This is a genomic window from Kitasatospora sp. NPDC043949 (genome assembly GCF_056435365.1).
Genome location: NZ_JBWKEQ010000011.1, coordinates 55,822 through 110,019, shown reverse-complemented (window position 1 = coordinate 110,019; position 54,198 = coordinate 55,822). Strand labels below are relative to the sequence as shown.

Genomic DNA, 54,198 nt, shown 5'->3' with positions numbered 1-54,198 from the left:
CCGGCCACGGGCAACACGCGGTGGCCGACCCCCGCGTAGCGTGATCGGCGAAGCCCGGTAGATTCTGACGCATGAGCCTCAATACCCGTGCCATCGCCGCCCTCGGCGCCGTCGTCGTGGTCGGTGCTGCCACGGTCGGCACGTCCGTCGCCATCGCGAGCGGCCAGACCGAGCACAGCTCCCACCGCGCGACCCTCACGGTCGGCAACTCCTCGATCGTCGCGGACCCGCTGTGCTTCAACGGCGGCAGCCCGATCACGGAGGACCTGCAGCAGGAGTGCCAGCAGAAGGCCACCCAGGCCCTCGCGGAGGGCACCCTCCCGACCTCCGACGTCGTGGTGAGCGACCGGGTCGGCGTCGGCGTCTCCCCGAACGTGGCCGACAAGGGCTGGTGGGCCTTCAGCAACGGCGGCTCGCAGGGCCAGGGCGGGCGCTACAGCCTGTTCTCCTACGCCAAGGGCCCGACCTTCTCCGGCTCCCAGCCGGCGAGCCAGGTGCTGAACGCCTCCGGCAAGACCCTGGTCACCGTGGTCGAGGGCGACAAGAACTCGGACAACCCGGTCGCCGTCTGGTACTTCCAGCTGAACACCCAGGACAGCTGACGCTCCCGCGATGACCGCACACGCCGTCACGGACGAGCGCGACGAGCAGCCGGGCCCCGACCGGGCCCGGCTGCTCGTCGTCGTCGCGGTGCCCGCCGAGGCCGAGGCCGTCCTGCGCGGCCTGCCCGGCCCGGCCGCCGTGCTGCCGTTGCCCGGCGGTGCGCTGCACCGGGCCGCGGGCGCCCCGGTGGACGTCCTGGCGGGCGGGGTCGGCCCGGCCGCCGCCGCGGCCGCCGCCGCCGCCGCACTGGGGGCGCGGGCGGCCTCGGGGGGCCGCTACGGCCTGGTCGTCTCGGCCGGGATCGCCGGCGGGTTCGCCCCGCACGCCCCGGTCGGCACCACCGTGCTGGCCGACGCGATCGTCACCGCCGACCTCGGCGCCGAGACCCCCGAGGGCTTCGCCGACGTCACCGAACTGGGCTTCGGCACCGTCCGGCACACCCCTCCCCCGGCCGCCGTCGCACTGGCCGCCCGGGCCCTGGGCGCCGCCACCGGCCCGGTGCTGACCGTCTCCACTGTCACCGGCAGCGCCGAGCGGGCCGCCGCGCTGGCCGCCCGCCACCCGGGCGCCCTGGCCGAGGCGATGGAGGGCTTCGGCGTGGCCGAGGCCGCCGCCCGGTACGGCGTGCCGGTGCTCGAACTGCGGACCGTCTCCAACCCGGTCGGCCCGCGCGACCGGGCCGCCTGGCGGATCGGCGAGGCGCTGGCCGCCCTGGAGCGGGCCTTCGCCGCACTGCCCGTCCACGAACTGATCGAGGAGGCCGGCCGTGGCTGAACGGCTGAGCATCGCGTACTCGCCCTGCCCGAACGACACCTTCGTCTTCCACGCCTGGGCGCACGGCCTGGTGCCCGGGGCGGACGCCCCCGAGGTGACCTTCGCGGACATCGACGTCACCAACGGCCTGGCCGAGCGCGGCGAACTGGACGTCCTGAAGATCAGCTACGGCGCGCTGCCCTGGGTCCTGGACGAGTACACCCTGCTGCCCTGCGGCGGCGCGCTCGGGCGCGGCTGCGGCCCGCTGGTGCTCACCCGGCCGGGCACGGACGCCCCCGCGGACCTCACCGGGAAGACGGTGGCGGTGCCGTCCGAACGCTCCACCGCCTACCTGCTGTTCCGGCTCTGGGCCGCGAAGGCGGTGCCCGGCGGCTTCGGCGAGATCGTCGTCCTGCCGTTCCACGAGATCATGCCCGCCGTCCGGGACGGCCGGGTGGACGCCGGCCTGGTGATCCACGAGGCCCGGTTCACGTACCGGCAGTACGGCCTGCACAGCCTGGCCGACATGGGCGAGGCCTGGGAGCAGGAGACCGGCCTGCCGATCCCGCTCGGCGCGATCGTCGCCCGGCGCTCGCTCGGTGCCGAACGGCTGCGCGCGCTCGCCGACGCCGTCCGCGCCTCCGTCCGGCAGGCCTGGGCGGACCCGAGCGCCAGCCGAGAGTACGTGCTGGCGCACGCCCAGGAGATGGACCCGGCCGTCGCCGACCAGCACATCGCCCTGTACGTGAACGAGTTCACCGCGGACCTCGGCGAGGAGGGCTACGCGGCCGTCCGCGCGCTGCTCACCCGGGCCGCCGCGGAGGGGCTGGTGCCGCCGCTCGACCCGGGTGCGCTGGCGTTCTGATCCCCCCGGTCAGACGTCGAACTGGTCGGCCACCGCGCGCAGCAGGCCGGCCAGCTTCTGGCCGGTCGCCTTGGCCGGGTAGCGGCCGTGCTGGAGGCCCGGCAGCACCGCGTCCAGCGTGGTGATCAGGTCCTGGACGATCGGCGCCATGTCGTCGGCGCTCTTGCGCTGGGCGGCGGCCACCGACGGCAGTGCGTCCAGCAGCTGCACGGCCATCGCCTGGTCGCCGCGGTGGCCGGCGACCACGCCGAACTCGACCCGCTGGCCCGGCTTCAGCACGGTGACACCGGCGGGCAGCGCCTTGGTGTGGACGAAGACGTCGCCGCCGTCGTCGCGCGACAGGAAGCCGAAGCCCTTCGTCTCGTTGAACCACTTGACCTGGCCGGTGGGCATCTCGACAGTCCTCGAATGGGTGTGAGGGATCCCGGCCCTGGCCGGGGATCACTGGGTGGTGGGGAAGGCAGCCGACCTCGACTCGGCGCCCGCGGGCGCTCATGGTCAGCACGCTGTCAGGAGCAGACTAACGGTCCGTCACTGCCTCATCCGCGTTCCGCGAAAGATCCGCGTTCCAAGGCCCGTTGGGGGCGGTACGGGCGCGGCGGTCTCGCGATCACGGGCGACCCGGTACTGGCACGGCCGGGGCGCGGCTCAGCACGGTCCATCGGCTCACACCCCCGGGTCTGAGGAAACGGGGCGCACCTGTCGCACCCCTCGGCACCCCCTGCATACCCCCGCCCAGCAGGGATCAAAACGTTCAGCTTCCGAGAAACTGCGCAACGTGACCGGGTCGCTCCGGTGGCGGGGGCCGGCGGCCGCTCTGCCAGACTGGACCGACCGCCCGACCAGCCCCGAGGAGCGAGCAGACGTGAGCAGCCAGAGCGCCGACCCCGGCGACGTGTACGTCAAGGCCGGAACGATCGTCTTCGGTCTGGGCGCGCTCGCCACCCTGGTCACCTTCGTCCCGCTGTTCCTGCACCTGACGCCGCTGCCGACGGCCGCGTACTGGCTGAGCATGCTGATGCCGGCGGGCTTCCTGGCCGCGCTGACCGGGCTGCTCCTGAACGCGCGGGCCCAGCGGCGCCGGGTGGAGTCCGCGGGCGCGTCCTAGGACCCGGTCCCGGGGCGTGCCCCGGGGCCGGGGCTCAGTCGGCCAGGTGGGCGTCGAGCCAGGCCGGGAAGCCGGTGAGGTCCGCCAGCACCACGTCCGCCCCGGCCGCGCGCAGTTCGTCCGCGCTGTACGGGCCGGTGGCCACGCACACCGCGACGGCGTCCGCGTGCCGGGCGCCCCGGATGTCGCCGAGGTGGTCGCCGACGTAGACGCTCGCGCCGTGCTCGCGCAGCGCCTCGCCCTTGGTCTCCGCCCAGAGGTCGCCGACCAGCGCGTCCGCGTGCAGCCCGGCGTGCTCCAGGTGGAGGCGGGCGTTCGGCTCGTACTTGCCGGTGATCACCGCGACCCGGCCGCCGTGGTCGCGGACCGCCTCGACGGCGGCGTGCGCGCCGGGGAGGGCGACGGTCGGGGCGAAGGCGAGGTCGCGGTAGAGCTCGCGGTAGCGGGTGACGGCGCGCTCCACCTCGTCCTCCGGGAACCAGTTGCGGATCTCGTCCAGCAGCGGCGGGCCGAGCCGGGTGACCACCAGGTCGGCGTCGATGCGGGCGCCGGTCTCGGCCGCGAGCGCCAGGTAGGTGGCGTGGATCCCCGGCCGGGTGTCCAGCAGCGTCATGTCGAGGTCGAAGCCGACGGTGAGCGGGGCGGTGCGGGTCTCGGGCATGCCGCCAGGCTATCCAACGGGCGGTTCGGGGGGACGAGGCAATTTGCCCCGGCTTCCGACGGGAACTTAGGTTTACCTGAGTTGTCTGCGGAGAGGGCCCATGACCGACACCACCGCGCCACCCGGCGCGCGACGGACAGCGCGCCGCCGAATACTGTGGCTCGCCGCCGCGCTGGCCGTCCTGGCCGCCGCGGTGCTGCTGAGCCTGGCGGTCGGCAGCCGCACCATCCCCTTCGGCGACACCCTCGACGCCCTGCTGCACGGCGGCGACACGGCCAACGCCGTCGTCGTCCGCGAGCTGCGGGTGCCGCGCACCGTCGTCGGACTGGCCGTCGGCGCGGCGCTCGGCCTCGCCGGGGCCGTCATGCAGGGCCTCACCCGCAACCCGATCGCCGACCCCGGCATCCTCGGCGTCTCCCAGGGCGCGGCGGCCGGCGTGGTCCTCGCCATCTCCGGCTTCGGCGTCTCCACCCTCACCGGCTACGTCTGGTTCGGCTTCGCGGGCGCCGTGATCGCCACCGTGCTCGTGTACGGCCTGGCCGGGCGCGGCCGGGGCGGGGCCACGCCGATCAAGCTGGCGCTGGCCGGCTCGGCGATGTCCGCGTTCATCGCCTCGCTCAACACCATGGTGCTGACGACCGACGCGGCCACCATGGACCAGTTCCGCTTCTGGCACGTCGGCTCGCTCTCCGGGCGGACCTCGGACGTGGCCTGGCAGCTGCTGCCGTTCCTCGCCGTCGGCACGGTGCTGGTGGTCGCGGTGGCCCGCGGCCTGGACGCGCTCGCGCTCGGCGAGGACACCGCCAAGGGCCTCGGCGCCAAGACCGGCCTGGTCCGGGCGGTCGGCGCGCTCGGCGCGACGGTGCTGACCGGCTCGGCCGTCGCGGCCGCCGGGCCGATCGCCTTCGTCGGCCTCGCCGTCCCGCACGCGGCGCGGGCCGTCGCCGGCGCGGACCACCGCTGGGTGCTCGCCTTCTCCGCCGTCCTCGGCCCGGCCCTGCTGCTGCTCGCCGACACCCTGGGGCGGGTCCTCTTCCCGCCGTCGGAGGTCCCGGCGGGCGTGATGACGGCGCTCGTCGGCGTCCCGGTCCTGGTCGCGCTGGTGCGCCGCCGGAAGGTGGTCGCGTCATGAGCGCGCAGGGCGTGCGAACCGTCGGGCGCGGCGCCGTCTCCCCGCGCGGGTACGCCGTGCTGCGGGCCGGGCGGGCGTCCGTGCTGCTGCACCGCCGGTCGGCGGTGGTGGCGCTGGGCCTGCTGGTCGCGCTGGCCGGGACGGTCGTCGCCTCGCTCTGCCTGGGCGAGTCGGCCGTGTCCCCGGTCGAGGTGGTGAAGGTGGTGCTCGGGCAGCCGAGCCCACACGAGCTGGTGGTCGGCGAGTTCCGGCTGCCCCGGGTGGTCGTGGGCCTGCTGGTCGGCACCGCTCTGGGGCTGGCCGGGGCACTGATCCAGACCGTCGCCCGCAATCCGCTGGCCAGCCCCGACGTGGTGGGCGTGACCTGGGGCGCGACCGCCACCGTCGTCGGGCTGATGGCGTACGGCGTGGTCGGCTCGACCGGTCAGGCCCCGTACGCGGCGGTGGCGGGCGGGCTGGTGGCCGGGCTGCTGGTGTACGCGCTGGCGTGGCGGCGCGGCCTGCACGCGCAGCGCTTCGTGCTGATCGGGATCGGGATCAGCGTGGCCCTGTCCTCGCTGACCTCCGTGTTCCTCACCAAGGGCGACGGCTTCCAGGCGCAGGCCGCGAAGGTCTGGATGACGGGCAGCCTGAACGGCGCCGGCTACGACCAGGCCGGCTGGCTGGCCTGGGTGCTGCTCGCCGCCGTGCCCGTCGTCCTGTGGGCGGCGCGGGCGCAGCGCTCGATCTCCTTCGACGACGCGACGGCCGTCGGTCTGGGCCTGCGGCTGGACCGGATCCGCCTCGGCATGGCGCTGCTGGGCATCGTGCTGGCCTCGTGCGCGGCGGGCGCCGCCGGGCCGGTGGACTTCGTGGCGCTGATGGCCCCGCAGATCGCGCTGCGGCTGGTCCGGTCCGCGCAGGTCCCGCTGTTCTGCTCGGCACTGACGGGCGCGCTGGTGGTCGTGCTGGCCGATCTGATCGCCCGGCGGCTGATGGCGCCGACCGAGCTGCCGGTGGGCGTGGTGACCGGCATGGTCGGCGCGCCGTACTTGATGTGGCTGCTGATTCGTTCCCGTCGTGGAGGTTCCTGATGTCCGCTCACCGTCTGGAGGCCCGGGGCCTCACCCTGGCCTACGAGGCGCGCACGGTCGTCGAGGGCCTGGACGTCGGCATCCCGGACGGGCGGGTGACGGTGATCGTCGGCCCGAACGCCTGCGGCAAGTCGACGCTGCTGCGGGCCCTGGGGCGCCTGCTGAAGCCGGTCCGGGGCGCGGTGCTGCTGGACGGCGAGGAGCTGGCGCGGATCCCGACGAAGCGGATCGCCCAGCGGCTGGGCCTGCTGCCGCAGTCGCCGACGGCGCCGGAGGGCATCTCGGTGGCGGACCTGGTCTCGCGGGGCCGCCAGCCGCACCAGAGCTGGTGGCAGCAGTGGTCGCCGGAGGACGAGGCGGCGGTGACGGAGGCGCTGGAGCGGACGTCCACGGCGGAGCTGGCCGAGCGCAGCATGGACGAGCTGTCCGGCGGCCAGCGGCAGCGGGCGTGGATCGCGATGGCGCTGGCGCAGGGCACGGACATCCTGCTGCTGGACGAGCCGACCACCTACCTGGACATCGCGCACCAGGTGGAGGTGCTGGACCTGGTCCGCCGGCTGAACGTCGAGCGCGGCCGGACGGTGGTGGCGGTGCTGCACGACCTCAACCAGGCGGCCCGGTACGCGGACCACCTGGTGGCGATGCGGGACGGCCGGGTGGTGGCGCAGGGCGCGCCGACCGAGGTGGTGACGGCCGAGCTGGTGCGGGAGGTGTTCGGGCTGGAGTCGGTGGTGGTGCCGGACCCGGTGACGGGCACGCCGTTGGTCGTTCCGGGGGCCCCGTGGGCGGCGGCCGTGGACGCCTGACGGCAATTCCACACCAAACCGGACATAATCGGCGCGCCCCCGAAGCCTCACTCCCGAGGACCGCCGATGCACCGGATCGCCCGCCGTTCGTTCCTCGCCGGTCTCGGCGGGGCCGCGCTCGCGGCCTGCACGACCCGGCGGTCGGCGCCGCCGACCGCCGACGGCCTGGGCGCGTCCGCCTCGCCCACCCCGGTGCCGCCGGTCACGGTGGACGCGGCCACCGGGCCGGTGCTGGTGCCGGGCGAGCCGCTGCGGGTGGTCGTCCTCGACACGGACGTGCTGGACTCCGCGCTGACCCTCGGCATCACCCCGGTGGGCGCCGCGCTGCCGGCCGCCGACATCCGGTTCCCCGCCTACTGGCCGGCCTCCCGGGTCGCCGGGATCCACCGGGTCGGCCTGGCCGGCGCCCCGGACCTGGTCGCGATCCGGGCGCTGCGGCCTGACCTGATCCTCTCCAACCAGGCGCGCGACGGCGACCGCTACGACCAGTTGCGGGAGATCGCGCCGACCGTGCTCACCCAGACCACCGGCGCGCCGTGGAAGGCCGACTTCCAGGTGCACGCCCAGGCGTTGAGCCGGGAGGCCGCGGCGGCGGCCTTCGTCTCCTCGTACCAGCGGCACGCCAACCAGGTGGTGCAGGCCCTGTCGGCGGCGAAGGCGTCCGGCCGGAAGGTGAGCCTGGTGCGGTTCGTGGAGGGCGGCGGGATCCGGCTGTTCGGGAAGCAGAGCTTCCCCGGGATCGTGCTGTCGGACGCCCAGGTGGGGCGGCCGGACGCGCAGAACGTCGACCAGTCCGACGTCGAGATCCCGCTGGACCAGATCGCGAAGGCGGACGGCGACCTGCTGCTGTACGCCACCTCCGGCGATCCGGCCCTGGCCGGCACCGACGCCGCGCTGGAGAGTCCGGGTTGGCAGGCGCTGGGGGCGGTCAAGGCGCACCGGGCGTTCCCGGTGGACGACCAGCTGTGGTTCCAGGGGATCGGGTACACCGGCGCCAACTTCGTGCTGGCCGAGCTGCAGCGCTTCCTGGGCGCGTGACCCGCCGCGCGGCGTCGGAGAGTCCGTACCGGCCAGGCCAGGGCGTGGCGCGAGGATCCGCCGGACGGTCGGCCCCGCCCCCGTACGCCGGGGTTCCGGCGCTGGTCGGGGCGGCTGCGCCCTGCCATAAGCTGGCACGGTGAGTAGCGAACCGGCCCCGCCCGAGGACACCGCCGTCGAGCTGATGCGCGCGATGACGCGGCTGCGGGCGCGGCTGCGCACCGAGGCCCCGATCGACGACCTGCCGTGGAACTGGTCGCACCTGACCACCCTGCACCGCGTCGTGCAGGAGGGCCCGGCGACCGTGACCGAACTCGCCCAGGCCGAGCACGTGCGCCGCCAGTCCATGGCGGAGACCGTGGCCGCGCTGCGGGCCGGCGGCCTGGTCAGCGCCGCCAAGGACCCGAACGACGGGCGCAAGTCCCTCTTCAGCGCGACCCCGGCCGGAGCCGACCTGTGCGAGCGGATCCCGGCGGCGCGGGAGGCGTGGCTGGCCGAGGTGATCGGATCCACCCTCCGGGCCGGCGAGCGCAAGACGCTCGACCGGGCGGCGGAGATCATGAACCGCCTGGCGGACAGCTAGGGCCCGTCCTTCGCGCCGGCTCGGTTGCTTCTAGCGGACCCGGTAGATCTGGCCGGTCTGCGCGCCCTCGATCGAGCGGACGTACGCCGTCGCCACGCGGGTCGCGGGTACCGCCTCCATGCCGGGGAAGAAGGGCCCGTAGGCGGGCAGGGACTCCTCGACCACGGTCGGGCTCACCGCGTTGATCCGCTGGGGCGGGAGTTCGATCGCGGCGGCTCGTACGAACGCCTCGACGGCACCGTTCGCCGCGGATGCGGCCGCCCCGGCCACGATCGGCTCCTCGGTGAGGATCCCGCTGATCAGAGTGAACGAGCCGGTCCTGGCTACGTGTGAGGCGCCCTGGCGGACCAGCTCCAACTGGCTCAGCGCCTTGCCGCGGAACGTCGCCGCGACATCGCCGGCGGTCAGCTCGCCGAGCGGCTTGAACACGGCGGCGCCCGCCGCGACCGCGACCGCGTCCAGCGGGCCTGCCTGCGCGTACAGCCTGGCCACCGCTTCCGGGTCGGTGACATCGGCCACCAGGTCCCCGCCCGTGCGGCCCGCGCCGATCACCTCATGACCGCGCTCCGCGAGCGCCCGGCGCACCGCGCTGCCCAGCGTTCCACTCGCACCGACCAGAAGAATCCTCATGACCCACACCGTCCATCACGTCTCGGGACCGAACCCCGGGAACCGCCCCGGGTACCTGTGACGCTACGGATCACGCCCCGTCCCCGGAAATGCCGTTTGGGCAGGGACTATGCTCCACAGGCATGGACGATGTGGAACTGCGTCACCTCAGGGCCCTGGACGCGCTGGCCGAGGCGGGCACCGTCACCGCCGCCGCGGCCCGGCTACACATGACGCAGCCCGCCCTCTCCCGCACGCTTGCCCAGATGGAGACCCGCGTCGGCGTCCGGCTCGTCGACCGCTCCTCCCGGCACCTGGCCCTCACCCAGGCCGGCACCACCCTCCTCGAACACGCCCGGGCGATCCTCGCCCACCTGGATGCGGCCCTCGCGGACGCCCGGACGATCTCCCGCCCCCTACGGCTGGGCTACACCTGCGCGGTGCTCGGACAGCAGACCGTCCCGCTGCTCCGGTCGTGGCGCCGCACACACCCGCACGCCCCGCTCGAGGTGGTCCGACGGGACAACAGCACCGCGGGCCTCGCCACCGGGGACACCGACGTGGCGGTGCTCCGCACCGTCCCCGCCGATCCGCGTATCCGCACCGAGGCCCTCTACACGGAGGGCCAGGTCGCGGCCCTGTCCGACGACCACCCCCTTGCGGACCGGGACGGGGTGCTGCTGGCCGAACTCACCGTCGGCCAGGACCTCCCGCTGGCCCTGTGGCCGGGTGTCGGTACCGCCTCACCGGACCTGTGGCCCCCGGAGCAGTGCCCGGTCGGGACGGTCGAGGTGGGCAACGTGGACGAGTGGCTGAACCTCATCGCCACCGGCGGTGCGTTCGGCCTCGGCGCGGCAGGTACCGCGGAGAGCCACAGCCATCCGGGCGTCCGCTTCCTCCCGGTCTCGGACGCCCCTGGCGCCACCGTCTACCTCGCCCACCCCGCTCACCCCACCCATCCCCGGACGGCGGACTTCCTCACGGCGGTCCGGGAAGTGGTGAGCGGCTAGCGCCAGACCCCGTCGCACGTCTCCGCCGCGCCTCACCGGCTCCCGGGCACGCTCAGGGCGGCCAGGTCCGCGATGGCGACGATCCAGGCCTGGCGCGGGAAGACCTTCTCCATGAGCACCCGGTGCACCTCCGGGTCGGGGTCGGCGGTGGCGTCGGCCAGGACGAACAGGCGGTAGTCCTCGTCGGCCGCCTGCCGGAGGGTGGTCAGCACCACCCCGCTGGTGGAGAGCCCGGCGAGGACCAGGGTGTCCACGTCCCGCCCGCGCAGTTCGGCGCGCAGATCGGTGTCACCGGCGAAGACGCCGAAGCGCGTCTTGCGCACGGTCACGTCGTCCTCGCGGATCTCCAGGGACTCGTGCACGGCCGTCGCGGGGTGGCCGTCGGCGAGGTGGCCGGCCTCGGCGACCCGGGCGAAGGCCTTGTTGCGGGCGGGGACGGCGGCGAGGTCCGCCTCGGCGAACGCGACGCGGACGAAGACGACGTGCGTGCCGTGGGCGCGGGCCCAGGCCAGTGCCTCGCCCGCGCGGGCCAGCAGACCCTCCGGGTCGGGGACGGCGCCGAGGGCGGCGGGCTGGAAGTCCATCAACAGCAGCGCGGTGCGCGCGGGGTCGATCGCGGGCGCGGTCTCGGTCACGGTGGTCATGGTGGTCATGTCGTGGATCGGCTCTCTGCGGGTTGAGGTGGGCCCGGGCCGGGTGGGTCCGGGCCGGTTCGCCTGCGGCGGCTAGGACTCGGCGAGTCGGCGGTCGCAGACGGTCAGGACGAGGAGGAGGGCGGAGATCGCGACCAGCACCCAGGCGATGGAGTGCAGGCCGGCGTCGCCCACCCGGTCGTGGAAGGCGGCGCCGGTGATCGCCGCCGAGGCGATGGAACCGAGGTAGCCGAAGGTGCGCAGCAGTCCGGAGGCGGTGCCGACCGTCGCGGCGGGGGCCTCCTGGTAGAGGACGGTCTGGTTGGCGACCGTCCCGGCGCCGGAGGTCAGCCCGAACACCGCGCTGACGGCGACGACCGCCGCCATCGGGGTGCCGACGCCCACGAACAGCACGGCCACCGCGCCGAGCAGCAGCAGCACCGCGCAGGCGATCAACGGCAGCCGCACGCCCGTCCGTCGTGCCACCGCCCGGGCGGTCACGGCGCTCAGGACGCCCATCGGCATCAGCGCCAGGCCGGCCTGGTAGGCGGACAGCCCGCGGGCCGCCTCCAGCCACTGGGTGAGCCCGTAGAGGATCACGTACGTGCCCATCAGCGTCAGGCCGTTGCGCACGTAGGTGCGGGTCAGGGCCCCGTTGGAGGCGAGCAGCCGGACGTCGAGGAACGGGTGGGCGGCGCGCAGTTCCCAGCCGACCAGCACGGCGGCGAGGACGAGGGCGGCGGCGAGCGCGGGCCAGTCCGGGCGCGGCAGGGCGGCGAGGAAGACCATCAGGGCGGTGAGCGAGCCGCCGAAGCCCAGCATGCCGGGCAGGTCGAGGCGGGAGGCGAGGGCGCGGGGTGAACCGAGGCGCACCGGGTCGGGGTCCGGCGCGATCCCGACCACGGCCAGGACCAGGGCGACGGCGGCGACCGGAATGTTGATCCAGAAGGCGGTCTGCCAGCCGAACCAGCCCACCAGCAGTCCGCCGAGGGCGGGGCCGACGGCGACGGTGGCGGCGCCGGTGATCGCCAGGCCACCGAGCACCCCGCGCGGCGGGGCCTGGTAACCGGCCTGTTCGGCGCGGCGGCGGATCAGCAGCATCGCGGCCGGGTAGCCGGCCGAGGTGCCCGCGCCGATCAGCACCCGGGCCGCGATCAGGGCGGCCATCGAGTGGGCCAGCGTGCCGACGATCCCGGCCGCGAACACCAGCACGATGCCGGCGACGAAGATCCGCCGGGGCCCGAACTCCTCGGCGAGCCGCCCGGCGGCGGGCTGGGCCAGCGCGCTGGTGAGGTACAGGCAGGAGATCAGGATCGCGGTGTCCCCGACGGGGAGGTGCAGGGCCGCCGCGATGGCCACCAGCGCGGTCGCGATGATCGAGCTGTTGACCGGGTTGAGCGAGGCCCCCAGGTACAGCGGGGCCACGAAGCGCGGGCCGAAGGGGTTGCCGGTGGGCGTCGCGGTCGTGGCCGTCTGCTGCGGGGTGTGGGTGTCACCGGGGAGAGGCATGTCGGCCCCCTTCCTCCGGAACCTCTGCGACGGAGCTGGCCTGCTGGGGAGGTCCCGGTAGAGATAGGCAGGCTGCCTGCTTAATATTAGCAGTCTGCCTGCCTACTCTGAACCGGTTGCCGCAGCCGGGGCGGCCACCGCAGGCCCCGGGCCGGCGCTCCTGGCCGGGGCCCGCGGCGTCGCTCCTGGTCAGGGCACCGGCCGTCGCGTTTCTTCAAAACCCGGCGGCCCGACCGGCGCAGGATCGGGGCATGAACGATCACCCGACCCGGGACACCCACCCGCTGCACCCCCTGCTGGCGCGCGCCGCCGCGGCCGCCGCCCGGGTCGCCGACGGCGTCCCGGCGGACCACCCGCTGGACGGCCCGACACCCTGCACGGACTTCGACGCCCGTGCGCTCGTCAACCACTGGGTGCTCTACACCTCGCACGGCCTGGAGCACCGGGCCCGCCGCACCGAACTGCCCGAGGAACTGGTCGACCGCGACTTCACCGCCGACCCCGGCTGGCCCGCCGCCTACGCGGCCCGGCTGGACCGCGCCGTCGCGACCTGGGCCGACCCGGCCGTCTGGGAGGGGCACGTCGACCTCGGCGGATCCTCGGCACCGGCGGAGGGCATCGCCCGGATGCTGATCGCGGAGCTCGTCCCGCACGGCTGGGACGTCGCCCGGACGACCGGCGGTCCGATCGGGATCGACGAGGAGCTCGCGCAGCTGGTGCTGGCGGTCGTCGAGGAGAACGCCGAGCTGTACCGCCGGTACGGCGGCTTCGCCGCCCCGGTGGCGGTGCCGGACGGCGCTCCGACGCTGGACCGCGCGCTGGCCGCCTCCGGGCGCGATCCGCGCTGGAACGGCTGAGCGCCTGGCTGCCCAAGCGCCCAAGCGCCCAAGCGCCCGACCGCCCGACCACCTGACCGCCTGGCTGCCCGAGCGCTCAGCCGGCCGCGCTCAGTCCGCCGCCCGCAGGGACGCACGGAGCCGGGCGTGCAGCAGGCGCACGGCCGGCGAGTGCTGGTCGGGTCGGGCGACCAGGCCGAGGCGGGCCCGGACCGGTGCGTCGACGACGGGGATGGAGGCATGACGACGACGAAGACTGCACGTGGGATTTCCGAGACCTACTTCGCGGCCTGGCAGGCGGGCGACTTCGAGACGCTGCGGGGGCTGCTGGCGGAGGACGTCGACTTCGTGGGCCCGCTGGCCACGGTGTCGGGGGTGGAGGAGGCCCTGGCCGGACTGAAGGGGCTCGGGCAGGTGCTGGAGAAGATCGAGGTGCACGCCCGGGTCGCCGAGGGGGACGACGTGATCACCTGGTTCGACCTGCACACGAGCATCGCGCCACCGGCGCCGACGGCGAACTGGAGCCACGTGGAGAACGGGAGGATCACCCGGATCCGGGTGACCTTCGACCCGCGGGGGCTGCTGGCGGGCTTCGCGCGCTGAGCGGAGGTCGCACCGGCCGCCGGGCTGAGCGATCCGGGCCCGACAGGGCGGGCGATCCGGGCCCGGCGGGGCGATGCCCTACTCGTCGTCGCCGTCCTGGATCTCCTCGGGCGGCGGCGCGAGGATGATCGGCCAGTCGTCCTCGGAGGCGAGGAGGTCTTCGAGCGGGGTGCCGGGGCCGGCGGTGAAGACGGCCAGCCCCTCGTCGAACCAGGCGGGCAGCACCGGATCGACGGTCGTCCCGGCGCGCAGGACCAGGTGGGCGCGCGGGTCGACGGTCGAGCGGTCGGGGAAGTCGGCGGGGTCGACGCCCACCTGCTCCAGCGCCACCGGGTAGACGGCCACCGAGATCGCCAGCCGGTCCCCCTCCAGGGAGGGCTCGAACCAACCGTCCGTCTGCACCAGGTAGAACACCCCGTCGCCCTCGTAGCAGTACGAGCCGAGCCGGTCCAGGGCGCGCTCACCGGGGGTGCCGTCGGGGTCGACGACCAGGACCGCGGCGGGCGCGTCCGGTTCGTCGGGATTCGGGCCGGGCCGTACGTACAGGCGGGCCATCGGGCACCTCCGGGTCGTGGCGGGTCGGGCGGGGCTCAGCGGGTCGGGCGGGGCTCAGCGGGTCGGGCCCAAGCTACCGTCGCGCCAGGCGACCGCGAACCGCCCAGGCCACCGCACCGAGGGCGAAGCCGTAGACCGCCACCAGGCCGTGTCCGTTGTCCTGGGCGAGCCACATGGCGAGGCCCAGCACCGGGACGCCGACCGCCAGGGCGCGCTCCTTGGGGAGGCGGGTGCGGGTGAGGAAGGCGAGGGCCAGGGTGGCGCCGAGGAAGTAGGTGGCGCCGGAGCTCCCGGCGAAGTTGCGGGGGTCGGTGCTGGGGCCGTCGCCGAAGCCGAGCAGGCCGTCGATCCGGCCGGGCAGCAGGATGCCCGCGAGGAAGAACGCGAGGGTGAGCGGGCCGCCCCAGTACCACTGGGCGAGCACGGCGACGGCGGCGAGGGTGGCGAGGTTCCACAGTCCGCCGCCGAGGCCGCCGTTCTGCATGAACACCGAGGTGAACTCGCGCCACCAGCCGGACTTGGCGGGGTCGGCGTCGAGCGCGTCCATGGCACCGGACCAGAGCAGCTGGAGCAGCACGCCACCGACGGCGAGCGCGGTCAGGGCGACCGCCGCCCACGGGATCGGCCGCCCCCGCAGCGTGTCCCGGCCGACCACGCCGAGCCCGCAGTTGACCATCATGACCATCAGCGCGGCCGTGGTCACGTTGAACAGGATCGCCCCCATGACTGCCCCTCCCCCATCACATTCCAACGCCGTTCGAAAACCGGGCAGGGCAAAGCTAGCACAGTTTTCGAACAGTGTTGGAAAGCGTTGTACGGTGGAGCCATGAAGCTCACCAAGGAGCGCATCGTCGATGCGGGCATGGCCGTCTTCGCGGAGGTCGGCTACCACAACCTGTCCATGCGCCAGGTCGCCGACCGCCTCGACGCCCACGCCGGCAGCCTCTACTACCACGTGCGCGGCAAGGACGAGTTGCTCACCCTGATGGCCGACCGCGTCTGCCGACAGGCCTACGACACCGGCACCGCGGCCCTCGCCGCCCTCCCCCCCGACGCCACCTGGCGGGACCGGGTCGAGGCCCAGGCCGCCACCCTGCGCCGCAGCATCCAGCAACACCCCGGTGGCGCACTGCTCCTCGCCGAGAGCCCCGGCGTCCTCAGCTCCGGCGGCCTCTCCCTGATGGAACGCCTGCTGCGCACCCTCCTCGACGCCGGCCTGCCCACCGTCCACTGCGGCATCGCCGCCGACATCCTGCTCAGCCACGTCACCGGCTTCGTCCTCCAGGAACAGAACCAGCCACCGGCCCCACCACCCGTCAGCGCCGAGCTCTACGCCGACCTGTGCGCGGAGTTTCCGCTGATCATGGGCGAGTTGATCCCCCGAATCGGCCAGGACGAGAAGTTCACCCAGAGCATCCGACTGCTCTGCACCGGCTTCGCCGCCCTCGTCCCGGGCGTCAGCCCTGCTGCGGCGGACGACGGCGCAGGCTCAACAGCAGCAGCACCACCGCCGACAGCACCGCCGACAGGCGCAGCACGCCCGGGGCCGCCGACCAGCTGATCTGACTGAACTGCGCACCGGCCTGCACGCCCGCGCCGCCCTGGGCGCCCGGCTTGGCCTGCATGGCGTGCAGGGTGGCCGCGCTCATCGTGATCAGCGGGATCCCGAGGATGACGAACTTGCGCATCAGATCGGAGAGTTGGCGGGACAGGTAGCCGAGGGCCCAGCCGACCAGCATGGCCGGGAAGAAGCTCATGGCGGCGCCGCCGATCAGCAGCCCGCAGGAGAGCAGGACCAGCAGGGACGGCCGACGGGCCCCGACGCCCGCGCCCGCACTCGCGCCCGCACCGGCAGTTGCGCCCGCACCGGCACCGGCCTGGCCGGCGGGGGCGGTCGGCTGCGCCTTCGCCTTCCCCGCGGCGGTCGCCCTCCCCTTGGCCTTGCGCTGCTTCTTCCCCTTCGCCGAGGCCGCCGCAGCCGCCCCAGCCACAGCCCCCGCCGGATCGGCGGCCTGCGCACCCGCCGCTCCCGCCCCGTCCCCGGCACGCTGCTCGGGGATCGGCTTCGGCGGAGCCTGCGGCGCGTCCGAGAAGTTGAGCAGCACCAGATCCCAGCCGTTCGCGCCGGAGCTGTACACCTGGGGCGGCGGGATGGAGCCCGGATCGTCCTCGGGCCCGTCGAAACGCGGCTTGTCCAGCTGGACGGGCGGCGCCCCGGCCCCCGGGGTGCGCGGCGTCCGGGGCGGGTCCAGCGGCACCGACGGGGTCCCGCCGCCCGGCGCCGCCGTGTCGTACACGCTGTCCCCGTCGGAGGCACCGGACGGACCGGACGGACCGGAGGCGCCGGATGCACCCGAACCGCCCTCGTCGCCGGCAGCACCGGACCCGGCAGACCCGCCGGAGGCCCCCGCCCCGCCCCCCGAACGGCCGCTCCACGGCCCGCTCCTGCGCCACCACTCGCCGTCCGTCATCACCGACACCCCGCCTCGCGCCCGAACCCCGGCCCACCGAACCACCCTCGGCCGTGACGCTACCCACCCCGCCCCCGCCCGCGCGAGTCCTGAGGACCGGTCCACCACGGGCCGCCGCACGGACACCCCGCCGTCCGCCCGCCCGACTAACCTAGGTCGAATGACCACACAGCAGGGCCCTCAACGCCAGGGCAGGTCCGCCGCCGGCCCCCGCACCCTCGCCGAGGAGTTGCGCGCCCGCCCCGACGACGCGCTCGCCGCCCTGCTCCGCTCCCGCCCCGACCTGCTCAACCCCGTCCCCGGCGACCTCACCCAGCTGTCCGCCCGGCTCTCCTCCCGCGCCTCGGCGCTGCGCGCCCTGGAGCGCCTGGACCGCTTCACCCTGCAAGTCGCCGAGGCCCTGGCCACCGCCCCGGACGGCACCGGCCTGGCCACCGTCCGCACCCTGCTGACCGGCCCGGCCAAGGTCAAGCCGCACCCCGGCGCGACCCCGCTGACGCCCGCCGACCGGTCCGCCGTCGCCGCCGCCCTCCCCCGGGCGATCGCCACCCTGCGCGACCGGGCGCTGCTCTGGGGCCCGGACAACGGCCTGCGGCTGGTCCTCGCCGTCCGCGAGGCACTCGCCCCGACGGCCGCCAACCCCGGCCGCACCGGCCTCGGCCCGACCCTCTCCGACGCGACCGTCGGCATGTCCCCGGCCCGGCTGCAACAGCTGCTCGCCTCCGCCGGGCAGCCCGCCACCCCGGACCCGGTCACCGCCGTCGACGCGCTCACCTCCCTGCTGAACGACCGCGCCCGCTGCGCGGCGCTGCTCGACACCGCCCCCGAGGCGGCGCTGCGGCTGCTGGAACGGCTGGTCTGGGGGCCGCCGACCGGCACCGTCCCGGACGCCACCCGCCCGGTCACCGCCGAGGACGCGCAGAGCCCCGTCGAGTGGCTGCTCGCCCGCGGGCTGCTGCTGCCCAGCGGGCCGGGCAGCGTCGTCCTGCCGCGCGAACTGGCCCTGCACCTGCGCGGCGGCCGCACCCACCGCGCCGTCGAGCCGGTCCAGCCCGAGCCCGCCCCGGCCGCCGCCCCGCGCGATCCACAGGCTGTGGACGGCGCGGCGGCCGGCCAGGCCCACACCGCCGTCAAGACCGTCGAGGAACTCCTCGACACCTGGGGCCTCACCCCGCCGCCCACGCTGCGCGCCGGCGGCCTCGGCGTCCGCGACCTCAAGCGCACCGCGCAGGCCCTGGAGACCACCGAGCAGCAGTCCGCCTTCTGGCTCGAACTCGCCTACGCCGCCGGACTGCTGGCCCCCGACGGCGAGGCCGACGAACGCTGGGCCCCGACCCCGGCCTACGACGGCTGGCTCCAGCGGGACACCGCCGAACGCTGGTCCGTCCTCGCCGCCGCCTGGCTCGCCGCCACCCGCGTCCCCGCCCTCACCGGCACCCCGGACGGCAAGGGCAAGCCGCGCGCCGCCCTCGGGCCCGAACTCGACCGCACCCTCGCCCCGTCCGTCCGCCGCGCCACCCTCGCGCTGCTCGCCGAGCTCCCGCCCGGCACCCCCGCCACCGCCGCCGAACTCCTGCCCACCCTGCGCTGGCAGCGCCCGCTGCGCGGCGGCCCGACCGGCCCGGACGGCCACGAGCTGCGCGACGACCTCACCGCCTGGACCCTCGCCGAGGCCGAACTCCTCGGCGTCACCGGCCGCGGCGCCCTCGCCGCCCCCGCCCGCGCCCTGCTCACCGCCGAATCCGACCCGGCCGAGGTGCTCGCCCCGCTGCTGCCGCAGCCGCTCGACCACGTGATCCTGCAACCGGACCTCACCGCGATCGCCCCCGGCCCGCTGCTCACCCCGCTCGCCCAGGCCCTCGCGCTGTGCGCCGACATCGAGTCCAAGGGCGGCGCCACCGTCTACCGCTTCACCCCGGTGTCCGTCCGCCGCGCCCTCGACGCCGGACGCACCGCCGCCGACCTGCGGGCCTTCCTGGAGCAGCACTCCCGGACGCCCGTCCCGCAGCCGCTCGCCTACCTGATCGACGACGTCGCCCGCCGGCACGGCGTCCTGCGGGTCGGCGCCGCCTCCTCCTACCTGCGCTGCGACGACCCGTCCCTGCTGAACGAGGTCCTCGCCGACCGCCGCTCCGCCGACCTGCGGCTGCGGCTGCTCGCCCCCACCGTCCTCGCCGCCCAGGCCGCCCCGGACGCCCTGCTCGCCGCCCTGCGCGCGATGGGCTACGCCCCGGCCGCCGAGTCCGCCGAGGGCGACGTCCTGATCACCCGCCAGGACAGCCACCGCACCCCGCCCCGCACCGCCCCCGCACCCGTCCCGGACGGCCCGCCGACCCCGGACGACACCCTGCTCGCCGCCGCCATCAAGGCCATCCGGGCCGGCGACCGCGCCGCCACCGTCAACCGCCGGGACTCCACCCCCGACCCGCGCCAGCTGCCCCGCACCGCCGCCGCCGAGACCCTCGCGGCCCTGCAGACCGCCGTCCTGCTCGGCGAACGGATGTGGATCGGCTACCTCAACGCCGAGGGCATCGCCAGCCAGCGGATCATCGACCCGGTCAAGGTCGAAGGCGGCTTCGTCACCGCCTTCGACCACCACGCCGACGAGCTCCGCACCTTCGCCCTGCACCGCATCACCGGCGTCGCGGAGCTCGACGAGTAACCCCGGCGGCAGGGCCGGGCTCAGTGCCCCTGCGACTCCTTCATCTTCTCCTTGACGGCCTTGTCCGCCAGGCTGCCGATCTCCCCCTGCCCGACCGGCAGCGAGCCGCCGCCGACCTGGTCGGCGATCAGGAATCCGGGCGCGGCGAGCAGCCCGCCGGGCCCCTCCCCGATCCCCGCGAGGGCGTGCGCGGAGCCGGCGGACGAGGCGGTGGCCGCGAAGGCCGTGCCCATCAGGGCGAGAGCGGTGAGAACGCGCTTCGACTTCTTCATGACCGGCTCAACGAGCGATGCGCACCGTGGTCACCCGGCGCCGTCGCCCGGAGCGCGGGCTCGGTCGCCCGTACGAACGGAAGGAGCCCGTTCCCGTTCGGAAGGAGCCCGACCACGTTCGCCGCGGAATGCGCGACACTGGAGGGTCTGCGTCAATCCAGCCTGTCAGCCAGTGGAGGGCTTCCCCGCGTGAACGACGGACCGCTCATCGTCCAGAGCGACAAAACTCTTCTCCTGGAGATCGATCACCCCAAGGCCGCCGAGTGCCGCCGCGTCATCGCGCCGTTCGCCGAGTTGGAGCGCGCCCCCGAGCACGTGCACACGTACCGGGTGACTCCGCTCGGGCTGTGGAACGCGCGGGCGGCGGGGCACGACGCCGAGCAGGTGGTCGACGCCCTGGTGACGTACTCGCGCTACCCGGTGCCGCACGCGCTGCTGGTGGACGTGGCGGACACCATGGGCCGCTACGGGCGGCTCCAGCTGCTCAAGCACCCGACGCACGGGCTGGTGCTCGCCACCACCGACCGGCCGGTGCTGGAGGAGGTGCTGCGCTCCAAGAAGATCGCGCCGCTGGTCGGCGCCCGGGTCGACCCGGACACGGTGGTGGTGCACCCCTCCGAGCGCGGCCAGATCAAGCAGGTGCTGCTCAAGCTCGGCTGGCCGGCCGAGGACTTCGCCGGGTACGTGGACGGCGAGGCGCACCCGATCGAGCTGGACGAGGACGGCTGGCGGCTGCGCCCGTACCAGGCGCAGGCCGTCGAGGGCTTCTGGCACGGCGGCTCGGGCGTCGTGGTGCTGCCCTGCGGCGCCGGCAAGACGCTGGTCGGCGCGGCCGCGATGGCGCACGCCAAGTCGACGACGCTGATCCTGGTCACCAACACCGTCTCGGCCCGCCAGTGGAAGCACGAGCTGGTCAAGCGCACCTCGCTCACCGAGGAGGAGATCGGCGAGTACAGCGGGACGCGCAAGGAGATCCGCCCGGTCACCATCGCCACCTACCAGGTGATGACCACCAAGCGGAAGGGCGCCTACGCGCACCTGGAGCTGTTCGACGCCCGCAACTGGGGCCTGGTGGTCTACGACGAGGTGCACCTGCTGCCGGCGCCGGTGTTCAAGTTCACCGCCGACCTCCAGGCCCGCCGCCGCCTGGGCCTGACCGCGACGCTGGTGCGCGAGGACGGCCGCGAGGGCGACGTGTTCAGCCTGATCGGGCCCAAGCGCTTCGACGCGCCGTGGAAGGAGATCGAGGCACAGGGCTACATCGCGCCCGCCGACTGCTGCGAGGTGCGGGTCACCCTGACCGACTCGGAGCGCCTGGCGTACGCCACCGCCGAGCCCGAGGAGCGCTACCGCTTCTGCGCCACCACGGCGACCAAGCGGCGGGTGGTGGAGGCGCTGGTGAAGAAGCACGAGAAGGACCAGACGCTGGTCATCGGCCAGTACATCGACCAGCTGGACGAGCTCGGCGAGGTGCTGGACGCGCCCGTGATCAAGGGCGAGACCAGCAACGCCCAGCGCGAGAAGCTCTTCGAGGCGTTCCGCAACAAGGAGATCGGCGTCCTGGTGGTCTCCAAGGTCGCGAACTTCTCGATCGACCTGCCCGAGGCCACCGTGGCCATCCAGGTCTCCGGGACGTTCGGCTCCCGCCAGGAGGAGGCCCAGCGCCTGGGCCGCGTCCTGCGTCCGAAGGCGGACGGCCACTCGGCGCACTTCTACTCGGTGGTCGCCCGGGACACCGTGGACCAGGACTTCGCCGCCCACCGGCAGCGCTTCCTGGCCGAGCAGGGCTACGCGTACCGCATCATCGACGCGGACGACGTGCTGTAGGACGTGCGGTAGGACACGCCCCGGTACCGGACACCGTCGCGCCCGAGGAGGACCACGCGCGCGCGGCGGTGCCCGGGGCGGCGCCGCCGTCGCGCACGTCCTCCGGGCCGTACGGGGGCCGGGACCCGCGGGCCCGGGACCTGCGGGGCTGGAACCCCGGGGCGCCCGGGTCTAGGATCGTCCGTCTGCCCCCTCCCGAACCGTGGTACCCGCTGAAGTCGCGCGGGCAGCCGGGGGAGGCGCCGACCGCACGGCAACCGGTCGGCCGTACCCACCGTGAGCTCCATCGATCCGCTGCGCCCGCTTCCGGCGCAGCCGGGAAGGTTCGCTGTGCCCGCCACCCCCACCACCGACCCCCTCCAGCGCGAACGCGACCACCTGGCCGCGTCCCGGTCCGCGCTGCGAGCGATGCGCGAGGACGTCCAGTCGCTGGACCTGCGCGACGTGACCGGCACCTGGGTGTCCGCCGCCGTCCTCCAGAACCAGATCGAGGCCCGGATCGCCGCCCTCGCCGACCTCTCGCACACCCCGCTGTTCTTCGGCCGCCTGGACTACCTGCACACGATCAGCGAGGAGCTGAGCGAAGGAGGCGGCGGGGAGAGCTTCTACATCGGGCGCCGGCACGTCCACGACGCCGACGGCGACCCGATGGTGATCGACTGGCGCGCGCCGGTCTCCCAGCCGTTCTACCGGGCCAGCCGCACCGAGCCGCTGGACGTCGAACGCCGCCGCCGCTTCGGCTACACCGGCGGCGAGCTCACCGCCTACGAGGACGAGCACCTGAGCGACCCGGCGGAGGCGGACACCGCCTCCGCCCTGCTCGCCGCCGAGATCGAGAAGCCCCGCGTCGGCCCGATGCGCGACATCGTCGCCACCATCCAGCCCGAGCAGGACGAGATCGTCCGCTCCGACGTGACGGGCACCATCTGCGTCCAGGGCGCCCCCGGCACCGGGAAGACGGCCGTGGGCCTGCACCGCGTCGCGTACCTGCTGTACGCGCACCGCGAGCGCCTCGCCCGGACGGGCACGCTGGTGATCGGGCCGAACAACGCCTTCCTCTCCTACATCGAGCAGGTGCTCCCGGCCCTGGGCGAGCTGGACGTCAACCAGGCGACCGTGCAGCAGCTGGTCGGGCACGTCGAGGTGCGCGGCGAGGACGACCCGCGGGCGGCCCGGCTGAAGGGCGACGCCCGGATGGCCGAGGTGCTGCGCCGGGCGGTGCGCGCGGGCATCACGCTGCCCACCGAGCCCTGCGTGGTGGTCCGCGGCTCCCGCCGCTGGCGCGTCCAGGTGAACGAACTCACCGCGATCATCGAGGAGTTGAAGAGCCGCGAGGTGCGCTACGGCGCCGCCAGGGACGCCCTGCCACAGCGGATCGCGCACACCGTGCTGCTGAAGATGGAACAGTCCGGCGAGGCCCCCGACGACCGGGTGCAGGACGCGGTGGCCCGCAACCCCGCGGTCAAGGCGGTGGCCAAGGAGTGCTGGCCGGCGGTCGACCCGGCGAAGCTGGTGCTGCGACTGCTCTCCGACCCGGAGTTCCTGGCCGCCTGCGCGGAGGGCGTGCTGACCCCGGAGGAGCAGCAGGCGGTGCTGTGGCCCAAGCCGGGCCGCTCGGTGAAGACGGCCCGCTGGACGCAGGCCGACGCCGTCCTGGTCGACGAGGCGACGGACCTGGTGCAGCGCACCCCCTCGCTCGGGCACGTGGTGCTGGACGAGGCGCAGGACCTCTCCCCGATGCAGTACCGCGCGGTCGGCCGCCGCTGCACGACCGGCTCGGCGACCGTCCTCGGCGACCTCGCCCAGGGCACCACCCCGTGGGCGACGGCGAGCTGGCCGGACGCGCTGCGCCACCTGGGCAAGCCGGACGCCCACGTCGAGGAGCTGACCAAGGGCTTCCGGGTGCCGGAGGAGGTCATCGCGTACGCCTCCCGGCTGCTCCCGGCGATCGCCCCGGGCCTGGCCCCGGCGACCTCCGTCCGCGACGCCCCCGGCTCGCTGACGATCCGCCGCCTCCCGGACGCGGAGGCCGTGCCCGCCGTCGTGGCGGCCTGCCGCGAGGCGCTGGAGCACGAGGGCTCGACCGGGCTGATCGCCGCCGACGCCCGGATCCCGCTGCTCGCCGAGGCGCTGACCGCGGCCGGCCTGCCGTACCTGTCCCCCGGCGCCGAGACCAGCGCCGAGGCCCGGCTGACGCTCGTGCCGGCCTCGCTGGCCAAGGGTCTGGAGTACGACTACGTGGTGCTGGACGAGCCGGCCGCGGTGATCGCGGGCGAGCCGGACGAGCGGACCGGCCTGCGGCGGCTGTACGTGGCGCTCACCCGTGCCGTCTCCGGCCTGACGGTGCTGCACGGCGAACCGCTGCCCGCGCAGCTGCGCTGAGGAACCGAGCGGCGGGGGCCGGCCCCACCGGGACCGGCCCCCGCCCTCCTCGCGCGCTCAGGCGTCGATCAGGGCCCGCCACTCGGCGACCTTCGCCGCGTCCACCGGCGTCCGCCAGCCGTCGACCCGCACCGCGCCGCCGACGTGGAAGCCGTCGAAGCCCTCGGCCCGCAGCCCCTTCAGGTGTTCGGCCCGCAGGCCGCCGCCGATCAGGATCCGCTGCCCGTACCCGGGCTCGCCCGCGCGGGCCAGCTCCGCCAGGAGCACCTCGTACCCGGCGTCGACGCCGGCGGGCGCGCCCGAGGTGAGGAAGGTGTCCAGCCCGGGCAGCGCGCCGACGGCGGACCGCAGGGCGGCCCGGTCGGTGCTGTGGTCGATCGCCCGGTGGAAGGTCCAGCGGCAGCCGGCCACCGCCTCGGCGACGGCGGCGGTGGCGGCCAGGTCGACGGCGCCGTCGGCGTGGAGGAAGCCGAAGACGAACTCCTCGGCGCCCTCGGCCCGCAACGCGGCGGCCCGGGCGGCCAGTTCGTCCAGGCCGCCGGGCGCGAAGCCGTCCCGGATCCGGAGCATGACGCGCAGCGGGATGTCGACGGCGGCCCGGATCCGGGCGAAGTCCTCGACGGACGGGGTGAGCCCGTCCGCGGCCATGTCGGTGACCAGTTCGAGCCGGTCGGCGCCGCCCGACTCGGCAGCCTGGGCGTCCTGGGGCGTCAGCGCGATGACTTCGAAAATTGGTCTAGACATATCAGTAGGTTGCCACATCCGGCCGGGCCCGGCGAGCACTTCGCCCCGCCCCCCGGGTCACGCCAGGCTGCGCCCCTTCCCGGAGTCCCCGCCGAACCATCCGCCGAACCGTCCGCCGGGCCCGTCGCCGGCCCCGATCCGGCGCATCGCCACCGCGGCCGCCACCAGGAGCAGCAGCACCGGCGCCGCCATCGGCAGCACGTGCCAGAACCCGCGGCCCTCGCGCCAGATGTTGAACAGGCCCGCGAACATCGTCAGCGACAGCACCGCGACCCCGACGGCCGCCGGCAGCACCCGGCCGCGCAGCGCGGTGAAGGTCAGCAGCAGCGGCCCGATCAGCAGCGCCGCGAACCACTGCATGTCCAGCGGGAAGGTGGAGTCGCCCCAGTGCTGGAGCGCCACCAGCAGCCCGCCCCCGAGGACCGAGGCCAGCGCCAGCCCGCCGGAACGCCAGGAGGCCCTGGGCAGCAACTCCGTCGGCGCCGCGGCCAGCAGCAGCGCCCCCAGCACGAACGGCATGGTGGCCACGCTGCTGTCCCCCACCCCCCAGAGGTCGAATTCCGGCGGCAGCACGACGGCCTGCGCCAGCACGAACAGCGCGGAGACGGCCTGGAGCAGCGAGATGACCCGCACCGCCGTCCAGCGCCCCGTCACGACGGCCACCGCGAGCAGCAGCGCGATCACCGGCGGCGCGATGGTCAGCGCGTACGTGGTGTACGAGGGGTCCCAGGTCAGCCGGCGGGCGGCCCGCTCCGCATCGCTCACCCACGGCACCAGCGCCGCACCGGCCAGCGCCCCGGCGACCATCGGCGCGGCCAGCGCGAGCACCCGCCCGGCCAGCGAGGAGCCGGTCAGCCCGAGCCGCACCCGCAGCCCGTACGCGGCCAGGTCGAACGCCTCACGGGCGACGGCCGAGCGGCCCGCCTCCGCCGTGGTGTCGGCGAACACCGCGGCCAGCTCCTCGCCGCGCTCCCGGCGGTAGCGGGGCGGGTAGAACTGCAGCGCCGCCCGCAGCGCGGTCGAAGGCGCCCCCATCGTCGGTGTGGTCATGGTCATGCGAAGAACCCCCTCATCATCGACTTCCCCTCCGGCTCCGGCTTGCCCTGGAGCGCCGACCAGACGTTCGCGAGACGGCGCTCCGCCTCGGTGGCGACGGCCCGCAGCCGCTCCGCCTCGGAGGCCAGCGCCTCCCGGCCGACGCTGGTCAGCGCGTAGCTGCGCCGCGCCCGCCCGTCCACGACCTCCTCCGCGGCGACCTCGATCAGCCCCTGCTGGAGCAGGCGGTCGAGGGCGCCGTACAGGGTGCCGGTGCGCATCTTGACCCGGCCCTCGGAGATGGCGGCGATCTCCTGGATGAGGGCGTAGCCGTGTCTCGGGGCGTCCGCCAGAGCGGTGAGCAGCAGCAGCGTCGGCTCCTGCATCGAGCGTTCAGTCATACGACTACATATATCGTCAACCTACCTATAGGTCCAGTACTCCCGCCGCCCGGTCCACGACGCGGACCACGAGCGGACTGGGAACGGACCAGGAGCGGGCTGGGAGCGGACCACGAGCGGGCTAGGAGAGCTCCCCCACCGGCGCGACCACCGCGCCCTGCTTGCCGCACACCCAGTGCGGCTCCGGCCCCAGCTCCGGCTCCACGCCGAGCGCGTGCGGGTCCCCGTCGGCGGCGCAGGCGGTGCACAGCGGCCAGCGCCCGTACGCCTCCAGCAGCGCGTCCTGGACGTCCTGGGCGACCAGCCCGAGCACGTACCCGGTGCCGTCCGGCCACTGCTCCAACCACCAGCGGCGGTGCGTCACGGCCTGCTCCACCAGGGAGACGACGGCGGCGTCCGCCACGTCCCGCGAGGTGAGGTCGGCCAGGATCAGCGCCCGCGCGTTGTGCAGCGCGGTCTCGATGTCGTCGGAAGCCATCTGTCCATTCTCCGGTAGAACGCCGTGTGGGCGGCCCCCCGAAGGGGACCGCCCACACGATCAGGAACCAGCCGATCCGATCGGTGCGATCAGGATCAGAAGTCCATGTCACCGCCCGGCATGCCGCCGCCGGCGGCCGCAGCGGCCTTCTCCGGCTTGTCGGCGATGACGGCCTCGGTGGTGAGGAACAGCGCCGCGATGGAGGCGGCGTTCTGCAGCGCGGAGCGGGTCACCTTGGCCGGGTCGATGATGCCCTCGGCGATCAGGTCGACGTAGGTGTTGGTGGCCGCGTTCAGGCCGTGACCGGCGGGGAGGTTGCGCACCTTCTCCACCACGACGCCACCCTCCAGGCCGGCGTTGGTCGCGATCTGCTTGATCGGGGCCTCCAGCGCGACCTTGACGATGTTGGCACCGGTGGCCTCGTCGCCCTCCAGCTCCAGCTTGTCGAAGGCGACCGAGGCCTGGAGCAGCGCGACGCCACCACCGGCGACGATGCCCTCCTCGACGGCGGCCTTCGCGTTGCGGACGGCGTCCTCGATGCGGTGCTTGCGCTCCTTGAGCTCCACCTCGGTGGCCGCGCCGGCCTTGATGACGGCCACGCCGCCGGCCAGCTTGGCGAGGCGCTCCTGGAGCTTCTCGCGGTCGTAGTCCGAGTCGCTGTTCTCGATCTCGGCGCGGATCTGGTTCACGCGGCCGGCGACCTGCTCGCTGTCACCGCCACCGTCGACGATGGTGGTCTCGTCCTTGGTGATGACCACCTTGCGGGCGGTGCCCAGCAGGTCGATGCCGGCGTTCTCCAGCTTGAGGCCGACCTCCTCGGAGATCACGGTGCCACCGGTGAGGATGGCGATGTCGCCGAGCATGGCCTTGCGGCGGTCGCCGAAGCCCGGGGCCTTGACGGCGACGGACTTGAAGGTGCCGCGGATCTTGTTCACGACCAGGGTCGACAGGGCCTCGCCCTCGACGTCCTCGGCGATGATGACGAGCGGCTTGCCGCTCTGCATGACCTTCTCCAGCAGCGGCAGCAGGTCCTTGACCGAGCCGATCTTGGAGTTGGCGATGAGGATGTAGGGGTCCTCGAAGGTCGCCTCCATGCGCTCCAGGTCGGTCGCGAAGTAGGCGGAGATGTAGCCCTTGTCGAAGCGCATGCCCTCGGTGAGCTCGAGCTCCAGACCGAAGGTGTTGCTCTCCTCGACGGTGATGACGCCTTCCTTGCCGACCTTGTCCATGGCCTCGGCGATGAGCTCGCCGATCTGGGTGTCGGCGGCCGAGATGGAGGCGGTGGAGGCGATCTGCTCCTTGGTCTCCACGTCCTTGGCCTGGGCCAGCAGCTGGTCGGAGACGGCGGCGACGGCCTTCTCGATGCCGCGCTTCAGGGCCATCGGGTTGGCGCCGGCGGCGACGTTGCGCAGACCCTCGCGAACCAGGGCCTGGGCGAGCACGGTGGCGGTGGTGGTGCCGTCACCCGCGACGTCGTCGGTCTTCTTGGCGACCTCCTTGACGAGCTCCGCGCCGATCTTCTCGTAGGGGTCCTCGAGCTCGATCTCCTTGGCGATGGAGACACCGTCGTTGGTGATCGTGGGGGCGCCCCACTTCTTCTCCAGCACGACGTTGCGACCCTTGGGGCCGAGCGTGACCTTCACTGCGTCGGCGAGCTGGTTCATGCCACGCTCAAGGCCGCGGCGAGCTTCCTCATCAAAGGCGATGATCTTGGCCATCAGAAGTGGTCCTCCGGGACACGGTCGACTGCTCGGACCAAGGGGTGCCCGCGACGGACGGCCCTGGTGTGCGGGGGTCCTTTCCCCTACCGCTCCCGGGGGCCTCACCGACCCGGTCCGCTGTCACTCTCACGCTGTGAGTGCTAACGCCAATAATTAGCACTCGGGGTGGTCGAGTGCAAGCCCAATCGCGATCCCGCGAGCCGCCCGGGGCGCTCCCGCCGACCCGCGCAACTCCCCGCCGGGGAACGCCGACGGGCCCGTACGACGCGTGTCGCACGGGCCCGTCGAGAAGCGAGTGGTCACCAGCCGTGGGCCGCGCCGAGCTCCTGGGGTCGGAAGGGGGTCACACCGCGGCGCGGACCATGTCCGCCTGCGGGCCCTTCTGTCCCTGGGAGATCTCGAACTCGACCCGCTGGCCCTCCTCGAGGGTGCGGTAGCCGTCCATCTGGATCGCGCTGTAGTGGACGAAGACGTCCGCACCACCGTCGACCGCGATGAAGCCGTAGCCCTTCTCCGCGTTGAACCACTTGACGGTGCCCTGAGCCATTCCGAACTCCCCTAGTGCTGTGCTGGCCCTTCACGCGCCCGCAGGTCGCGGGCCCGGGTCTGGTTTGAAGGCCGGCCCGGGGAACCCCCCCTGGGCGCAGCCGTGCACGCCGCAACCCTCCGCCGGGGGTGCCTGACGGCGCCCTGTGAGCGGGTGATTACGTCGACCGCGGCTGAATGTATCCGGATCGACGCCCTCTGCAACAGGGTCAGCTGCGGGGAATTCCGGCACCACGCCAAGGGGCAGGACGGGCCAAAGCGGGAGGAATTCGGCATTTCACGCCGGACATAGCGGACGGATTACTGCAAATCCCCGCGGGAATTCTGACATCTGCCTGACATGTTTCACGGCCCAGGCACCCGACCGGTCTCAGCGGCCGGACGACCGTCCGGCGATTCGCGGGTGATTCGCGGGTGAGGATGAGGGGAAGCCCTGTTCCCAACCGAGCCACACTCTACTCCGACTTGACCCCGCCATATTCCCGCCGAAATGCGGCCGGCCGCCCGTGCGTACGGAGAACGGAATTCCGTACGCGCGGACGGCCGGTCGGACGAGCGGCTCGGGCGGGGTGCCCGGATCGGGGCGCGGCTCAGCAGCCGCCGGCCACCGCCGGGATGATCGAGACGCTGGCGCCGTCCGCGATCCCGGTCGCCAGGCCCTCGGCGAAGCGCACGTCGTCGTCGTTCACGTAGACGTTGACGAAGCGGCGCAGCTTGCCGGCGTCGTCCAGGATGCGGGCGGCGATCCCCGCGTGGTTCTTCTCCAGGTCGGCGATGACCTCGCCCAGGGTGGCGCCCTCGGCGGCCACCTCGGCGGCGCCGCCGGTGTAGGTGCGCAGGATGGTGGGGATACGGACGTTGGCGCTCATGGTTCTCCTAGCGGACAGGGCCCAGCGGGGTGGGGGGATTCAGGCGGACGCGAGGCCGGCGTCGTGGAAGGACGCCAGGGTCGGGCGGATGACGGCGGTCATCCCGGCCCCGGCGACGGCGTCCAGGGTCTTCAGGCCGTCGCCGGTGTTGATCGCGACGGTCTCCTTGGCCGGGTCCAGCTGGCCGGTCTCCACCAGCTTCTTCAGCACGCCGACGGTCACCCCGCCCGCGGTCTCGGCGAAGACGCCCTCGGTCCGGGCCAGCAGCCGGATCGCGTCCACCACCTCGGCGTCGGTGACGTCCTCGACCGCGCCGCCGGTGCGCCGGGCGATGTCCAGCACGTACGGGCCGTCCGCCGGGTTGCCGATCGCCAGCGACTTGGCGATGGTGTCCGGCTTGACCGGGCGGATCACGTCCTGGCCGGCCTTGAACGCCGCCGACACCGGGGAGCAGCCCGCCGCCTGGGCACCGAAAACCTTGTACGGCCGGTCCTCGACCAGGCCGAGCCTGATCAGCTCCTGCAGCCCCTTGTCGATCTTGGTCAGCTGGGAGCCGGAGGCGATCGGGATGACGATCTGCTCCGGCAGCCGCCAGCCGAGCTGCTCGCAGATCTCGTACGCCAGCGTCTTGGAGCCCTCGCCGTAGTACGGGCGCAGGTTGACGTTGACGAAGCCCCAGCCCTCGCCGGCCGGGTCGCCGATCAGCTCCGAGCAGAAGCGGTTCACGTCGTCGTAGTTGCCCTCGATGCCGACCAGCTCACCGCCGTACACCCCGGCCATGACGACCTTGCCCTGCTCCAGGTCGTGCGGGATGAACACGCAGGACTTGAAGCCGGCCCGGGCAGCCGCCGCGCCCACCGCGCCGGCCAGGTTGCCGGTGGAGGAGCAGGAGAGCGTCGTGAAGTCGAAGGCCCGCGCGGCCTCGATGGCGCAGGCCACCACGCGGTCCTTGAACGAGTGGGTCGGGTTGCCCGAGTCGTCCTTGATGTGCAGCTGCGCGGTGAAGCCCAGCTCGCGGCCCAGGTTGTCCGCCTTGACCAGCGGGGTCCAGCCGGGGTTCAGGTTGGGCTTGGTGGCGACGTCGGCCGGGACGGGCAGCAGCGGCGCGTAGCGCCAGATCGAGCTCGGGCCGGCCTCGATCCGGCGGCGCAGCGCCTCGGCGTCCTCGCTGCCGAAGTCGTACGCGATCTCCAGCGGGCCGAAGCACTCCAGGCAGGCGAAGCTCGGACCGAGCGGGAAGCGGGTGCCGCACTCCCGACAGGACAGCGCGGTGGCGGGGCCGAGGTCCACGGATGCGGGTGCGACAGTGTCGATAGCCATGATGGCGGAGGCCTCTCTCCTCATCTTCCCCGTGGCACGGTCGCGCCACAGGCCGGAATTGGCACCTGTCCCGCCGGGGCCTGTCGACAGACAGCCGCGCGAGAAGGTTGCCGGGACGTCAACGGGCCGTTCCCTCAGTCCCTCTGGATGAGCTTGTGAAATTGTGGTGGTGCTCAACGGCGACCCCGGCGTGCAAAGGTCCGGCCGCTGTACGAAGACTGTATCCGAAGGCGTCAACCCCGAACGGGATCGTCCGCCACGCGAGATGGCGCGTCCCACCGACCCCGCCGAGGAGAGTCCCGTGCCCGCCGAACCGACCCCCGCGCTGCTCCCGCAGGCGGCGTCCTGGCTGCGCCGCCGCTCGTGGAGCGCGGTCGACCGGCCGGTGCACGCCCTGCTGGAGGCCAAGCGCCGGACCGGCCACACGGTCAGCGTGGTGCTGCCCGCGCTGGACGAGGAGGCCACCGTCGGCGACATCGTCCGCACCATCCGCCGCGAGCTGATGGAGCGCCTCCCGCTGGTCGACGAACTCGTCGTGGTCGACTCCGGCTCGGCCGACGCCACCGCCGCCGTCGCGGCCCGGGCCGGCGCCCGGGTGGAGTACCGCGACGCGATCCTGCCCCGGCTGCCCGCCGTCCCCGGCAAGGGCGAGGTGCTCTGGCGCTCGCTGCTGGTCACCCGCGGCGACATCGTCTGCTTCGTCGACGCCGACCTGCGCGAGTTCGACCCGGCCTTCGTCTCCGGCATCCTCGGCCCGCTGCTGACCGAACCGGACATCCAGCTGGTCAAGGCCATGTACGACCGGCCGCTGGAGACCGAGGGCGCGGTGGTCCCGGCCGGCGGCGGCCGGGTCACCGAACTGGTCGCCCGCCCGCTGCTCAACCTGCACTGGCCGGAACTCGCCGGTTTCGTCCAGCCGCTCGGCGGCGAGTACGCGGCCCGCCGCGCGCTGCTCGAACGGCTCCCCTTCCCCACCGGCTACGGCGTCGAACTCGGCCTGCTGGTCGACGCGCTGGAGACGGTCGGGCTGGACGCCCTGGCCCAGGTGGACGTCGGCGTCCGGCACCACCGGCACCAGGACGGCCAGGCCCTCGGCCGGATGGCCGCCACCATCTACCGCACCGCCCTCGAACGCCTCGACCGCACCCACCGGCTGAAGGCCTCGGCCGACCTGGTCCACCCGCTGCTGACCCAGTTCACCCGCGACCCGCAGAGCCGGGAGTTCACCGCCCACACCCACCCGGTGACCGCCCTGGAACGCCCGCCCATGCACACCGTGCCCGAGTACGCGACCCGACACTGAACACCCACCGAAAGGGTTTGCCGCTCCGGAGCCCCGGCAACGTACCAACCATGGGCGATCTCACGACCGAACGTTCGAGTGCGACCGGCACCGCCCCCGTCCTGGTGGCCTCCAATCGGGGACCGGTGTCGTTCGGCACCGCGGACGACGGCACGCTGACCCTCCGCCGCGGCGGCGGAGGCCTGGTCTCCGGCCTCTCCGCCATCGACGACCCCGACGCCGTCTGGGTCTGCGCCGCCCTCGGCGCGGCCGACCGGCAGGCCGCCAGAGGGGCCCCGGACGGCCGCCTCGACCTCGCCGGGCACGACGTGGGCGGCCAGGCCGTCCGCATGCTGGACATCGATCCCGACACCTTCGCCCGCGCCTACAACGGCGTCGCCAACTCCACCCTCTGGTTCGTCCACCACCTGCTCTACGCCACCCCCACCGCCCCCGCCTTCGACGCCGGGTTCCGCACCGAGTGGGCCGCCTACCGCGCCTACAACGCCGCCTTCGCCGAGGCGCTGGCCGCCGAGGCCGCCCCCGGGGCCGCCGTGCTGGTCCAGGACTACCACCTCTCGCTGACCCCTGCCCTGCTCCGCGCCGCCCGCCCCGACCTGCGGATCGGCCACTTCTCGCACACCCCGTGGGCCCCGCCCGAGTACTTCCGGCTGCTGCCCGACGACGTCGCCGAGGCCGTCCTCACCGGCATCCTGGGCGCCGACCGGGCCGGCTTCCTGACCCGCCGCTGGGCGCTGGCCTTCGCCGACTGCTGCGCCGACCTGCTCGGTGCCGAGGTCGACCGGGACGCCATGACCGTCACCCACGCCGGCCGCACCACCCGGCTCGGCGTGCACGCGCTCGGCGCCGACGCCGACTTCCTGCGCGAGCGCTCCCACCGCCCGGACGTCGACGAACGCCTCGCCGCCCTCCGCGAGGCCGTCGGCGGGCGGCGCACCATCGTCCGGGTCGACCGCACCGAGCTGAGCAAGAACATCGTCCGCGGCCTCCAGGCCTACCGGCACCTGCTGCGCACCCGCCCCGAATGGCACGACCGGGTGGTGCACATCGCCTTCGCCTACCCCTCGCGCACCGACCTCGCCGAGTACCGCGCCTACACCGCGCAGGTCCAACGGCTCGCCGAGGACATCAACGCCGAGTTCGCCACCCCCGCCTGGCAGCCGCTGATCCTGCACGTCGACGACGACTTCCCGCGTTCCCTGGCCGCCTACCGGCTCGCCGACGTGGCCCTGGTCAACCCGATCCGGGACGGCATGAACCTGGTCGCCAAGGAGGTTCCGGTGGTGTCCGACCACGGCTGCGCCCTGGTGCTCTCCCGCGAGGCCGGCGCGCACGCCGAACTCGCCGAGGACGCGCTCACCGTCAACCCGTACGACATCATCGCCACCGCCGACGCCCTGCACGCCGGCCTCACCATGCCCGAGGGGGAGCGCGCCGACCGCACCAAGCGCCTCGCGGCGGCGGCCACCGCGCTGCCCCCGCAGCAGTGGTTCCTCGACCAGCTCAACGCGCTGTGAACCAGCTCAACGCGCTCTGAACTCGCTCAACGCGCCGCCGCCCGGCTCAGACCGCGCCGACGGCCGCGCCCAGCGCCGCGAGCAGCTCCACCACGCCGGCCGGGCCCGGGACCACCAGGTCGGCCCGGTCGGCGAGTTCGCGCACCGGCGCGTCCCCCACCGCGCCGCTGCACACCAGCAGCCCCGCCACCCCCTCGCCGCGCAGCTTCTCCACCGCCGCGAAGGCCGCCACGTCCCCCAGGTCGTCCCCCGCGTACAGCACCGAACCTGCCCCGCGCTCACGCAGGAAGCCGGTCAGCGCCGCGCCCTTGTCCACCCCCGGCGGCCGCAGCTCCAGCACCAGCCGCCCGGGCTCCACCACCAGCCCGTGCCCGGCCGCCAGCTCGCCGACCGGCGCCCGCAGCAGCTCCAGCGTCTCCTCGGGCGCCGCCGTGCGCCGGGTGTGCACCGCCAGCGAGCGCCCCTTGTCCTCCAGCCACGTCCCCTCGGGCGCCCCCGCCGCCGCCAGCAGGCCAGGCAGCGCCGCCCGCGCCCCGGCCACCCCGGGGTGCACCGGCGGCGCGGTCACCTCGCCGCCCTCCCAGCGCTCGGCGCCGTAGTGCCCCAGCACCACGACCCCGGGCAGCCCGTCCAGGCCGCCGTACTCCGCCGCCAGCGCGGCCGGCCGACCCGTCACCACCACCACGGCCCGCACCGCCGGCACCAGCGCCCGCAGCGCGGCCGCCGCCCCCGGATGTGCCCGCGCCCGATCGGGATCCGCCACGATCGGCGCCAGCGTCCCGTCGAAGTCCAGCGCGATCACCGCCTCGCCCGGCGCCGCCAGGATCGCCCGCAGCCCGTCCCGCCCGGCAGCCGTGACCGGCGCCCACTTCTCGTCAAAGCCCATGCCCGAGCCCTACCCCGCGGCCCCGTCCCGCTACCGTGCCGCCCGCCGGGCCTCCCGGATCCGGCGCAGCCGGTTCACCAGGACAGGGGCGTGCGCCAGGGCCTCCGGCCGGTCCAGCAGCGCGTTCAGCAGCTGGTAGTACCGGGTGGAGGAGAGCCCCAGTTCCTCCCGGATCGCCCGTTCCTTGGCCCCGGCCGTCCGCCACTGCCGCCCCTCCAGGGCCAGCACCGCCACGTCCCGCTCACTCAGCTCGCCCACCAGGACACCTCCGCCATCACTACGGAGTGTCATTCTCCCGCGTGAGCCGGACACACTGTGCGCCCTCCGGCACCCGGCCGCCCCGGCTAGCGTCGGCGGTATGACCACGCCCAGCTTCGCCGTGCACATCCCCACCGCCGACCTCGAACCCGATCCGCTCGACCCGGCCCAGATCGTCTCCGGCACCCCGGAGGTCTCCGGCCTGGTCCTCGCCGAGTCCCCCGACGGCCGCCAGCTGCGCGGCATCTGGCAGATCACCCCCGGCGTGGTCACCGACGTGGAGGCCGACGAGTTGTTCGTGGTGCTCAGCGGCCGGGCCACCATCGAGGTCGAGGGCGGCCCGACCCTGGAGGTCGGCCCGGGCGACTGCGCCGTGCTGCGCGAGGGCGACCGGACCACCTGGACGGTCCACGAGACGCTCCGCAAGGCCTACGCCATCACGCTCCCCTGACGAGCCCGCCCCTGACGCCCCCGCCCCTGGAGGGCACCCCGGCCCGGGTTCACTTGCGGACCCGGGCCGCCTCCTTCACCGCCGCGTCCTGCAGCCCGGCGAGCGCCTGCTTCGGGTCGCCGGTGACGGCCTGCCCGATCCCGGCCTTGATCCGGTTGCTGACGTCGCCCCAGGCCGGGTCCCCGAACGGGTAGAAGCTGGCGTTGGTCAGCCCGACCGCGAACTGCTTGAGGTCCTCGTGCTTCGGGTCGGACGTCATCTGGTTGAACGCGTCCTGGGTGACCGGCAGCAGGTTGTACTGCTCGTCGAACTTCAGCTGGAACTCGCGGGAGTAGGCGAAGGACAGGAACTTCTTGATCTCGTTCTTGTGCCCGTTGGCCTTGAACGCCATCATCCAGTCCGCGACGCCGAGGCTGCCGGTCTTGCCCACGCCGTCCTTCTTGGGGATCGGCGCCGTCCCGAAGTCGATCTTCCCGGCGGTGGCCATCCGCAGCAGCGTCGGGTGCCCGTTCAGCATCGCGACCTTCCCGGCCGCGAAGTCCTGGAAGACCGGGGTGCGGTTCATCTTGCCCGGGTCCGGATAGGTCAGCCCGGTGGCCACCAGGTTGTTCTTCAGCCAGCTGAAGGTGGCCTGGTTCTGGGTGCTGTCGATGGTGTAGTTGCCGACGTCGTCGGAGAGGCTGCCGCCGCCGCTCAGCGTCCACAGCATGGACTCGGCCGGTGCCTCCTCCGGCCCGAGCGGCAGCCCGTACGGGGTCACGCCCGGCACCTTGGCCTTGATCTTCTCGGCGTCCTGGCGCAGTTCGTTCCAGGTGGCCGGCGGCTGGGTGATGCCGGCCTGGCGGAAGACCGCCTTGTTGTAGAAGAGCACCCGGGAGGAGGAGACGAACGGGATGCCGTACTGGGTGCCGAGCACCTGCCCGGCGTGCGCGAAGGTGTCCAGGAAATTGGCCTGGGTGTCCATCGAGAGCACGTCGGCGGCCGGGTACAGCCGGTCCGCCGCGACCTGGTCGGCGAAGCCGCCGGTCTGCAGCAGGTCGGGGGACTTGCCGGCCGCGATCATGTCGTCGACCTTCTTGCCGATGTCGGTCCAGCTGTCCACCTCGACGTCGACCTTGATGCCGGGGTTGGCGGCCTCGAAGCCGCGCGCGATCTCGTCCCAGTACAGCTTGGAGCTGGTGTCGGCGCTCTCCCCGTAGTCGGCGGCGACCAGCTTGAGGGTGACCGGCCCGTCCTCCTGCCCGCCGCAGGCGCTGACGGCGGTGAGTACCAGTGCTCCGGCCAGCGCGGTGCCGAGGACGCGGGTGGGAACGTGGGCGCGCCTGTTCAACGCGGGTACCGCCTTCAGGGGAGAACTGCGACCGGACGGGGGAATCCGGGAGGGGGGAGGCGCAACACTGCCAAACCCACCGGGCAGTGGTCCACACCACTGTGCCGAGCCCGCCGAGTAGTTATCGAAGTGCGGACGTCATTGCACGATGCGCAACAGAAGGTGAACGGAAGGCGCCCGGCGCAAAGCCGCTCACACTGCCCCCATCTGCGACAAAGCTCACCTACTTTGGACCAGACCAATCCGACAACTGGACTAGACCTCTTCTACCCGACCAAGGGAAACTGTCCTCCGTGAAGCACGTCATCGCACTCGATGTAGGCGGCACCGGCATGAAGGCCGCGCTGCTCGCCCAGGACGGCTCCGTGCTGTTCGAAGCACGCCGACCGACCGGGCGGGAGCACGGCACGGACGCCGTGGTCACCGCCATCCTCGACTTCGCCGCCGACCTGGCGGACGAGGGCCGGGGCCGCTTCGGCGTCGCCCCGCTCGCGGCCGGCGTCGCCGTCCCCGGCACGATCGACGAGAGGAACGGCATCGCGGTCTACTCGGCCAACCTCGGCTGGCGGGACCTCCCGCTGCGCAAGCTCCTGGGCGAGCGCCTGGCCGGGCCCGACCGCGCCGCCATCCCCGTCGCGCTCGGCCACGACGTGCGCTCGGGCGGCCTGGCCGAGGGCCGGCTCGGCGCCGGCCGGGGCGTCGACCGCTTCCTGTTCATCGCGCTGGGCACCGGCATCGCCGGTGCCATCGGCATCGGCGGCCGGATCGAGGCCGGCGCGCACGGCTACGGCGGCGAGATCGGCCACGTCGTGGTCCGCCCGGGCGGACCGCAGTGCGGCTGCGGCGCCCGCGGCTGCCTGGAGACGCTCGCCTCCGCCTCCGCCGTGTCCCGTGCCTGGGCCGCGGCCAGCGGCGACCCCGACGCCGACGCGGCATCCTGCGCCGCCGCGGTGGACGCCGGGGACGACCGCGCGCTCGCGGTCTGGCAGGGCGCCGTCGACGCCCTCGCCGACGGGATCGTGCTCGCCCAGAGCCTGCTCGACCCGTCCACGGTGATCGTCGGCGGCGGGCTGGCCGAGGCCGGTGACACGCTCTTCGGCCCGCTGCGCACGGCGGTCACCGAGCGCCTGACCTTCCAGATGCCCCCGAAGGTCGTACCCGCCATGCTCAAAGACACCGCCGCGTCCCTGGGCGCGGGCCTGCTCGCCTGGGATCTGCTCTCCATGGAGGTGACCGCGTGACCACCGCGGACCGTGACCGTACCGCACTGGCCGGCGCCCGGCTGGTCCTGCCCGGCGGCGTCGTCGAGGGCGGCCGCCTGGCCGTCGGGGGCGACCGGATCGCCGGCCTCGGAGGCGAGAGCGAGCCCGGCGACCTCGACCTGACCGGGTACACCGTCGTCCCCGGCTTCGTCGACCTGCACGTGCACGGCGGCGGCGGCGCCTCCTACGCCTCCGGCATCGCGGAGGAGGCCCTGCTCGCCGCCCGTACGCACCTGGAGCACGGCACCACCACCACGGTCGCGTCCACCGTCACCGGGGAGATCGACGAGGTCGCCCGCCAGGCGTCCGTGCTGTCCGAGCTGGTCGAGGACGGCGTGCTGGCCGGCATCCACTTCGAGGGCCCGTTCATCTCGCACAACCGCTGCGGCGCCCACCGCCCCGACCTGCTGCGCGACCCGGACCCGGCGCTGGTGCGCAAGCTGGTCGACGCGGCCCGCGGCCACGCGAAGATGGTCACCCTGGCCCCCGAACTGCCCGGCGGCCTGGACTCGGTGCGGATGCTCGCCGACCTCGGCGTGATCGCCGCCGTCGGCCACACCGACTCCGACTACGCCACCACGCTGGAGGCGATCGACGCCGGCGCGAGCGTCGCCACGCACCTCTTCAACGCGATGCCCGGCATCGCCCACCGCGCCCCGGGCCCGATCGTGGCGCTGCTGGAGGACGAGCGGGTCACCGTCGAGCTGATCAACGACGGCGTGCACCTGCACCCGTCCGTGCTCGACCTCGCCTACGGCACCGCCGGGGCGTCCCGGGTCGCCCTGATCACCGACGCGATGGGCGCGGCCGGCATGGGCGACGGCCTCTACCCGCTCGGCCCGCTCCAGGTCGAGGTCAAGGACGGCGTCGCCCGGCTGGTCGAGGGCGGCGCCATCGCGGGCTCCACGCTCACCCTGGACGTCGCGTTCAAGCGCTCGCTCACCGTCAACGGCCTGACGCTGAACCAGACCGTCGAGTCGCTGTCCGCCACCCCGGCCCGCCTGCTGGGCCTCGCCGACTCGATCGGCTCGCTGGAGGCCGGCAAGCAGGCCGACCTGGTGGTGCTCGACTCCGAGGGCTACGACCTGGTCGCCGTCATGCGCCGCGGCCGCTGGGTCCTCGGCGGCGAGCGCTTCGACGTGGTGAAGCCCTCCTGACGGCCCGCCGGAACGCCGACGGCCGCCCTTCCCCCACGGGGTCGGGCGGCCGTCTCGCGTTCCGGCTCAGCCGGTCAGCCGGTCAGCCGCTCTGCCGATCAACCGGTCGCATTCGGTTCGAGGGTGATCTGGTCGATCAGGATCGAACCGGAGGGCACGGTGAAGGTGATGGTGTTCGCCCCGGCCTGGAGCTGCGGGAGTATCCAGGTGTTGAACCAGGAGGACGCCGGGTCCTTGCCGGACGCGTAGTTCTTGAAGAGCAGCCCGCTCGGCCAGTCCTTGCCGTTCACCGAGGCGGCGCCCTTCAGGTCCCCGCCGGTGTTGTTGTAGTGCACGTTCAGCTTGTAGGTGCCGGCCGCGGCGACCTCGCCGCTCCAGGTCACCGAGCCGCCCGGCTGGAGCGTCAGGTAGCTGCCGTCGGCGGACTTGGCGCCCTTGACGCCGTTGCCGGACGGCGCGTTCTGGGCCTGGAGCTGGCCCGCGTCCACGGTCAACGGGCCGGCCGGGGCGGTGGTGCTCGCCGAGGCCGAGGCGGTCGGGGACGAACTGCCGGTCGCCGGGGTGCTGGGAGGAGCCGCGGCGGTGGTCTGGGCGCCGCCCTTGGCGGTCTTGTCGCCGTCCGGGTCGCCCGTGGAGAGCGCGATCCCCGCGCCGATCGCTATGGCCGCGACCACCGCGACCGCGCCGATCACCGCGCCCTTGCTCCGGCCGCTGCTCGACCGGTCCTCCCCCGGCTGCGGCCGGGAGTGCTCGGCGTAACGGGTCTGCTGGGTGGGCGCGGTGCCGTACTCGGGCTGCTGTTGCTGCGGCGGGTACGGCTGCTGGCCGCCGGGGTAGCCCTGCTGCGGCCCCGCCTGCTGGCCGTACTGGGGCTGCTGCGGCCGCGGCTGGTAGGGCTGTTGCCCGTACTGGGCCCGGCCGACCTCCATCGGACGGCTGTACGGCGTCCGGGGCACGCCCTGCTGTGGCTCGGCCGGCTGCCCGGAGGCACCCTCCGCCGGGCGGTAGAGGTAGCCGAACGGGTCGTCGTCCTGCGGGGCACCGCCCTCGGGCGCTCCGTTGTTGCCGGCGGTCGTCACGGTGGTCAACTCCCCCATCCGGTTCGCGCCGCCGGGATGCGGGGCCGCCGGCGCAGATCATGGACGCTGTCGTACCCGGGAACCCTACCTGTCCTTTGTGACAGCCGGAAAAGAGCCCTTGACAACCCGTGGGTAACCAGGACCGGCGGGGTTCAGCCCGCCCGTCGGTGCGAACGCTCGCCCCGCGCGCCGCGCACCGCGCCGCCCCGGGCCCGCTTCTCGTCGTACATCCGCTCGTCCGCGGTGTGCAGCACCTCCTCGATACTCATCCCGCAGCCCGCCCAGCCGACCCCGAGGCTCACCCCCACCCGCATCGCCCGGCCGTCGATCCGCATCGGCGGGATGATGGCGCCCCGCAGCCGGTGGGCCAGGTCCTTGGCCTCCTCGCGGCCGATCCCGTCGGCCAGCACGACGAACTCGTCGCCGCCGAGCCGGGCCACCGTGTCGCCGTCCCGGACGGCCTGGCTCAGCCGCCGGGCGACCTCGACCAGCACCGCGTCGCCCGCGTTGTGGCCGAACCGGTCGTTGATCGACTTGAAGCCGTCCAGGTCGCAGAAGAGCACCGCGAGCCCCTTGTCCAGCGACGCCGCGACGCCGGAGCGGAACGGTGCGGACCACGCCTCGCCGCCCGGGCCCTGGTCGGCCGGGACCACCGCGTGCACGTGCTCCCCGTAGCCCGGGGCGAGGCCGTACGGCGGGCCGCCCTCGGGCATCCCGTAGCCGTGCACCGGCCCGCCGTACGGGTCCGCGCCCTCCAACCGGTCGTACGCGGCGTGCGCGCTGTAGGAGTCGGCCGGGTAGCCGTACGGCGCCGGGTAGGCCGGCTCGCCCGGCCCGGCGGGGGCCCCGACGGTCTGCGGCTCGGCACAGAGCCGGCGGCCCAGCCGGGCCTTCAGTTCGGCGCCGTTCGGCAGGCCGGTGAGCGCGTCGTGGCTGGCCCGGTGGGCGAGCTGGAACTCGTGCCGCTTGCGGTCCTCGATGTCCTCGACGTGGGTGAGCAGGAAGCTCGGGCCCTCGGCCGCGTCCGCCACGATCGAGTTGCGCAGGCACACCCACTGGTAGCCGCCGTCCCGCCGGGACAACCGCAGTTCCGCCCGGCCGCTCTCGGCGCTGGTGCGCTCCAGCAGCGCCCGGTCCTCCGGGTGCACGAGGTCGGCGAAGCTCTGCTGGCGCAGCACCGCGCGGGGTCGGCCGAGCAGGCGACAGAGCGCGTCGTTGACCCTGGTCAGCTGGCCGCGCCCGGCGCCGTGCAGTTCGGTGATGGCCATCCCGCTGGGCGCGTACTCGAAGGCCTGGCGGAAGCTCTCCTCGCTGGCCCGCAGGGCCTGCTGCTCCTTCTCCAGGCGGGCCAGCGCGCGCTGCATCTCGGCCCGCAGCCGGGCGTTGCCGATCGCGATGGAGGCCTGCAGCGAGAACATCTCCAGCGCCTCGCGGGTCCACGCCCCGGGCCGCTTGCCGCTGCGCGGGCGGTCCACCGAGAGGACGCCGAGCAGGTCGCCGCCGGCGCTGTACATCGGGGCGAGCAGCCCGTCGGCGGGGTGCCAGTCGTTGGCGTAGACGGGCAGCGGGCCGTCCCCGATCCAGCGCGGGATGTCGCTGGCGACGGCCCAGCCGCGGTCGTACGGCAGGAAGCGCAGGGTGCCCCAGTGGTCGCTGACGCCGAGCAGTCGGTCCCAGGACTCCCGGGAGCCGACCTGACCGAGCAGGACGGAGGGGCCGCCCATGGTGCTCTCCTCCAGCTCCCAGACGGCCGCCACCACGAGGTCCCCGTCCGGGCGGACCAGGCTGACCGCGGCGGCGTCGAAGCCGAGCCCGTGCACCGCACCCTCGACGACGGCCTGCAGCGTGCCCGCCAGGCTGCGGGCAGCGTTGAGGTCCGCCACGACCCGGTGCAAGGTGCGGAGGGTCGCGAGACGGACGTACGGCTCCGACTCGGCTTCCATGCGGGGGCTCCCCGGCTGCTTCGGATAGTTCTTGATTGGTTATCGTCCGATTGCCAGAAGAACTGAATCACAGGGAGCACAGCGTTCGGCACGCTCGGTCAGCAATAGGCCATCACTTGTGACTTAAATCACACGACACTAATGCACCCTTAATCAGCTCATCCGCCCCATAGCGGGACATAAAGCGCTATCGGAATATTTCCCTTGGTCGACCGCATCGGCCTCGCGCTGAAGCCCGCTGCCGCCCGGCAGGCCCCTTGCTTCACTCCTGAGGGTGAGTCCCGAACCCGGCCGCAACCCCGCCCCGTGCGCCGCTGGTCCTACGACCTCGGCCCGATGCCGATTCCGGCGGACGCCGACTACCGTGCGGTACGTGTACTCGTCCCCGCAGCCCGAAGCTGCCTCCCACGCCACGCCCGACGAGTTCCGGGCGGCACTCTCCCAGCTCGCCTCCGGCGTGAGCCTGGTGACCGTCCACGATCCGGAGGACGGCGAGGACGTCGGCATGACCGCCACGTCCTTCCTGTCCGTGTCGCTGGAGCCGCCGCTGGTCCTGATCTCGGTCCGCGAGGACTCCCGGATGGACGAGGTGCTCTCCCGCACCGACACCTGGGCGGTCTCGCTGCTCACCGAGGGGCAGAAGGCGCTCGGCTCCCGCTTCGCCATGAAGGGCCGGCTCAGCGACCGGCTGCTGTTCGCGGACACCCCGCACCACCGCGGCCCCCGCTCCGGCGCCCCGCTGATCGACGGCGCGCTCGCCACCGTCGAGTGCCGCACCGAACAGCGGATACCGGCGGGCGACCACACCCTGCTGCTCGGCCGCGTCCTGGAGGCCGCGGTACCCAGCCCGGCCGGCCGGCCGCTGCTCTACTTCCGCGGCGGCTACCGCGCCCTCGGCTGAGCCGCCCCGGCTACTCGCCGCCCCGCGGCGACTGCCGCCCCTGCTTCAGCTCGGAGCGGCGCCGCTTGTTGGACAACCGGCGCTCGACCATCCCCCGGCTCGGCCTGGTCGCCCGGCGGGACTTCGGCGGCGGCGCGCACGCCTCGGTCAGCACCGCCGACAGCCGGGCCGCGGCCGCCTCCCGGTTGCGCCACTGCGAGCGGAACTCCGAGGCCTGGATCACCAGCACCCGGCCGTCCACCAGCCGCCCGGCCAGCCGCTCCAGCGCGCGCTCGCGCCACACCTCGGGCAGCGCCTTGGACGCCGCCAGGTCGTAGCGCAGCTCGGCCTTGCTGTCGGAGGTGTTGACGTGCTGGCCACCGGGGCCGGAGGAACGCGAGAAGCGCCAGACGAGCTCGGTGTCGGGGACGACCACCGACCCCCGTACGCGGATGGGCTCGGGCATGCGTCCATCATCCCGCGCCCGCACCGCCCGGTCACCCGGTTATCCGCGACGGCCGGCGGCCCGGTTCCGCTCCACCGCCCGCAGCCCGGACAATGGCGTACGTGATCGAGCTCGGCTACTCCCTCTCCAACCGCTTCCCCGACCCCCCGCAGACGGACTACCGCTCCGCCCCGGTGCGGTCCCTGCGGTACGACCTGTTCTGCGGCGACGTCTACCTGGACGCCGAGGGCGCCGAGCTGTCCACCGGCTGGGGGTGGGTGCCGGTGCTCGACTTCGCCTGGGCGCTGTGCGACATCGCCGAGGAGCTGGACCGCGACCCGGACGGCGGCCGGGCCGCCCGGGTGCAGACCGCGGACCTCGACTTCACCCAGAACACCGAGCTGCTGCGGTTCGCCCGCCGCTTCAACTGGGTCGAGATCACCGCGACCTGGCTGCCGGACGAGCCGCCCGCCGTGGTCCGCCACGGCGAGCTGCGGCGCGAGGCCCGGGACTTCCTCCAGGACACCCTCGCCGACCTCTTCGATATGCACCCCGAGCTGGCCGACAATCCGAACATCTGGTCGCTGCAGGGCCGGTTCCCCCGGATCTGACCAGGGCATTGTCAGGCCTTTGCCAGTGGATTGGCGTCCACGAAGAATTCACGGACTTCGCGGAACCAACCCACCGGGGTATTGCGTTGTCCCGGAAAAAGCGAACGAAGGGACTGCAATCGCCATGCCAGTGAGCCTTTCCAAGGGTGGCAACGTCTCGCTGACCAAGGAGGCCCCGGGCCTGTCCGCGGTCAGTGTCGGCCTGGGCTGGGACGTCCGGACCACGACCGGCACCGAGTTCGACCTCGACGCCAGCGCGATCGTCCTGAACGCGGACGGCAAGGTGCTCTCCAACGGGCACTTCGTCTTCTTCAACAACACCAGCAGCCCGGACAACACCGTCGTGCACACCGGCGACAACCGCACCGGTGAGGGCGCCGGCGACGACGAGTCGATCAACGTCAACCTGGCCGGCCTGCCGGCCGAGGCCGTCAAGATCACCTTCCCCGTCACCATCTACGACGGGGTCGCCCGAGGCCAGAGCTTCGGCCAGGTCCGCAACGCGTACATCCGCGTGGTGAACGCCGCCGGCGGCGCCGAGATCGCCCGCTACGACCTCTCCGAGGACGCCGCCACCGAGACCGCCATGATCTTCGGCGAGCTCTACCGCAACGGCGGCGAGTGGAAGTTCCGCGCCGTCGGCCAGGGCTACGCCTCCGGCCTGGCGGGCATCGCCCAGGACTTCGGCGTCCAGCTCTGACGCCCCGCCGGGCCCCTCCCGGCCCGGCACACCGCCGGAACGAGAGCGGCGCGGGACATCGGTCACACCGACGTCCCGCGCCGCTTTCGCGCACCCGGCCCGGGCTCAGGCCCTAGGGGCTCTCTTTCGGATCACGTCGCGCGCCCGGCGTGATCCGAAAGAGGGCCCTTAGCGCGAGGCACGCAGCTCCGGCAGCTGGATCAGCTCGGTCTCGTCCTCCGGGGTCAGGTCCACCACCGCGGGCGCACCCGGCGCCGGCTCGGCCGCCGGCTGCGACGCCTGCGAGCCGGCCACGGCCTCCTGCACCTCACGAGCCTCCTGGGCCTCCTGCGCCTCGGCCTTCGCCTGCGCGGCCACCGCCTCGTCGCCCACCACGTCGGCCAGGTCCGTGCGCTCGCCCAGTTCGGCGACGCTGCCCACCGCCGGCGCCGGGGCCGCCGCCCGCACGGCCGCGCCCGCACCCCGGCCGAAGAAGCTGAAGCCCGGCCCGCGCACCGCCCCGGACTGCGCCGACCGCGGCCGCTGCCGCTCCACCGGCGCGGGCGCCGCGACCGGAGCGGACGGCGTCCCGCCGAGCTGCCCGACCGTGGCGGTCAGCGCCGGGCGCACCGGCGCGGGCCGCACCGGCGCCTGTGCCTGGTCCTGTGCCTGTGCCTGTGCCTGTGCCTGTGCCACCGGAGCCTGCTCCGGAGTGGGCACCGCGGGGGCCACCGGCGCCGGCACCGAGGGCGCCACCGCAGCGGGCGCGGGCGCCGGGGCCGCAGCGGCCGGCGCCGTACGCGCCCGCAGCGCGACCTCCGAGCCCGCCGTCCGCTCCCGCCGCGCCTCCTGCTCCGCCGCCCGCCGCTCCAGCAGCCGCAGCACGGACGCGGCACGGACGAACGCGGCCGGGCTGGCCGGATACTTGGGGCGGCTCGCGGCGAGCGCCCGCTGGGCCGCCTCGGCCTCCTTGAGCGCCTGTTCGGCCACCGCCACGGCCCGCTCCCGCAGCAGCCGGGCGATCTCGGTCTCGGCCTTCGCCAGCCGCGACTTCTCCGCCGTCAGCCGGCGCCCGAACCGGGTGGCCCGCTCCTCGGCGACCTCCGCCGCGTACTCGGCCTCCGCCAGCTGCTCCTCGAAGCGCTCCTCGGCCCGCAGCCGCTGCGCCGCGGCCATCTCGGCGGCCGCCCGGGCCGCCTTGTCCCGCTGCCGCAGCAGCAGCGCGAAGCCGAGCGTCGCGACCACCGCCGCGACACCCACCGAACGCACCAGGACGGCGTCCTGACTGAAGAGCAGAGCGGCCAGCGCGGCGACGAGCAGCACGCCGGCGGCGGTGGGGGGGAAGATCCGGCCGAGGACGGAGGAATGACGGTGGCGTCCGCGAGACATGCCAAGAAACTAGCGTGCGAATTGGGGCCGTGTCAGCCCAGGGTCCTCTTCCGCCCTTGACAGTGCGCAAGTTTTACCGCACGTGCCCGGCGTTTCACTCAAGATCACGAAAAAAGACCTGTTCAGCGGGGCGAGGGCGCCGGGCCGCCCGGATCGTCGTGGTTCTCCGGCAGCTTGCACACGTGCTGCAACCAGAGCGCCGCCGCGATCACCGCGGCCCCCGCCAGCACCGCGAGCCCGGCCGTGACGGCCTGGTCCTTGCGCGCCGACACGTCCAGCTCGCCCAGCAGGAAGATCCCCGCGCCCGCGTAGACGCCGGTGACCACCGCCGAGACCAGCGCGCTGGCCTGCCCCAGCACCACCGCCCGGGCCGCCAGCAGCGGGTCGACGCCCTTCGCGCCGGGCTGCCGCTCGCGCACCGCCTTCAGCCGGGACCGCAGCGAGAGGGCGGTCGCCAACAGGACCACCGCCACCGCCGCCAGCACCACCGGCGCCGCGACCGGCACGGCCGGCAGCGTGTCCAGGGAGGCCCAGAGCTTGGCACCGGCCCAGGACAGCGCCGTGGTAGCAGCGGTGATGCCGACCAGCAGGCGTAGGCGAAGCAGCTTCACTCGGAGGAGGTCCTTCCCGGGGTTACCAGAGCCGGCCGCCGCCCGGTGGCCCGGCACGGCGGCGCCAGGCCACCGTACCGGGCCCGACCGGGCGGGCACCTGCGCGAACGGCGGACACCTACTCGTACGGCCGGGCCCCCCGGCCGAGTTCCCCGGCCGCCCTCACCGGGCCGCCGGGCCGGGGCCGGTCACTCCGGCAGCGTCAGCCGGATGTCGTCCCGCCGCCGGACGCCCTGCGCGCCCGGGCCGCCGAGCGCGTCCAGCAGTTCGCCGACCTGCCCGTGCCCGGGCACCTCGGCCTCCGGCTGGGCGTCCAGCCAGGGGGCGAGCACGAAGGCCCGCTCGTGCGAGCGCGGGTGCGGCAGCAGCAGCTGCGGGTCGTCGCTGAGCACGCCCTCGTAGGCCAGGATGTCGACGTCCAGGGTCCGCGGACCCCAGTGCACCGTCCGGACCCGCCCGAAGGCGTCCTCGATCGCGTTGCCGCGCTCCAGCAGGTCGCGCGGCGGCAGCGAGGTGCGCAGCACGACGACCGCGTTGTAGTAGTTGGGCTGCTCGTCCGGGCCGCCGACGGCCTCGGTCTCGTAGACCGCGGAGACGGCCTTGATCTTGAGCCCGGGGGTGTCGGCGAGCGCGTCGACGGCGCCCTGGAGGGTGTCCAGGCGGTTGCCCAGGTTGCTGCCGAGTGCGATCACCGCGCAGCGCTGGCTGTGCAGTGTGGTGTCGGCGGAGTCCACCCGGCTCTCCAGGTCGAACGTGGTCGGCGAGGCGGTCGGGTCGCTGGTGCTCATCGAGATCCCTCTGCAACTGGAACGGGGCGCACGGCGGCGGTCATGCGCGGCCCCGGTGAATGGTCACGGTCACGTCGTCGAACGGCACGGTGATCGGGGCGTCGGGCTTGTGCACGGTCACCTCGACCTCCTCGACCGCTTCGTGCTTCAGGCACTGGTCGGCGATGCGCTGGGCCAGGGTCTCGATCAGGTCGACCGGCTCCCCCGCGATGATCGCGGTGACCTCCTCGGCCACGAGGCCGTAGTGCGCCGTGCGGGTGAGGTCGTCGCCGGACGCGGCAGGGCGGGTGTCCAGGTACAGCACGAGGTCGACCACGAAGGTCTGGCCCTCGATGCGCTCGCGCTCGAAGACGCCGTGGTTGCCCCGGGCACGCAGCCCCCGCAGGGTGACGCGGTCCAGCAAACGAATCACTGCTCCCAGTCGGACGGGCCCCACCCGGAGAATGGCATGGACGAGCGGGGCGAAGGCGGGCAGCACACCCGCCACTCCGTTTCGAATCTACCCGCGGGCGCTGACAACGTCTGACCGTCCTACCCGGCACGAACCGTCGCCACGCGCACCGGAATGGCGATTGACGTGAACGTTCGGTGACCACTCGGGAATTCCCGGGCGACCTCCCGGCCGCGTTTTCCGAAGGCCGCCCGAATCAGTCCTCGTCCTCGTCGTCGCCGCTGGTCAGAACGGGTGAACCGTGGTGCGACCAGAGCTTCCACCCGCCCGGGGTACGGCGGAACAGATTCGTCGACACGACCTTTCCGCCGACCAGCGGACCGAGTTCCCCCTCCTCCTCCGCCTCGCCGCCGGAGAGGATGTTCTCGGTGCACGTGACAAGGGCCACATCTCCGTGGACCTCGGCCTCGACATCGGTCAGGAAGAACTGGATGTACTCCGTGTTCATCATGATCAGCATGTACGAGCGGGTCACCTGCGCCCGCCCGCGCAGCACCGGCCAGCCGGGGTGCACGCACACCACGCCGCCCTTGTCGTCCGCGTCCGCGGCCCCCAGCCAGGCGTCCTCGACCGCCTCCAGGTCCCCCTCCTCCAGGGCCTGGTAGAGCGCCTGGTTCGCCGCGAGCACCGCCTCCAGGTCCGCCTCGCGGGCCTGGCCGGCCGTTCCGCCGCTCAGCCTGCCGTCACCTGTCACAGACCCTCCCTCACCCCTTGCCGGGCCGCGTTCTGCCAGGCCGCGACCACCCGGACGGCGTCCGCCGTGCCGGACACGTCGTGCACCCGCACCGCCCAGGCGCCGGCCTGGGCCGACAGCACCGACACCGCGGCGGTCGCGTCGTCGCGCTCCCGGGCCGGGCGCAGCGCCCCGGTTTGCGGGTCGGCCAGCAGCGTACCCAGGAACCGCTTGCGCGATGCGGCGACGAGGACGGGACGGCCGAGCGCGGTGAGCGCGTCCAGCCGGCCGAGCAGCGCCCAGTTGTGCTCGGGGGTCTTGGCGAAGCCGAGGCCCGGGTCGAGGATCAGCTGGTCCTCCTTGACCCCGGCCGCCAGCAGCGCGTCCACCCGGACGGCCAGCTCGGCGACGACGTCCGTCACCACGTCCCGGTAGACCGCCAGCCGCTCCATGTCCGCGGACTGGCCGCGCCAGTGCATCACCACGAACGGCGCGCCGGTGTCGGCGACCACCCGGGCCATCGCCGGGTCGGCGAGCCCGCCGGAGACGTCGTTGACGAGCGCGGCACCGGCCGCCACGGCCTGCTCGGCGACGGAGGCCCGCATGGTGTCGACCGACACCACGACCCCGGCGGCGACGAGCTCGCGCACCACCGGCAGCACCCGGCGCAGCTCCTCCTCCTCGGGCACCCGCTGCGAGCCGGGCCGGGTGGACTCGCCCCCGACGTCCACCAGGTCCGCGCCGCGGGCGCGCAGGGCGAGCCCGTGCGCGATCGCCTTGGCGGGGTCGTGCCAGAGGCCGCCGTCCGAGAAGGAGTCGGGTGTGACGTTGACCACACCCATCACGGCGCAGCGGTCGAGCCGCGGCAGTCCGGCCGGCAGCGAGAAGGACGGCGAGTTGCTCATGCGCCCATTATCGAACGGGGCCCCCGCCGAGGATTCTCGGCGGGGGCCCCGTTGGTCGCGGCGGTGCCTCAGGCGGCCTCGGTGACGTCGCGGGCGCCCGGGGTGGGCATCAGGCCCTCCCGCTGGCGCCGGCGGCCGAAGCGCGGCATGCCGAGGGTGATGAAGGCCTCGGCCTGCATCGCGGCGAAGCCGATCCGCGGCAGGTCCCGGGTGTTCGGGAAGACCAGGAAGCGCGGTTCCCACTCGGGCTGGAACTTGGCGTTGAACTTGTACAGCGACTCGATCTGGAACCAGCGCGAGAGGAACACCAGCAGTCCGCGCCAGGCCCGCAGCACCGGGCCGGCGCCGATCCGCTCGCCGCGGGCCAGCGCCGAGCGGAACATCGCGAAGTTGAGCGACACCCGGCGCACGCCCATCGCGGGCACGGCCTGGAGGGCGGCGACGATCAGCAGCTCGTTCAGGCCCGGGTCGGCCGCGCGGTCGCGGCGCATCAGCTCCAGCGAGATGCCGTCCGGCCCCCAGGGCACGAAGTGCAGCACGGCTTTCAGGTCGTCGCCGCCCTCCCCCTCCTCCGGGGCCTTGTGGGCGGTGACCACCACGCAGTCGTCGTCCAGCGGGTCGCCGAAGCGCCCGAGGGCCATCGAGAAGCCGCGCTCGGTGTCGGTGCCGCGCCAGCGGGCGGCGGCGTCGGCGATCCGGTGCTTCTCCTCCAGGGTGAGGTCGCTGACCCGGCGCACCTGGCAGGAGTAGCCGTTGCGCTCGATCCGCTTGACCATCTGGCGGACGTTGCGCATGGCCCGGCCGGCGAGCGAGAAGGTGGCGGTGTCGACGATCGCCTCGTCGCCCAGCTCCAGCGCGTCGAGGTCCGCCTCGCGGGTCCAGACCTCGCCGCCGACCTCGCTGCAGCCCATCACGGCCGGCACCCAGGCGTGCTCGCGGGCCTCGGCCATGAACACCTTGATCGCGCCCGGCCAGGCCTCGACGTCGCCGACCGGGTCGCCGGAGGCCAGCATCACGCCGGAGACCACCCGGTAGGAGATCGCGGCCTTGCCGGTGGGCGAGAACAGCACGCTCTTGTCGCGGCGCAGCGCGAAGTAGCCGAGCGAGTCGCGCTCGCCGTGCCGGGTGAGCAGCTCGCGGACCTTCTCCTCGTCCTCCGGGGTCAGCTCCGGCTTGGGCTTGCCGGGGCGCAGCGCCAGGTAGGCGGTGGTGAAGGCGGTCAGCAGGCCCAGCCCGCCGAGCAGGTAGGCGACCAGGTCGGACATCCGGACGTTGTTGTACCGGATCGGCCCCTCGAAGCCGAACAGCCCGTACACGACGTGCTGGAGGCGCTCGGGCAGGGCCGGGTAGCCGATCTCGTACTTGGTCCGGGTGCTCACGATCAGCAGGCCGAGCAGCACGCTGACGGCGCCCATCACGATCAGGTTGACCAGCGCCCGCCAGCGGGTGCGCGGGTCGGCCTTGGCGTAGAACTCGCGCTGGTGCACCAGCATCACCACGAAGACCGCCAGCGAGACCACCGCCGGGCCGATCTGGTGCCAGCGCACGATGTGCAGCGCGGCGCCGACCGGCAGCAGCACGCACACCGCCCGCCAGGCCCGCCGCTTGCGCCGGCGCAGCGCGTGCGCGAGCAGCACCAGCAGCAGGCCGACCATCATCGTCCCGACCGCGGCCAGCGAGGTGGTGCCGCCGGGCAGCTGCCCGGTGAAGGTGTGCATCTTGGAGTGCCGGAGCTTGGGGAACACCGCGCTGGCGATGTCGACCAGGCCGATCAGCAGACAGGCATACCCGACCGCGCCGGGCAGCCAGGCCCTCGGAACAGCCGCCGCCTGGGTGCGAAGCGTCTGCAGGCCGCGTCGACGACGCGGCTGCTCGGGGCTCGGCTCAACGGACACGGGAACGCTCATGGAAGCTCAGCGTAGAGGCTGCGGGACGCCGTCCGGTCACTCCGGGGGAGCACGTGTGATGGACCTTCAATGCCTTTTCCTTCATCAGGCAATGCGCATACCAAGGACCCGGAAACGGTCGGTAAACCGGTGCCGTGGGCGCGCTGCGGTGGAGCCGGGGACGGAGCCGAGGGCCTGCCGCCGCGTGGCGCGGCAGGGTCCTCCGGTACGCCGTACGTACGGTGGACGCCGCATTCTAGGGCGCCGGTTGCCTGCGGCTCCCCCCGCCCTCCCAGCTCGCCCGGGCATCCGGACAGCCTAGCCGCGGTGGCCGGAGCTGACGGACCGCCAGACGATGAGGCGTGCACCGACAGTGTCCCACCGGAAGGCCGACGGCATGGAACTGACCAGCGAAGCGCTGGTGAACTCGCTGCTCGCACTCGGCGCTGCGGCTCTCGTCACCACCCTGTGGCTCTGGCCGCGACTGGCGCGCCAGCGCCCGCTGCCCGTCCTGGGCCGGATCGGCCTGCTGACCGTCACTCAAGTCGCGGTCGTGGCCGTGCTGGCGCTGGCGGTGAACAACTCCTTCGGGTTCTACACCTCGTGGGACGACCTGCTCAGCCCCGGCAGCGCCAAACTCGCGCTGACCAGCAACGAGAACCACAAGGGCGACGCCCCGGCCTCGGACACGCAGCTCCAGCCGACCGACGAGGGCGGTCTGGAGACCGTCGCCGACCTGCCCAAGGGCCCGCCCGAGGAGGTCGGCAAGGTCGAATCGGTCCGGGTCACCGGCAAGGAGACCGGACTGTCCGACCAGCTGTTCGTCTACCTGCCGCCCGAGTACTTCGACCCGAAGTTCGCCCTGGTCCGCTTCCCCGTCCTGGTCGCCATCTCCGGCTTCCCCGGCACCTCGCTCAACCTGATCAAGGAGCTGCCGCTCCTGCGCACCGCGGCCGAGCTGCGGAAGTCCGGCAAGATGCCGCCGACCGTCGTGGTCATGGCCCGCCCGACCGTCGCCCCGCCGCGCGACACCGAGTGCGTGGACGTCCCCGGCGGCCCGCGCGCCGAGACCTGGTTCACCAAGGACCTGCCGGACGCGCTCCGGACCAGCTACCGGACTGGCCGCTCGGCCGCCTCCTGGTCCGTCTTCGGCTACTCGACCGGGGGCAGCTGCGCGCTGCGGCTGGCGATGCGCTTCCCGAACGTCTACGGCATCGGGGTGGGCCTGCACGGCGAGTACAAGGTCAAGGCGGACCAGTTCACCGGCGGTGACCTGTTCGCCGGCGACGCCGCCCTGGCCCAGCAGAGCGACCTCGACTGGCGGCTGACGAACCTCCCGGCCCCCGCCCTCTCGCTGCTGGTGGTCTCCTCCCGCAAGGAGGGCGACTTCGCGCAGACCCTCCAGTTCGTCGACCACGCCCAGCAGGTCGCCGCGGCCAACCCGCAGTTCAAGGTCGACTCGCTCTACCTGGACGACGGCGGCCACAACTTCGACAGCTGGACCCGTGAGCTGCCGTCCTCGCTGGAGTGGATCGGCGAGCGGCTCGGCTGACGCGGGCAGGTGACGCAGCCGGGTGACGGCCGGCCGGTCCGAGGGGACCGGCCGGCCGTTCCGCTATCGGCCGATGATGAGGCTCATCGCCTCGGCCCGGGTGGCCGGGTCGCGCAGCTGGCCGCGGACGCACGAGGTGATGGTCTTGGCGCCGGGCTTGCGGATGCCGCGCATCGACATGCACATGTGCTCGCACTCGACCACGACGATCGCCCCGCGCGGCTCCAGGATCCGCATCAGCGCGTCGGCCACCTGGCTGGTCAGCCGCTCCTGCACCTGGGGGCGGCGGGCGTAGACGTCGACCAACCGGGCCAGCTTGGACAGGCCGGTGATCTTGCCGCTGGCGGACGGGATGTACCCGACGTGCGCCACACCGCGGAACGGCACCAGGTGGTGCTCGCAGACGGACGTCAGCTCGATGTCCTTCACGAGCACCATCTCGTCGTGCCCGAGGTCGAAGGTGGTGGTGAGGACGTCCTCGGGCTCCTGCCAGAGGCCCGCGAATATCTCCTTGTAGGCGCGCGCGACCCGGGCCGGGGTCTCCAGCAGCCCCTCGCGGTCCGGGTCCTCACCCACGGCGAGCAACAGCTCGCGGATGGCGTTCTCGGCCCGCTTCTGGTCGAAGGTCCCGACGGTGGGTGGACCGTCGAGCGTCACCGGGTCGATCATGCGGGCCTCGCTTACTTGGGACGACTTTGCTGAACAGCACGGATGCCGCGTCTCCAGGGTACAAACCCCGGTGACGCGGCATCCATTCCGTACGGTGCGCGGGATCAGCCCTCGGCGGGCGGCTCCGACGTCGGCAGCGGCGGGAGCTTCACGATGTCCACCGGGGCGGTGTCGATCGCGGCGGCGCCGTTGGTGAGCGCCAGCTCCTTCGGGGACTGCACCGGAGGCCGGGTGGACGGCGTGCGACGGGACGAGCCCGTCCAGGCCGGCCGGGCCGGGCGCTTCACGATCGTGGCGAAGATCTCCGCGATCTGCTCCTTGTTCAGGGTCTCCTTCTCCAGGAGCTCCAGAACCAGGTTGTCGAGCACG

The 54,198-nt window shown here is 73.7% G+C and carries 57 protein-coding genes and 1 riboswitch (1 of these 58 only partly in view); of the genes, 25 read left to right on the top strand and 32 right to left on the bottom strand.

What is annotated here, in order from left to right:
- Positions 1–71 precede the first annotated feature (71 nt).
- Genes AC07AL_RS12070 through AC07AL_RS12060 form a run of 3 tightly spaced genes read left to right on the top strand, consistent with a single transcriptional unit; the run spans position 72 to position 2,221 of the window.
- Positions 72–602 carry a hypothetical protein gene (locus AC07AL_RS12070; RefSeq protein WP_363584940.1) on the top strand — a complete coding sequence of 177 codons (531 nt, stop codon included), beginning with the start codon at positions 72–74 and terminating at the stop codon, positions 600–602.
- A gap of 10 nt (positions 603–612) precedes the next feature.
- Positions 613–1,377 (top strand): futalosine hydrolase, encoded by a 765-nt coding sequence (locus AC07AL_RS12065; protein ID WP_363584938.1) that lies wholly within the window; start codon positions 613–615, stop codon positions 1,375–1,377.
- A complete protein-coding gene (locus AC07AL_RS12060; protein WP_363584936.1) occupies positions 1,370–2,221 on the top strand; it encodes a 1,4-dihydroxy-6-naphtoate synthase in 852 nt (283 codons plus the stop codon). Before AC07AL_RS12065 ends, AC07AL_RS12060 begins: the two co-directional genes overlap by 8 nt.
- Before the next feature lie 9 nt (positions 2,222–2,230).
- Here AC07AL_RS12060 and AC07AL_RS12055 read toward each other — a convergent pair whose 3' ends face one another.
- Entirely contained in the window at positions 2,231–2,614 is a 384-nt protein-coding gene (locus AC07AL_RS12055) for a cold-shock protein (RefSeq protein ID WP_063348207.1), read from the bottom strand.
- Positions 2,615–3,086: 472 nt separating this feature from the next.
- Between AC07AL_RS12055 and AC07AL_RS12050 the strand changes: the two genes are divergently transcribed.
- Positions 3,087–3,329 (top strand): hypothetical protein, encoded by a 243-nt coding sequence (locus AC07AL_RS12050; RefSeq protein ID WP_363584932.1) that lies wholly within the window; start codon positions 3,087–3,089, stop codon positions 3,327–3,329.
- 34 nt (positions 3,330–3,363) lie between these two features.
- On the opposite strand, the gene AC07AL_RS12045 is transcribed toward AC07AL_RS12050, so the two are convergent.
- A complete protein-coding gene (locus tag AC07AL_RS12045; protein WP_363584930.1) occupies positions 3,364–3,990 on the bottom strand; it encodes an HAD family hydrolase in 627 nt (208 codons plus the stop codon).
- Between the two features lie 100 nt (positions 3,991–4,090).
- Here AC07AL_RS12045 and AC07AL_RS12040 point away from each other — a divergent pair, with 100 nt between their 5' ends.
- The 5 genes from AC07AL_RS12040 (at position 4,091) to AC07AL_RS12020 (ending at position 8,622) form a co-directional block, all read left to right on the top strand.
- Positions 4,091–5,122 (top strand): FecCD family ABC transporter permease, encoded by a 1,032-nt coding sequence (locus AC07AL_RS12040; RefSeq protein WP_363377332.1) that lies wholly within the window; start codon positions 4,091–4,093, stop codon positions 5,120–5,122.
- Positions 5,119–6,195, top strand: coding sequence for a FecCD family ABC transporter permease (locus AC07AL_RS12035; RefSeq protein WP_363584926.1), 1,077 nt, complete (start codon positions 5,119–5,121; stop codon positions 6,193–6,195). Before AC07AL_RS12040 ends, AC07AL_RS12035 begins: the two co-directional genes overlap by 4 nt.
- Positions 6,195–7,001, top strand: a complete 807-nt coding sequence (locus tag AC07AL_RS12030; protein ID WP_063348212.1) for an ABC transporter ATP-binding protein — start codon at positions 6,195–6,197, stop codon at positions 6,999–7,001. Before AC07AL_RS12035 ends, AC07AL_RS12030 begins: the two co-directional genes overlap by 1 nt.
- Positions 7,002–7,067: 66 nt before the next feature.
- Complete coding sequence (locus AC07AL_RS12025) at positions 7,068–8,039, top strand: ABC transporter substrate-binding protein (protein ID WP_478317377.1); 972 nt, start codon at positions 7,068–7,070, stop codon at positions 8,037–8,039.
- Positions 8,040–8,178: 139 nt separating this feature from the next.
- Positions 8,179–8,622: a MarR family winged helix-turn-helix transcriptional regulator gene (locus tag AC07AL_RS12020; RefSeq protein WP_363584920.1), complete on the top strand. Its 444-nt coding sequence runs from the start codon at positions 8,179–8,181 to the stop codon at positions 8,620–8,622.
- A 30-nt stretch (positions 8,623–8,652) separates the two neighbouring features.
- On the opposite strand, the gene AC07AL_RS12015 is transcribed toward AC07AL_RS12020, so the two are convergent.
- Positions 8,653–9,252 carry a short chain dehydrogenase gene (locus AC07AL_RS12015; RefSeq protein WP_478317376.1) on the bottom strand — a complete coding sequence of 200 codons (600 nt, stop codon included), beginning with the start codon at positions 9,250–9,252 and terminating at the stop codon, positions 8,653–8,655.
- A 122-nt stretch (positions 9,253–9,374) separates the two neighbouring features.
- Between AC07AL_RS12015 and AC07AL_RS12010 the strand changes: the two genes are divergently transcribed.
- Complete coding sequence (locus AC07AL_RS12010; protein WP_363584916.1) at positions 9,375–10,241, top strand: LysR family transcriptional regulator; 867 nt, start codon at positions 9,375–9,377, stop codon at positions 10,239–10,241.
- A gap of 32 nt (positions 10,242–10,273) precedes the next feature.
- On the opposite strand, the gene AC07AL_RS12005 is transcribed toward AC07AL_RS12010, so the two are convergent.
- Positions 10,274–10,894, bottom strand: a complete 621-nt coding sequence (locus tag AC07AL_RS12005; protein ID WP_363632253.1) for a cysteine hydrolase family protein — start codon at positions 10,892–10,894, stop codon at positions 10,274–10,276.
- A gap of 72 nt (positions 10,895–10,966) precedes the next feature.
- Positions 10,967–12,382, bottom strand: a complete 1,416-nt coding sequence (locus AC07AL_RS12000) for an MFS transporter (RefSeq protein WP_478317375.1) — start codon at positions 12,380–12,382, stop codon at positions 10,967–10,969.
- A gap of 251 nt (positions 12,383–12,633) precedes the next feature.
- Between AC07AL_RS12000 and AC07AL_RS11995 the strand changes: the two genes are divergently transcribed.
- Positions 12,634–13,239, top strand: coding sequence for a TIGR03086 family metal-binding protein (locus tag AC07AL_RS11995; protein ID WP_478317374.1), 606 nt, complete (start codon positions 12,634–12,636; stop codon positions 13,237–13,239).
- 219 nt (positions 13,240–13,458) lie between these two features.
- Positions 13,459–13,821, top strand: a complete 363-nt coding sequence (locus AC07AL_RS11990; protein WP_363584908.1) for a nuclear transport factor 2 family protein — start codon at positions 13,459–13,461, stop codon at positions 13,819–13,821.
- Between the two features lie 78 nt (positions 13,822–13,899).
- On the opposite strand, the gene AC07AL_RS11985 is transcribed toward AC07AL_RS11990, so the two are convergent.
- Both AC07AL_RS11985 and AC07AL_RS11980 read right to left on the bottom strand, forming a co-directional pair.
- A complete protein-coding gene (locus tag AC07AL_RS11985) occupies positions 13,900–14,376 on the bottom strand; it encodes a hypothetical protein (protein WP_363584906.1) in 477 nt (158 codons plus the stop codon).
- A 73-nt stretch (positions 14,377–14,449) separates the two neighbouring features.
- A complete protein-coding gene (locus AC07AL_RS11980; RefSeq protein WP_478317373.1) occupies positions 14,450–15,100 on the bottom strand; it encodes a hypothetical protein in 651 nt (216 codons plus the stop codon).
- A gap of 102 nt (positions 15,101–15,202) precedes the next feature.
- Here AC07AL_RS11980 and AC07AL_RS11975 point away from each other — a divergent pair, with 102 nt between their 5' ends.
- Positions 15,203–15,937: a TetR/AcrR family transcriptional regulator gene (locus tag AC07AL_RS11975; RefSeq protein WP_363584902.1), complete on the top strand. Its 735-nt coding sequence runs from the start codon at positions 15,203–15,205 to the stop codon at positions 15,935–15,937.
- On the opposite strand, the gene AC07AL_RS11970 is transcribed toward AC07AL_RS11975, so the two are convergent.
- On the bottom strand, positions 15,834–16,673 hold the full coding sequence (locus tag AC07AL_RS11970) for a hypothetical protein (RefSeq protein ID WP_363584900.1): 840 nt from the start codon (positions 16,671–16,673) through the stop codon (positions 15,834–15,836). The two genes, AC07AL_RS11975 and AC07AL_RS11970, sit on opposite strands and share 104 nt — an antisense overlap.
- A 334-nt stretch (positions 16,674–17,007) precedes the next feature.
- Here AC07AL_RS11970 and AC07AL_RS11965 point away from each other — a divergent pair, with 334 nt between their 5' ends.
- On the top strand, positions 17,008–19,509 hold the full coding sequence (locus tag AC07AL_RS11965) for a helicase-associated domain-containing protein (protein WP_400988834.1): 2,502 nt from the start codon (positions 17,008–17,010) through the stop codon (positions 19,507–19,509).
- A 20-nt stretch (positions 19,510–19,529) separates the two neighbouring features.
- Here AC07AL_RS11965 and AC07AL_RS11960 read toward each other — a convergent pair whose 3' ends face one another.
- A complete protein-coding gene (locus tag AC07AL_RS11960; RefSeq protein ID WP_280678786.1) occupies positions 19,530–19,781 on the bottom strand; it encodes a hypothetical protein in 252 nt (83 codons plus the stop codon).
- Between the two features lie 189 nt (positions 19,782–19,970).
- Here AC07AL_RS11960 and AC07AL_RS11955 point away from each other — a divergent pair, with 189 nt between their 5' ends.
- Both AC07AL_RS11955 and AC07AL_RS11950 read left to right on the top strand, forming a co-directional pair.
- Positions 19,971–21,608 carry a DNA repair helicase XPB gene (locus tag AC07AL_RS11955; RefSeq protein ID WP_063348223.1) on the top strand — a complete coding sequence of 546 codons (1,638 nt, stop codon included), beginning with the start codon at positions 19,971–19,973 and terminating at the stop codon, positions 21,606–21,608.
- A gap of 330 nt (positions 21,609–21,938) precedes the next feature.
- Positions 21,939–23,990 (top strand): HelD family protein, encoded by a 2,052-nt coding sequence (locus AC07AL_RS11950; RefSeq protein ID WP_363584896.1) that lies wholly within the window; start codon positions 21,939–21,941, stop codon positions 23,988–23,990.
- A gap of 57 nt (positions 23,991–24,047) precedes the next feature.
- On the opposite strand, the gene AC07AL_RS11945 is transcribed toward AC07AL_RS11950, so the two are convergent.
- The 8 genes from AC07AL_RS11945 to thrC all read right to left on the bottom strand — a co-directional run bounded on the left by AC07AL_RS11945 (position 24,048) and on the right by thrC (position 31,104).
- The gene (locus tag AC07AL_RS11945) at positions 24,048–24,734 is read right to left on the bottom strand and encodes a copper homeostasis protein CutC (RefSeq protein ID WP_400808882.1); all 687 of its coding nucleotides are present in this window, start codon (positions 24,732–24,734) and stop codon (positions 24,048–24,050) included.
- Between the two features lie 57 nt (positions 24,735–24,791).
- A complete protein-coding gene (locus tag AC07AL_RS11940) occupies positions 24,792–25,790 on the bottom strand; it encodes a hypothetical protein (protein WP_363632263.1) in 999 nt (332 codons plus the stop codon).
- Positions 25,787–26,170 (bottom strand): PadR family transcriptional regulator, encoded by a 384-nt coding sequence (locus AC07AL_RS11935; protein WP_363584890.1) that lies wholly within the window; start codon positions 26,168–26,170, stop codon positions 25,787–25,789. Before AC07AL_RS11935 ends, AC07AL_RS11940 begins: the two co-directional genes overlap by 4 nt.
- 121 nt (positions 26,171–26,291) lie before the next feature.
- Positions 26,292–26,648 carry a hypothetical protein gene (locus AC07AL_RS11930; protein ID WP_400808886.1) on the bottom strand — a complete coding sequence of 119 codons (357 nt, stop codon included), beginning with the start codon at positions 26,646–26,648 and terminating at the stop codon, positions 26,292–26,294.
- 95 nt (positions 26,649–26,743) lie between these two features.
- On the bottom strand, positions 26,744–28,366 hold the full coding sequence (gene groL / locus AC07AL_RS11925) for a chaperonin GroEL (RefSeq protein ID WP_063348228.1): 1,623 nt from the start codon (positions 28,364–28,366) through the stop codon (positions 26,744–26,746).
- A 346-nt stretch (positions 28,367–28,712) separates the two neighbouring features.
- Positions 28,713–28,916 carry a cold-shock protein gene (locus tag AC07AL_RS11920; protein ID WP_030289665.1) on the bottom strand — a complete coding sequence of 68 codons (204 nt, stop codon included), beginning with the start codon at positions 28,914–28,916 and terminating at the stop codon, positions 28,713–28,715.
- A gap of 589 nt (positions 28,917–29,505) precedes the next feature.
- Positions 29,506–29,784, bottom strand: coding sequence for a MoaD/ThiS family protein (locus AC07AL_RS11915; protein WP_363584886.1), 279 nt, complete (start codon positions 29,782–29,784; stop codon positions 29,506–29,508).
- A gap of 39 nt (positions 29,785–29,823) precedes the next feature.
- Positions 29,824–31,104, bottom strand: a complete 1,281-nt coding sequence (gene thrC, locus AC07AL_RS11910; RefSeq protein ID WP_363584884.1) for a threonine synthase — start codon at positions 31,102–31,104, stop codon at positions 29,824–29,826.
- A 17-nt stretch (positions 31,105–31,121) separates the two neighbouring features.
- Positions 31,122–31,258: riboswitch (SAM riboswitch) on the bottom strand.
- A 171-nt stretch (positions 31,259–31,429) separates the two neighbouring features.
- Between thrC and AC07AL_RS11905 the strand changes: the two genes are divergently transcribed.
- Entirely contained in the window at positions 31,430–32,407 is a 978-nt protein-coding gene (locus tag AC07AL_RS11905) for a glucosyl-3-phosphoglycerate synthase (protein ID WP_363632276.1), read from the top strand.
- A gap of 50 nt (positions 32,408–32,457) precedes the next feature.
- On the top strand, positions 32,458–33,924 hold the full coding sequence (locus AC07AL_RS11900; RefSeq protein WP_363584880.1) for an alpha,alpha-trehalose-phosphate synthase (UDP-forming): 1,467 nt from the start codon (positions 32,458–32,460) through the stop codon (positions 33,922–33,924).
- A gap of 46 nt (positions 33,925–33,970) precedes the next feature.
- Here AC07AL_RS11900 and otsB read toward each other — a convergent pair whose 3' ends face one another.
- Together otsB and AC07AL_RS11890 are read right to left on the bottom strand one after the other, a co-directional pair.
- Complete coding sequence (otsB, locus tag AC07AL_RS11895; protein WP_363584878.1) at positions 33,971–34,810, bottom strand: trehalose-phosphatase; 840 nt, start codon at positions 34,808–34,810, stop codon at positions 33,971–33,973.
- 30 nt (positions 34,811–34,840) lie between these two features.
- Positions 34,841–35,101: a DUF3263 domain-containing protein gene (locus AC07AL_RS11890; RefSeq protein WP_363584876.1), complete on the bottom strand. Its 261-nt coding sequence runs from the start codon at positions 35,099–35,101 to the stop codon at positions 34,841–34,843.
- Between the two features lie 67 nt (positions 35,102–35,168).
- Between AC07AL_RS11890 and AC07AL_RS11885 the strand changes: the two genes are divergently transcribed.
- On the top strand, positions 35,169–35,519 hold the full coding sequence (locus AC07AL_RS11885; RefSeq protein WP_363584874.1) for a cupin domain-containing protein: 351 nt from the start codon (positions 35,169–35,171) through the stop codon (positions 35,517–35,519).
- A gap of 49 nt (positions 35,520–35,568) precedes the next feature.
- Here the strand turns inward: AC07AL_RS11885 and AC07AL_RS11880 are convergent, their stop codons facing one another.
- Complete coding sequence (locus AC07AL_RS11880; protein WP_363584872.1) at positions 35,569–36,849, bottom strand: extracellular solute-binding protein; 1,281 nt, start codon at positions 36,847–36,849, stop codon at positions 35,569–35,571.
- Between the two features lie 293 nt (positions 36,850–37,142).
- Here AC07AL_RS11880 and AC07AL_RS11875 point away from each other — a divergent pair, with 293 nt between their 5' ends.
- Positions 37,143–38,090, top strand: a complete 948-nt coding sequence (locus AC07AL_RS11875; protein WP_400808893.1) for an ROK family protein — start codon at positions 37,143–37,145, stop codon at positions 38,088–38,090.
- The gene (gene nagA / locus AC07AL_RS11870) at positions 38,087–39,268 is read left to right on the top strand and encodes an N-acetylglucosamine-6-phosphate deacetylase (protein WP_478317372.1); all 1,182 of its coding nucleotides are present in this window, start codon (positions 38,087–38,089) and stop codon (positions 39,266–39,268) included. Before AC07AL_RS11875 ends, nagA begins: the two co-directional genes overlap by 4 nt.
- Positions 39,269–39,366: 98 nt before the next feature.
- Here the strand turns inward: nagA and AC07AL_RS11865 are convergent, their stop codons facing one another.
- Both AC07AL_RS11865 and AC07AL_RS11860 read right to left on the bottom strand, forming a co-directional pair.
- On the bottom strand, positions 39,367–40,356 hold the full coding sequence (locus tag AC07AL_RS11865) for a carbohydrate-binding protein (protein ID WP_363586584.1): 990 nt from the start codon (positions 40,354–40,356) through the stop codon (positions 39,367–39,369).
- 143 nt (positions 40,357–40,499) lie between these two features.
- Positions 40,500–42,290: a GGDEF domain-containing protein gene (locus tag AC07AL_RS11860; protein ID WP_363632098.1), complete on the bottom strand. Its 1,791-nt coding sequence runs from the start codon at positions 42,288–42,290 to the stop codon at positions 40,500–40,502.
- A gap of 373 nt (positions 42,291–42,663) precedes the next feature.
- Here AC07AL_RS11860 and AC07AL_RS11855 point away from each other — a divergent pair, with 373 nt between their 5' ends.
- Positions 42,664–43,191: a flavin reductase family protein gene (locus AC07AL_RS11855; RefSeq protein ID WP_350885220.1), complete on the top strand. Its 528-nt coding sequence runs from the start codon at positions 42,664–42,666 to the stop codon at positions 43,189–43,191.
- Between the two features lie 10 nt (positions 43,192–43,201).
- On the opposite strand, the gene arfB is transcribed toward AC07AL_RS11855, so the two are convergent.
- Complete coding sequence (gene arfB, locus AC07AL_RS11850) at positions 43,202–43,636, bottom strand: alternative ribosome rescue aminoacyl-tRNA hydrolase ArfB (RefSeq protein ID WP_363586583.1); 435 nt, start codon at positions 43,634–43,636, stop codon at positions 43,202–43,204.
- Between the two features lie 92 nt (positions 43,637–43,728).
- Here arfB and AC07AL_RS11845 point away from each other — a divergent pair, with 92 nt between their 5' ends.
- Positions 43,729–44,226, top strand: a complete 498-nt coding sequence (locus AC07AL_RS11845; RefSeq protein ID WP_400335640.1) for a hypothetical protein — start codon at positions 43,729–43,731, stop codon at positions 44,224–44,226.
- 124 nt (positions 44,227–44,350) lie between these two features.
- Positions 44,351–44,926 (top strand): TerD family protein, encoded by a 576-nt coding sequence (locus tag AC07AL_RS11840; RefSeq protein WP_350885215.1) that lies wholly within the window; start codon positions 44,351–44,353, stop codon positions 44,924–44,926.
- 168 nt (positions 44,927–45,094) lie between these two features.
- Here the strand turns inward: AC07AL_RS11840 and AC07AL_RS11835 are convergent, their stop codons facing one another.
- The 7 genes from AC07AL_RS11835 to AC07AL_RS11805 all read right to left on the bottom strand — a co-directional run bounded on the left by AC07AL_RS11835 (position 45,095) and on the right by AC07AL_RS11805 (position 51,629).
- Positions 45,095–46,294 (bottom strand): hypothetical protein, encoded by a 1,200-nt coding sequence (locus AC07AL_RS11835; protein WP_478317371.1) that lies wholly within the window; start codon positions 46,292–46,294, stop codon positions 45,095–45,097.
- Between the two features lie 122 nt (positions 46,295–46,416).
- Complete coding sequence (locus AC07AL_RS11830; RefSeq protein WP_363586581.1) at positions 46,417–46,905, bottom strand: DUF3180 domain-containing protein; 489 nt, start codon at positions 46,903–46,905, stop codon at positions 46,417–46,419.
- Positions 46,906–47,093: 188 nt separating this feature from the next.
- Entirely contained in the window at positions 47,094–47,693 is a 600-nt protein-coding gene (gene folK / locus AC07AL_RS11825) for a 2-amino-4-hydroxy-6-hydroxymethyldihydropteridine diphosphokinase (protein WP_363586580.1), read from the bottom strand.
- A 40-nt stretch (positions 47,694–47,733) separates the two neighbouring features.
- Positions 47,734–48,093: a dihydroneopterin aldolase gene (folB, locus tag AC07AL_RS11820; protein WP_063351209.1), complete on the bottom strand. Its 360-nt coding sequence runs from the start codon at positions 48,091–48,093 to the stop codon at positions 47,734–47,736.
- A 247-nt stretch (positions 48,094–48,340) separates the two neighbouring features.
- On the bottom strand, positions 48,341–48,838 hold the full coding sequence (locus AC07AL_RS11815; RefSeq protein WP_063348246.1) for a nuclear transport factor 2 family protein: 498 nt from the start codon (positions 48,836–48,838) through the stop codon (positions 48,341–48,343).
- Positions 48,835–49,722 carry a dihydropteroate synthase gene (gene folP / locus AC07AL_RS11810; protein WP_478317370.1) on the bottom strand — a complete coding sequence of 296 codons (888 nt, stop codon included), beginning with the start codon at positions 49,720–49,722 and terminating at the stop codon, positions 48,835–48,837. The genes AC07AL_RS11815 and folP overlap by 4 nt, the downstream gene beginning before the upstream one ends.
- A 68-nt stretch (positions 49,723–49,790) precedes the next feature.
- Positions 49,791–51,629: a phosphatidylglycerol lysyltransferase domain-containing protein gene (locus AC07AL_RS11805; protein ID WP_363586578.1), complete on the bottom strand. Its 1,839-nt coding sequence runs from the start codon at positions 51,627–51,629 to the stop codon at positions 49,791–49,793.
- A 376-nt stretch (positions 51,630–52,005) separates the two neighbouring features.
- Here AC07AL_RS11805 and AC07AL_RS11800 point away from each other — a divergent pair, with 376 nt between their 5' ends.
- Positions 52,006–53,160, top strand: a complete 1,155-nt coding sequence (locus AC07AL_RS11800; RefSeq protein ID WP_363632092.1) for an alpha/beta hydrolase — start codon at positions 52,006–52,008, stop codon at positions 53,158–53,160.
- A 63-nt stretch (positions 53,161–53,223) separates the two neighbouring features.
- Here AC07AL_RS11800 and folE read toward each other — a convergent pair whose 3' ends face one another.
- Both folE and ftsH read right to left on the bottom strand, forming a co-directional pair.
- Positions 53,224–53,829, bottom strand: a complete 606-nt coding sequence (gene folE / locus AC07AL_RS11795) for a GTP cyclohydrolase I FolE (RefSeq protein WP_063348250.1) — start codon at positions 53,827–53,829, stop codon at positions 53,224–53,226.
- A 104-nt stretch (positions 53,830–53,933) separates the two neighbouring features.
- On the bottom strand, positions 53,934–54,198 hold the 3' portion of the coding sequence (ftsH, locus tag AC07AL_RS11790) for an ATP-dependent zinc metalloprotease FtsH (RefSeq protein WP_363586576.1). The gene runs 1,790 nt beyond the window's last position; only the last 265 of its 2,055 coding nucleotides appear in the window; the start codon falls outside the window, past its right edge; its stop codon occupies positions 53,934–53,936.

Excerpts from the sequence above, each read along its gene's own strand:
- AC07AL_RS12070 (WP_363584940.1), top strand. The coding sequence starts at position 72 with ATGAGCCTCAATACCCGTGCCATCGCCGCCCTCGGCGCCGTCGTCGTG.
- AC07AL_RS12065 (WP_363584938.1), top strand. The coding sequence starts at position 613 with ATGACCGCACACGCCGTCACGGACGAGCGCGACGAGCAGCCGGGCCCC.
- AC07AL_RS12055 (WP_063348207.1), bottom strand. The coding sequence starts at position 2,614 with ATGCCCACCGGCCAGGTCAAGTGGTTCAACGAGACGAAGGGCTTCGGC.
- AC07AL_RS12045 (WP_363584930.1), bottom strand. The coding sequence starts at position 3,990 with ATGCCCGAGACCCGCACCGCCCCGCTCACCGTCGGCTTCGACCTCGAC.
- AC07AL_RS12040 (WP_363377332.1), top strand. The coding sequence starts at position 4,091 with ATGACCGACACCACCGCGCCACCCGGCGCGCGACGGACAGCGCGCCGC.
- AC07AL_RS12035 (WP_363584926.1), top strand. The coding sequence starts at position 5,119 with ATGAGCGCGCAGGGCGTGCGAACCGTCGGGCGCGGCGCCGTCTCCCCG.
- AC07AL_RS12030 (WP_063348212.1), top strand. The coding sequence starts at position 6,195 with ATGTCCGCTCACCGTCTGGAGGCCCGGGGCCTCACCCTGGCCTACGAG.
- AC07AL_RS12025 (WP_478317377.1), top strand. The coding sequence starts at position 7,068 with ATGCACCGGATCGCCCGCCGTTCGTTCCTCGCCGGTCTCGGCGGGGCC.
- AC07AL_RS12015 (WP_478317376.1), bottom strand. The coding sequence starts at position 9,252 with ATGAGGATTCTTCTGGTCGGTGCGAGTGGAACGCTGGGCAGCGCGGTG.
- AC07AL_RS12010 (WP_363584916.1), top strand. The coding sequence starts at position 9,375 with ATGGACGATGTGGAACTGCGTCACCTCAGGGCCCTGGACGCGCTGGCC.
- AC07AL_RS12005 (WP_363632253.1), bottom strand. The coding sequence starts at position 10,894 with ATGACCACCATGACCACCGTGACCGAGACCGCGCCCGCGATCGACCCC.
- AC07AL_RS12000 (WP_478317375.1), bottom strand. The coding sequence starts at position 12,382 with ATGCCTCTCCCCGGTGACACCCACACCCCGCAGCAGACGGCCACGACC.
- AC07AL_RS11995 (WP_478317374.1), top strand. The coding sequence starts at position 12,634 with ATGAACGATCACCCGACCCGGGACACCCACCCGCTGCACCCCCTGCTG.
- AC07AL_RS11990 (WP_363584908.1), top strand. The coding sequence starts at position 13,459 with ATGACGACGACGAAGACTGCACGTGGGATTTCCGAGACCTACTTCGCG.
- AC07AL_RS11985 (WP_363584906.1), bottom strand. The coding sequence starts at position 14,376 with ATGGCCCGCCTGTACGTACGGCCCGGCCCGAATCCCGACGAACCGGAC.
- AC07AL_RS11980 (WP_478317373.1), bottom strand. The coding sequence starts at position 15,100 with ATGGGGGCGATCCTGTTCAACGTGACCACGGCCGCGCTGATGGTCATG.
- AC07AL_RS11975 (WP_363584902.1), top strand. The coding sequence starts at position 15,203 with ATGAAGCTCACCAAGGAGCGCATCGTCGATGCGGGCATGGCCGTCTTC.
- AC07AL_RS11965 (WP_400988834.1), top strand. The coding sequence starts at position 17,008 with ATGACCACACAGCAGGGCCCTCAACGCCAGGGCAGGTCCGCCGCCGGC.
- AC07AL_RS11960 (WP_280678786.1), bottom strand. The coding sequence starts at position 19,781 with ATGAAGAAGTCGAAGCGCGTTCTCACCGCTCTCGCCCTGATGGGCACG.
- AC07AL_RS11945 (WP_400808882.1), bottom strand. The coding sequence starts at position 24,734 with ATGTCTAGACCAATTTTCGAAGTCATCGCGCTGACGCCCCAGGACGCC.
- AC07AL_RS11940 (WP_363632263.1), bottom strand. The coding sequence starts at position 25,790 with ATGACCATGACCACACCGACGATGGGGGCGCCTTCGACCGCGCTGCGG.
- AC07AL_RS11935 (WP_363584890.1), bottom strand. The coding sequence starts at position 26,170 with ATGACTGAACGCTCGATGCAGGAGCCGACGCTGCTGCTGCTCACCGCT.
- AC07AL_RS11930 (WP_400808886.1), bottom strand. The coding sequence starts at position 26,648 with ATGGCTTCCGACGACATCGAGACCGCGCTGCACAACGCGCGGGCGCTG.
- groL (WP_063348228.1), bottom strand. The coding sequence starts at position 28,366 with ATGGCCAAGATCATCGCCTTTGATGAGGAAGCTCGCCGCGGCCTTGAG.
- AC07AL_RS11920 (WP_030289665.1), bottom strand. The coding sequence starts at position 28,916 with ATGGCTCAGGGCACCGTCAAGTGGTTCAACGCGGAGAAGGGCTACGGC.
- AC07AL_RS11915 (WP_363584886.1), bottom strand. The coding sequence starts at position 29,784 with ATGAGCGCCAACGTCCGTATCCCCACCATCCTGCGCACCTACACCGGC.
- thrC (WP_363584884.1), bottom strand. The coding sequence starts at position 31,104 with ATGGCTATCGACACTGTCGCACCCGCATCCGTGGACCTCGGCCCCGCC.
- AC07AL_RS11900 (WP_363584880.1), top strand. The coding sequence starts at position 32,458 with ATGGGCGATCTCACGACCGAACGTTCGAGTGCGACCGGCACCGCCCCC.
- otsB (WP_363584878.1), bottom strand. The coding sequence starts at position 34,810 with ATGGGCTTTGACGAGAAGTGGGCGCCGGTCACGGCTGCCGGGCGGGAC.
- AC07AL_RS11890 (WP_363584876.1), bottom strand. The coding sequence starts at position 35,101 with ATGACACTCCGTAGTGATGGCGGAGGTGTCCTGGTGGGCGAGCTGAGT.
- AC07AL_RS11885 (WP_363584874.1), top strand. The coding sequence starts at position 35,169 with ATGACCACGCCCAGCTTCGCCGTGCACATCCCCACCGCCGACCTCGAA.
- AC07AL_RS11860 (WP_363632098.1), bottom strand. The coding sequence starts at position 42,290 with ATGGAAGCCGAGTCGGAGCCGTACGTCCGTCTCGCGACCCTCCGCACC.
- arfB (WP_363586583.1), bottom strand. The coding sequence starts at position 43,636 with ATGCCCGAGCCCATCCGCGTACGGGGGTCGGTGGTCGTCCCCGACACC.
- AC07AL_RS11845 (WP_400335640.1), top strand. The coding sequence starts at position 43,729 with ATGGCGTACGTGATCGAGCTCGGCTACTCCCTCTCCAACCGCTTCCCC.
- AC07AL_RS11840 (WP_350885215.1), top strand. The coding sequence starts at position 44,351 with ATGCCAGTGAGCCTTTCCAAGGGTGGCAACGTCTCGCTGACCAAGGAG.
- AC07AL_RS11835 (WP_478317371.1), bottom strand. The coding sequence starts at position 46,294 with ATGTCTCGCGGACGCCACCGTCATTCCTCCGTCCTCGGCCGGATCTTC.
- folK (WP_363586580.1), bottom strand. The coding sequence starts at position 47,693 with ATGAGCACCAGCGACCCGACCGCCTCGCCGACCACGTTCGACCTGGAG.
- folP (WP_478317370.1), bottom strand. The coding sequence starts at position 49,722 with ATGAGCAACTCGCCGTCCTTCTCGCTGCCGGCCGGACTGCCGCGGCTC.
- AC07AL_RS11805 (WP_363586578.1), bottom strand. The coding sequence starts at position 51,629 with ATGAGCGTTCCCGTGTCCGTTGAGCCGAGCCCCGAGCAGCCGCGTCGT.
- AC07AL_RS11800 (WP_363632092.1), top strand. The coding sequence starts at position 52,006 with ATGGAACTGACCAGCGAAGCGCTGGTGAACTCGCTGCTCGCACTCGGC.
- folE (WP_063348250.1), bottom strand. The coding sequence starts at position 53,829 with ATGATCGACCCGGTGACGCTCGACGGTCCACCCACCGTCGGGACCTTC.